We start from the raw sequence: 57,270 nt of genomic DNA, 5'->3' as shown, positions 1-57,270 counted from the left end.
GAAGCCGTAGGTGCTGGTCGCCAGCAGCGTCGCCTGGACGTTCTGGGCGCCGGCCTCCTTCAGCAGGCTCCGGGCGCGGTCGGGATCATAGGGCCAGAGATGCTCGAGCTCGGGGACGGCGTAGGGCGAGCCGGCTGGCAGCGGCACGCCGTCCAGGACCTTGCCGGCGCCGAAGAAGGCCGCCTTGACGATGTCCTCGCGCTTGACGGCGTGAGCCACGGCGCGGCGCACCTTCGGATCGGTGAACGGACCCTCCTTCAGGTTGAAGACCACGTACATGAACGAGCCGAGCGAGTTCTGGAGCGTCAGCCCCTTGGTCTGCGAGAGGCCCTTCATGCTCTGCCACGGGACATATTCGATGATGTCGACGTCGCCGGCGTTCAGGGCCGCGATGCGCAGGCTGTCATCGGGATAGGCGACGAAGCGGACGGTCTCGGTCGCGGGCTGGCCGGGCCGGTAGAAATCGGTCCTCGCCTTGAAGGTCAGCGATACGCCCTTTTCGGAATTTTCCAGCCTGTAGGGGCCGGCGCCGATCATGGCATCGGGATTGTCCATCTTTCCGGCGAAGACGATCGGCGCCATCTGTCCGGCCAGCGCCAGGATGAAGGAGGGCGTCGGCTGCTTGAGCACGATGCGGACCGTCTTCGGATCCTCGACTGCGATCGTCTCGACCGCCTGGAAGGCCTGGCGGACATAGGCCGTGGACTTCTCGCCGCGGATGGCATCGAACGAGGCCTTGACGTCTTCGGCGGTGACCGGCTTGCCGTTCTGGAAGGTCGCGTTCGGGCGGAGCTTGAAGCGATAGGTCCTGGAGTCGGGCTGCTCCCAGGATTCGGCGAGTTCGGGCTGCACCGCCCCCTTCTCGTCGAAGCAGAGGAGCCCGCGGAACAGCAGGGCCTTGACCGTCACCGCCGCCTGGCCGGACCAGTCGAACGGGCGCAGGTTCGGCGGATAGGCCGACAACGCATAGGTGATCGTACCGGGGGCGGCTGCGTTTGCGGCCTTCGACAAGGCTGCGGGAACGAGCAGGCCGGCACCGAGCGCGGCACTACCCTGCAGGAATTGACGACGGTCCGTCGCGAAATGCCGTCCGTCCGACGTGCTTCGATTGTTCGCCATAACCCTCTCCCTTTTTGTTTTCGTTGGAATTGCATGGCTGCCGAACTGCAGGACCAACATTCCATTGCGGATGAGCCCGTCCGGCTCCGGTTGACATCGGCGGAGCATTTTTCCGCCTGTGGGCCCGAAGCGCCCCTCCGAGGCTGCGAGCCGACTGGATCGGCGGCATTGCACAAGGCTTTCCACCGCGCCCGAGCCAGCCTCCCCATCTTCGGCCTATAAGTCCAAGTCGAAATTTCTAGGCTTGTATTCTTCAAGTTATAGATTTCGCAGCGAAGCCAAGCCCGTGGCCGGAGCACCGGGGCGCTCGCGGCATGCGTCGAGACTCGCTGGAGACGCCGGCCTTTCCCGCTGAGCCCTGCGGCAGCAGCGAGATCTGCGATCGCGGCCGGCTACGCGGCCGACTTCCTGCGTCCCTCCCGGAGAAGCGTCAGAGCCTGGTCGACCAGCGCATCGCCATATCCGGCCCGTGCGTGCTCTTCGGTCATGATGTCGTTGAGCAGATCGGTTGCGATCAGCGCGACCGGCCGCTCGGCCGGATTCCCGAAGCCGCCACCGCCCGGCGTGGCGATGCGCACCGTCTCTCCGGTGTCGATCAGGAGCTGGGCGATCTTCGAGGGAAGCGCCTGCTCGCGTCCCGTTCCGGGGTTGCGGGTGACGCGGCCCACGCCGCCATGCCCGCCGCCTTCCGCACCGGGCGCACCGGCCTTGTGCCGGTCCGAGCGCGCTTCGAGATTGGTCCTGTCGTGCAGCGCCCGCACCGTGCGCGCGATACCCATGCCGCCGCGCCAGCGGCCGCAGCCGGCGGAATCCCGGACCAATGTGTATTCCTCCACATGCAGCGGGAATTCGTTCTCCATCGCCTCCGTCGGCAGGTTGAGCGAGTTGGTGACATGGACATGGACCCCGTCCATGCCGTCGCCGTCGCAGCGCCCACCGCCGCCGCCGCCGACCGTTTCGCCGCAGATATAGAAGCTGCCGTTTTCGGGGCGGTGGCCGGAGAAGCCGAAGGAGGGCAGCACGTCATAGGCCGAGGCGATCCGCGTGTCCGGATCGACCAGCGGCTGGAAGGCGCCGAAGATCGCTCCGGCGAGGCGCTGGCAGGCGATGGTGCGCGAGCCCACCGGCGCCGGCGAACGCGGATTGACGATGGTGCCTTCCGGCGCCCTGAGCACGATCGAATCCATCATGCCGGAATTCGCCATGAGCTCGGGATCGAGCAGCGCCTTGACGCAGTAATAGGCCGTGGCTCTGAGCGCGTTCTCGGCAATGTTGATCGCGCCCCGCGCCTCAGGTCCGCTGCCGGTGAGATCGATCACGAGCTTGCCGTCCTCGACGCTGACGGCGGCGCAAAGCGGCACCATCTCGCCGTCGGGCAGGCCGTCATCGTCGAGCCAAGCGGTGAAGCGGCTGGGCGCTCCTGCCGCGAGCCCGGCGATGCGCAGGTCGAGCCGGCGTTTCGTATAGGCGAGAAGGTCATGGATGCGCGCCTTGAAGCCGTCCACGCCCATCCTGCGAACCAGTTCCAGCGCCGCATCGGAGCCCCGCGCATTGGTCGCGATCTGGACCCGCAGGTCGAGCAGGCGCTCCTCCGGCAGGCGCGAATTCAGCGCGATCAGGTTGAGCAGGTCCTCGTCGACCTCGCCCTCGCGGCAGACCCGCATCACCGGGAGGCGCAGGCCCTCCTCGAAGATCGAGCGGGCCGTCGGCGAGGTCGAGCCCGGCACCGCGCCGCCGACATCGGTGTGATGGCCGATATTGACCACGAAGGCGATCAGCTCATCGCCCTGGAACACCGGGGTGCCGACCGCGATATCGGGCAGATGGGTGCCGCCGGCGGCATAGGGATCGTTGGAGATGAAGGCGTCGCCGGGGCGGATCTCCTCACGCGGGTAGCGCTTGAGCAACCCTTCGACCACGCCCATCAGCGAGCCGAGATGGACCGGGATATGCGTCCCCTGCGCCACCAGCCGGCCCTTGCCGTCGAACAGCCCGACCGAGAAGTCGCGGCGCTCCTTGATCTGCGCCGAGAAGGACGAGCGCATCATGTTGATCGCCATGGTCTCGGTGATCGAGAGCAGGCGATTGGCGAAGACCTCCATCGCGATCGCATCGAAACCGGCGATCGACCCGGCAGCTCTGTTGGGCATCGTCATGATCGGGTCCTCAACGCTGCAGCGTGATATGGATGTTGCCGAAGCCGTCGACCTCGGCGTTCTGGCGCGGGAGGACGACGGTCGTGCCGCTCATCTCCTCGACGATCGCCGGCCCCTCGAACGGCACGCCGGCGGGCAGGAGCGCGCGCCGATAGATCGGGGTGTGGACCCAGCCGCGCTCCGGGCCGAGATAGACCTGGCGCGTCTCGATCCGGGCGGCGTCGAGTGACGAACCCTGCGCGGGAGCGGCGCTCTCGCCCTTCCTGACGTGGCAGACCGCCTTGAGCCGGACATTGACGACCTCGATGTCGCGCCCCTCCAGGCTGTAGCCGAACTGGTCGGCATGGGCGCGATGGAAGCTGCTCGCGAATGCGTCGAGCGCGCCGTCGCTCAGCGTGTCGAGAGGCACCGGGATGTAGTGGCTCTGGCCGCGATAGCGCGCATCGAGCGTGAAATGCAGCTCCTTGGCCGCATCGGGAATGGCTTCCGTGGCGAGCCAGGCGCGTCCGGCCGCGGAGAGTTCGGCGCCGAGCGCGACGAGCTCGGCCCAGCTTTCGCCGTTCACGCGGACCAGGGCGGTGCGGACGTAGTCGCGGCTGAGATCCGACAGCAGGACGCCGCGCGCGCAGAGCGTGCCGGGCTCCTGCGGCACGACGATCTTGTTGAGGCCGCACTCTTCCGCGACATCGGCGGCGTGCAGGGGGCCGGCGCCGCCGAAGGCGAAGAGCGTGAAACCGGCGAGATCATGCCCGTGCTCGATCGAGACCGAGCGGATCGCCCGGCTCATATTGGCGGTGGCGATGCTGACGACGCCATGCGCGGCATCCTCGACGGAGATGCCAAGCGGATCGGCGATCTGGCTGCGGATCGCCGCATAGGCCAGGCCGCGATCGACCTTCATCCGCCCCTCGAGCAGCGCCACGGGGTTCAGCCGGCCGAGCACGATATTGGCGTCGGTCAGCGTGACCTCGGTGCCGCCACGCAGATAGGAGATCGGCCCCGGCATCGCGCCGGCGCTGGTCGGGCCGACCTTCAGCGCGCCGGCATCGTCGAGCCGCGCGATGCTGCCGCCGCCGGCGCCGATGACATGGATGTCGACCATCGGCATCCTGACCGGATGCCCCGCGACCAGCCGGCTGGAGGTGAACTGCGCCCGCCCGCCGGTGATCAGCGACACGTCGGTGCTGGTGCCGCCGACATCGAAGGTGATGATCTCGCTCTCGCCGATCTCGGCGCCGATCCGGGCCGAGCCGATCACCCCGGCCGCCGGCCCCGAGAGGCAGGTCAGCACCGGCAGTTCCTCGACGGTCTGCACCGGCAGGAGTCCGCCATTGGAATGGAAGGTCAGCGGCTCGACCTTGATGCCGGAGGACGCGATCTTCTCGCGCAGCCGGTGCAGGTATTTCTGGGTATGCGGGCCGACATAGGCGTTGAGCACGGTGGTCGAGAACCGCTCGTATTCGCGGAATTCGGCGACGACCTCCGAGGAGACGCTGACATAGAGCTCGGGCGCAACACGCTTGATCAGGTCGCGCACCGCCCGCTCGTGCTCCGGGTTGCGGTAGGAGTGCAGGAAGCCGACCGCCACGGCCTTGACGCCGCTGTCTCGGAGCTGGACGACGAGCTTCTCCACCGCCGCGAGGTCCGGAGCCGCCAACGTCGTCCCCGATTTGTCGAGACGCTCGTCGACCTCGACCCGGCGATGCCGCTCGACCAGTTCCGTGGGCTTGCGCACCGACCAGTCGAACAGCGAGGGCCGGGTCTGGCGGCCGATCGCCAGCACGTCGCGAAAGCCCTTGGTCGTCAGGAGGCCGGTCGGAACGCCGCGCCGCTCGATCACCATGTTGGTGGCGACGGTCGTGCCATGGCCGACATAGCCGACATCCTCCGGCGAAACCGCGTTGAGCGTGAGCATCTCGACGATGCCCGACGCGATCGCCCGCGACGGGTCGTCCGGCGTCGACGGCACCTTGTGAAAGGCTGTCGGGCCGCCCTCCGTATTGACCATGACGAAGTCCGTGAATGTCCCGCCCACGTCCACACCGATCCGGTACATCTCGCCTTCACTCCTTATGGTTGTCCGGCATCACGCCGCCGCGCGCTGTTGCATGAGCCGCTTGGCGCCGAAGCCCTTGATCGATCGTTCTGTGCTGCCGCGGATGACGAGATCGGCCATGATCGCGCCGACCACCGGCACGAGCTGGAAGCCGTGTCCCGAGAAGCCGAAGGCGTGAAAGGCCCCCTTCGCGTTCGGCGAAGCGCAGATCACCGGCAGGTGATCCTTCGTCGTGGCCTCCATGCCGGCCCAGGTCCTGACGATGCGCAGCGCGCTGACCGAAGGGAACAGGTCCGTCGCGGCGCGTGCGCCCTTGGCGAGTTCCTGGAAGTCGACGAAGCTCTTCTGGGCCTCGATATCGGCCCGGCCCTGCAGGCCGCCGCCGATGACCAGCGTTCCCTGCTCGGACTGCTTGAACGAGAGCGGCCGCCCGACGATGCTGATCACGGGCTTGAGCAGCGGCGCGATGCGCTCGGTGACGATCATCATCGAGGCCTTGAGCCCGAGCGGGATGTCGTCGCCCAGCATCGCGGCGATCTTGCCCGCCCAGGCACCGGCGGCATTGACCACTGTCGGCGCGATGAAATCCCCGGCAGGCGTGCGCAGGCGCCAATCGTCCCCTGCCTGTTCGATCGCATCGACCCCGACACCCTCGTGGATCGTCACGCCCGCCGCCTCGGCGCTCCTTCGGAACGCCAGCAGGGTCCGGTGCGGGTCCGCCGCACCGTCGCGCCGGGCGATCAGGGCTCCCACGCAGTGCGGCGAGATCGCCGGCACGAGCGTCAGCAGCTCGGCCCGGTCGATCAGCTCCTCATGCTCGTATCCGGCCTCCCGCATGCGGGCGAGACGGCTCTCGAGCTTGGGCAGGTGGTGCGCGTGTTCGGCGATATTGAGCTGGCCATGGGCGTGGAAGCCGCAGCTGTCTCCAACGAGCCCCGCGATGCCGTGCCACATCTCCATGGCTTCGAGGGAGATCGGGATCTCGGCGGGGTCGCGGTTGAGCGTGCGGACACCGGCAGCGCTCGCCCCCGACGCGTGACGCCCGACCCAGGATTTTTCGAGGATCGTGACGCGGCGACCTGCGCGCGCCAGATGCAGGGCGGCCGACAGGCCGTGAAGCCCCCCGCCGATGACGAGCGTGTCGATGGCCTTCCCGCTCATGGCACGGAATCCATCATGTCGAGCGCGGCGAGCTCGCCCAGCGTGACCGGCTTGAGCGGCGGGCGGACCCTGTAGAGCCCGAGATCGGGCACGGCCCGGCCTTCGGCGGCCGCGAGCACATGGGCGACCGTGTAGCCGCATTGGCGACCCTGGCATGGGCCCATGCCGGCGCGGGTGAAGGCCTTGACCTGGTTCGGCCCGGGCCGGCTGGCGCTGACCTGCTCGCGGATCGTTGCGACGCGAACCTCCTCGCAGCGGCAGGCGATCGTATGGTCCGGTGGAACGAAGACAGCCGGCCGCGGGCGATAGTAGCGATCGAGGAATGCGCGTGGCGACAGCGCGTCCGCCAGGCGGGAGCGGATCGGCTTCGCGAAGGCTTCCGCCGCCACTTCGGACAGCCGGCCCGTGCTGGCCGTGATCCTCAGGGCTGCGAGTTCACCCCGCAGGCAGGCGGCCCTGGCGCCGCCGATGCCCGCCCCGTCTCCCGCGACGAAGACATGTCGCTCCGATGTCTCCCCCCAGCCGTCCAGTTCGGGGGCAAAGCTGTCCTGCTCGCTGTTCCAGACGTGCCGGCAGCCGAGCGCGAGGGTCGGATGGATCGTCGGGACGAGGCCTTCATGGACGAGGAGAAGGTCCGCCGGAACGGTCGCGGCGCGGCCGTCGGTCGTGACGTAGCGGATGCTTTCGAGCCCGTGCTCGCCGATAGCCTCGATCTCGGCGACATGCCGGACACAGGGAACCTGCCGCCTGAGCCGGATGATCCAGCCCAGCCCCTTCAGGAGATCGCCCGGCGCGCCGAACAGGGCCGCGGGCAATGCCACCATGGCTGCCACGGCCCGCCCGGGCGGCGTGGTATCGAGGAAGCCGGCGATCTGCCCACCTGCCTGCAGCAGCTGGACCGCATAGAGCAGCGGAAGCGGACCGGAGCCGGCGATCCAGACCGGCTTGTCGGGAACCTGGCCCGAGGACTTCAGGACGATCTGTGCTGCGCCGACCGTCATCACGCCCGGCAGCGTCCAGCCGGGGAAGGGAACCGGGCGTTCCTGCGCGCCCGTCGCCAACAGCACGCGATCGGCTGCGACGGAACTGGCGGAGCCGCCACGGCGCAGGAAGGCGCGGGCTCCCGCCTCGACATACCAGACCTGCGTGCCCGGCTCGTAATCGACACCGCTGGCGCGAAACTGCCGGACCACGGCCGCACCTTCGGCATAGGCCTTGCCGAGAAGGTCGGCCCGCGCGGTTGCGGCCACGGTCTCGATATTCCGCCAGATCTGCCCGCCGGGCGAGGGCTGTTCGTCGACGACGAGCACATCCAGACCATGCCGCTTGGCGACGACGGCCGCCGACATTCCGGCCGGGCCGGCCCCGACGATGAGGAGATCGACACGCCGGCTCATGATGTCACGTCCGGCCGGCCCTGCTGGCGCTCGATGCGCATGCCCTCGCGAACCGGCGCGAGGCAGGTCTGGACCGACGACACGCCGTCGACCACCGCGAGGCAGTCGAAGCACACGCCCATCATGCAGTAGGGGGCACGCCGCGCGCCCGAAACCGGCGTTGTCCGCGCCCAGAACGGCGCCTGCCGCAGGAGCACGGCCGCAACGCTTTCGCCGGCGATGGCGAGGACGGGATGTCCATCGACATGGACCGTCAGCGAACTGCCCGTATCCTGATCCAGCTTCCTGAACATGAAAATGCCTTCCGGATGTCTCGACGCGGGGCCGCGGCTCTTAACGGCCGGTCGCCAGGGGCCATGATCCGGCCCGGGATCCGGCCGAGGCGCGCCTTGCCGCCCCGAAATGCCTCGTCAGCCTTGACCCACGCATGATGTTCCCTCCGTGTTGACGACGGTAGGGAGCGGCATACTATTATGTCCAATAGAAATCCGACCGCACTCTATTCCCAGAGTTATAGCATGCCCCGCGCGCTCAACCTGAGGCAGATCGAGATCTTCAAGGCCCTGATCGAGCACGGCACGGTCAGCCGCGCGGCCGAGGCGCTCTACATCTCGCAGCCGGCCGCGAGTAAGCTCCTGATGCAATTGGAGAAGGACAACGGTCTCAAGCTTTTCGATCGCTACAAGGGCCGGCTGGTTCCCACTGCGCAGGGCTTGCGGCTGCATGAGGAGGTCGCCCGGATCTTCGTCGGGGTGCGTCAGGTCGAAAGCGCGATCGGATTGATCAAGCGCGAAGATCAGGGGCGCCTGGTCGTCGGCGTGATCCCGGCGCTCAGCGGCGCCTATATCCAGCGCACCACGATGAGCTTCCTCAAGCGCAATCCGAATGTCTATTGCTGGATCAAGTCGCCCAGCTCGCAATGGATTCCCGAATATGTCCTGACGCGTGTCCTCGACATCGGGATCGTCACCGCCCGCGTCGAGAACCCGTTCATCGTCACCGAACCGCTGTTCGAGCACCCGTTGCTCTGCATCATGCCGCTGGGGCATCCGCTCGCCGAGCGCAAGGTCGTCCGCCCCGATGATCTGAACGGTGTCCCGTTCGTCGCCTTCAACACGGAAACCTATACGGGGCAGAAGGTTTCGGCGATGTTCGACGCCTATGATGTCCGATCCAATGTCGTCCTGACGGCCGATTCGAATTCGACGCTTTGCCATTTCGTCGCAGCCGGCCTCGGCGTGTCGCTCGTCCATCCGCTCTTCATCGCCGGCGTGGAAAAGCAGGTGGTCGTCAGGCCGTTCGAGCCGACCATACCGCTCGACTTCCTGGTCTGCTTCGGGCGCGATGCGCGGAATCTCCCGCTCATCTCGGAATTCGCGGCCGAAGCCAGGATGATGGCGACGAGCTTCGTCGACGATCTCGCGAAAAGCTGGAGCTGAACCCGTTCACGACATCGCCTTAAGGGAGCGCAAGGGAGTGCGGTTTTCTCACATCGAGGCCTTTCGCGCGGTCATGATCACCGGATCGACCACGGCCGCCGCCCGGATTCTCCACACGTCGCAGCCGAATGTGAGCCGCTCGATCGCGCAACTGGAAAAGGCCGCGGGGTTACAGCTGTTCGAGCGAATGCCGGGAAAGGTCGTGCCGACGACGGACGGCTTGTCGTTCTTCAACGAGGTTCAGCGCAGCTTCCACGGTCTCCGGCGATTGGAGGAGGCGGCAAACCGGATCCGCCGGTTCAGCGGAGGCCTTCTGCGGATCGGATCGATCCAGACCCTGGCACATGGCCTGATCCCGCGCTCGATCAAGCGGTTTGCCGAAATCTATCCGGAAACCGGCATTTCGATTCATGCGGGACATTCGGCGGCGGTGTCGCAATGGGTGGATGAAATGTCCTGCGATGTCGGAATCGTATCGCATCTCTACGAGAATTACGGGTTTTCCAGCGAGGAGCTCTACAGCGTCGACGGGGTCTGCCTGATGCCGGCGGAGCATCGCCTGGCCGGCAAGGCGGCGGTGCGCCCGGCCGATCTCGCCGACGAGCCCTATATCTCCTTCGCGCAGAACGACCACGGCCGTTCGAACGTCGACGAGGTGTTCTCGAAGGCCGGAATCGATCGGCGCATCACCCTGGAAACGCCGTTCAGTACGATCACCTGCTCGCTGGTCGCACAAGGGCTCGGCGTGGCGATCGTCAATCCACTCGCGGCGCAGGACTACCGGCATCTGGGCGTCGTCATGCGCCCCTTCCGCCCCTCGATCAAGCATGAAGCCCTGCTGATCTATCCGAAGGGGCGTCCGGAAAACCGTTTGGTTGCCAGCTTCATCGAAATCCTCAAGGCCGTGACGATGGAGGAGAAGGCAGCCCTCTCGGCTGTGCGGGAGCGCGGCGAAAAATAGCGAAAACCGCGCCGGGACGGGCGTCAATCCGCTCCCGGAACGGGGCCTGGAAATCCGCGGCGGCGGAAGGCGAGGCCTATATCATAACTGCATAGACCCCCGGTGTATTTCTATTTGCTCTAATGACAGGCGGTTCATAGCCTGCCTGCTCATGAGATCGTGGTGCCGGAGGAGCGCGCGCCGCATCTCAGATCAGATAAAAAATTCGGAGGGGTCATGAATCGATTTCGTAATCTGTTGCTGGCGGGAACCCTGGCTTTTGCTTCCCCCGCATTGGCTCAGCAAACCATGTATGTCGCCGGACCCGGCGGCAGCACGCAGAAACTCTTCCAAAGCCAGATCATTCCCGAGTTCGAATCCAAGCATAACGTCAAGATTACTTACGTTCCCGGAATTTCGAGCGAGATCGTCGCGAAGCTGCAGGCTCAGGCCGGCAAGCAGGAGATCAATGTCGCCATCTTCGATGACGGGCCGCTCTATCAGGCGATCCAGTTCGGCTATTGCGACAAGCTGAGCGACGCCCCGATCTACAAGGATATCTATCCGTTCGCCCAGTTCGGCGGAAATGGCATCGGCGTCGGGCTGGTGGCGACCGGCATCGCCTACAATGCGGCGAACTACAAGAAGAAGGGTTGGCCGGCGCCGACCTCCTGGAAGGACCTGACCGACAGGAAGCTGGAGGGGCGCCTGACCGCTTCCTCGCTGTCCGGCACCTACGGGGTCCATACGCTCGTGATGTTCGCCCGCATCAACGGCGGCGACGAGAGCAATATCGAGCCCGGCTTCGACTCCATCCGGAAATCGCTGGCGCCGAACGTCCTGAGCTGGTCTTCCTCGCCCGCGAAGCTCGCCGAGATGTTCCAGAACAACGATGTCGACGTAGCCGTTTGGGGCAGCAGCCGCGCGATCGCACTGAAGAACACCGGCTTCCCGATGGAATTCGTGTATCCGAAGGAAGGGACGCCTGCGCTCGTGCTCGGCGCCTGCCCGGTGGTCCAGAACAGTCTTCCCGAAGCATCGCAGGCTTTCCTGCAATATCTCGTCACGCCCGAGATCCAGGCGAAGCTGGCCACGGAAGGCTTCGGCCCCACCAATCGCCAGACCAGGCTGGATGACAAGCTGGCCGCGCAGGTCCCATACGGCGATGAGCGCGTCGGCAGGATGATCTCGGTCAAGTGGAGCGAGATCAACAAGAACCGCGCCGAGTGGACCAATCGCTGGAACCGCACGATCGAGAGATAAGGGCGCAAGCGCCCGATCTCCGCAGCCGTCGAAGCGAAGGCCCATCGAAATGAGCAGTTTGTCTCTGCGCGCCCTGTCGAAGAGCTATGGCCCGGTCCAGGCCGTTCGCGGCGTGGACCTGGATGTGAACGAAGGCGAATTCCTCTCGCTGCTGGGCCCATCGGGCTGCGGCAAGACGACGACCCTGCAGATGGTGGCGGGCTTCGTTCCGCCGACGACGGGGAGCATCGTCGTCGACGGGCAGGACCTGACCAGCATCGCGCCGGAGAAGCGCGACATGGGCGTCGTCTTCCAGAGCTATGCGCTCTTTCCGCATATGAACGTGGCCCAGAATATCGGCTTCGGCCTCGAGATGCGCCGGGTCGAGCGCGGTGAGCTGAAGCGACGGGTCGAAGAGGCCCTGGCGATGGTCCGCCTGGCCGGTCTCGAGGGGCGTTATCCCAGCGAGCTGTCCGGTGGCCAACGCCAGCGTGTCGCCATCGCCCGCGCCCTGGCCATCCGTCCGCGGGTTCTCCTGCTGGACGAGCCGATGTCGAATCTCGACGCCAAGCTTCGCGGCGAGATGCATGTCGAGCTCCGCTCCCTGCAGCGGCGGCTCGGCATCACCGCGATCCTGGTCACGCACGATCAGGTCGAGGCGATGACGATGAGCGACCGGATCGCCGTCATGACGAATGGCGGGATCGCGCAGCTCGGTACACCGCAGGAGGTCTACGACAGGCCGGCATCGCAATTCGCTTCGAGCTTCCTGGGGCACACGAACGTGCTGAGCGGACGGATCGAAAGCCGGATCGCCGACGAGGCGACCGTTCGGGTCGGACCGACCGCGTTCCGGACCAGGGTCGCGAAAGATCAGGTGACCCCCGACATCGCCGTGTTCGTCCGCCCGGAGCGCCTCCGCCTCGGCTCTCCGGACCAGGCCACCCTCCAGGGGCGTGTCAGCACCCGCCTGTTCCTCGGCGGGTCGTGGATCTACGAAATCGAAACCGAACTCGGCATGCTTCGTATCACCCAGCAGAATACCGGGACAGTGCAGGCCGAGGAGGGGGAAACGATCGGCGTGAGCTGGAACGCCGAGGATCTGCGCGTCATCGCGACGGAGCGTTCCGATGGCTAGCTCGACCCACCAGACCAGCCGCGGTCTGCCCTGGCTGCTCTCGCTGCCGGCTCTCGCGCTCTTTCTCGCCTTGCTGGCCATTCCGCTGGTTCTGACTGCGATTCTGTCGTTCAACGCCTTCGACGGCATGCGCGGCATCCAGCAGAGCTATGGTTTCGGCAACTATCTCGAAATCCTGCTCGACGGCTACTACCGGGAAATCTTCCTGCGGACGGGCGGGATGGCGCTCGCTGTCACGCTGATCTGCATCGTCCTCGGGGTGCCCGAGACCCTGATCCTCGCCAAGATGAAGCCGGTCTGGCGCGGCACCTTCTTCGTCGTGATCCTCGGACCGCTGCTGATCTCCGTCGTCGTGCGCACGCTGGGCTGGTCGGTGCTGCTCGGCAGCCAGGGCGTGGTGAACACGGTGCTTCGCGGGCTCGGTCTGGTGGATGAGCCGATCCGGCTGCTGTTCTCGATGACGGGCGTCATCATCGTCCTGACCCATGTTTTCCTGCCCTTCATGGTCATCGCCGTGTGGAGCGCCATGCAGCGCCTCGACGGGCAGATCGAGCATGCGGCCCGCTCGCTCGGAGCGGGACCTTTCACCACCTTCCGCCGCATCATGCTGCCGCAGCTGATGCCCGGCATCCTGTCCGGAGCCATCATCGTCTTCGCCCTGGCGGCATCGGCCTATGCCACCCCGGCGATCATCGGCGGGCGCAGGGTCAAGGTCGTCGCCACCACGCTCTACGACGAGTTCTTCAACTCGCTGAACTGGCCGCTGGGAGCTGCGATCGCGGTGCTGCTGCTGCTTGCCAACATCCTGATCATCGTCGGCTGCAACCGGCTCGTCGAGCGGCGTTTCAAGCAGGTGTTCGCATGAGCGGCCGGGACATCTCAAGGAACGGACCGCTGGCGCTGATCTTCCATGCGCTGCTCACCGTGTTCATCCTGGCACCGCTGGTCGTGGTGATGCTGGTCTCGCTCTCCGACAAGGAATACCTGTCGATGCCCTTCGACGGCATGTCGCTGCGCTGGTACCGGGAAATCCTGGCGGCGCCGGAACTCATTAGCGCGTTCTGGCTGTCGATCTGGCTCGGTCTGGCCTCGGCGACATTGGCGACGATCGTCGCCGTGCCCGCGGCGCTCGCGATCGCCCGTCATCGGTTTTTCGGACGCGACGGGTTGATGGCGTTCCTGATGTCGCCGCTGATGATCCCTCATGTCGTGCTCGGCGTCGCGTTCCTGCGCTTTTTCTCGATCATGGAGTGGACCGGCTCCTTCGTGGCCCTGGTGCTCGTTCATGCGATCACCGTCGTGCCGTATTCGCTGCGGCTGACGCTCGCCGCCGTGATCGGGCTCGAACGTGACGCGGAGACGGCTGCCCGGTCGCTCGGCGCCTCGCGAGCCGTCGCCTTCCGCCGCATTCTCCTGCCGCTCATCCTGCCGGGCGTCGCCGCGGGATGGGTGCTCGCCTTCATCCAGAGCTTCGACGAGGTCACGATGACGATCTTCGTCGCGACGCCCGGAACCACGACGCTGCCCGTCGCGCTCTACAACCGCATATCCCAGCTCACGGACCCGGTGACGACGTCGGTCTCCACCATCCTGATCCTGGGAACGATGGCCTTCATGTTCATCCTCGACCGCATGGTCGGCCTGGACAGGGTTCTCATCGGAAAGAAATAGCCGAAACGACCGTCCCGACCGGTCGCCCGATCGGCGCCGGCAGGACAGTTGCGCCCGAAATTCGAGACGAAAGCCGGTCTGGACCGGAGTTGCGGACATGAGCAGCCAGACGATGACGGTGGTAGGGGGCGGGCTTGTCGGGGCCGCCATTGCCTACGGAGCGCTGCGGGCGGGAATGCGCGTCCGCGTTCTCGACCAGGGAGATACCGCGTTTCGCGCCTCGCGCGGCAATTTCGGCCTGGTCTGGGTCTCGAGCAAGGGCGGCAAGATGCCCCGCTACGCGAGCTGGAGCCGCGATGCGCTGAAGCTTTGGCCGAACCTGCAGAAGGAACTGGTCGATCTGACCGATGTCGACGCCGGTCTCGAACAGCCGGGGGGCTTCTGGCTGGGCTTCAACGATGCCGATGTCAGGGCGCGCGCCGATCTTCTGGAACGGATCGATCGCGAGGTCGGCGGCATCCCCTTCAAGATGATGGACCCCTCCGAGCTCCGGCAATATCTCCCCGGGATCGGGCCGGCCGTGGTGGGCGGGAGCTTCTGTCCGCTCGATGGCCATGCCAACCCCCTGATGCTGCTGCGCGGCCTGCATGCCGCGCTTCGCCATCGCGGGGCGGATGTGATCACTGGCGTCGACATTGCCGAGATCAGGCACGATCCCGCCAGCGGGTCCTTCGAGGCGGTCTCGCAGGATCGCCAGAGCTGGAAGAGCGACCGGATCGTGCTCGCGGCAGGGCTCGGCAACGCCGGATTGGCCGCGCAGGTCGGCCTGCACGCCCCCATCGCATCCACGCGCGGCCAGGTTCTCATCACCGAGCGGCTGAAGCCGTTCCTCGACTACCCCACGAACAAGTGCCGGCAGACGCGGGAGGGCAGCGTCCAGATCGGTTCGACCTCCGAGGATGTCGGCCTCGACGACGGCACGACGACCGACAAGATCGAGATATTGGCACGCCGCGCGGTCGAAACCTTTCCGGCCCTGGCGCGCGCGCGCCTTGTCCGGGCGTGGGGCGCCCTGCGGCCGCTGACTCCGGACGGCTACCCGATCTACCAGGAATCGGCGTCCTGCCCGGGGGCCTTCCTCGCCACCAGCCATAGCGGCGTCACGCTCGCGGCGGCCCATTGCTACGTCGTCGGCCCCTGGATGGCCGGTCTCTCGCAGGTGCCGGCCGGGTTCGAGGTGTTCACCGGCGATCGCTTCCTCGACGCCGATGCGAGCTTCTCCCATGACCATTGAACCGCTCTTCACCGTGCCGGGCGCGCCGGCCGGCGCCTCGGTCACGATCGTCTTCGAGGGCACGCCCTTGCGGGTTCCGGCCGGCATCACGGTTGCCGCGGCCCTGCTCGTCGGCGGCGTCAGGGAATTCCGGTCGAGCGTCGTCGGCGGTGTTCCGCGCGCGCCTTACTGCATGATGGGCGTCTGCTTTGAATGTCTCGTCGAGATCGACGGGGTGCCGGCGCGGCAAAGCTGCCTGATTCCCGTCCACGAAGGGATGGTCGTCGCGCGCCAGCTCGGTGCGGCCCATCTCGATGTCTTCAGCCCCGGAGAAGAGCCATGAGCGCTGCGGCGGATCTCGTCGTCGTCGGCTGCGGGCCGGCGGGCATGGCTGCGGCCTGCGAGGCGCGCGCGCTCGGTCTCTCGGTCATCGTTCTCGACGAACAGCCGGCGCTCGGCGGGCAGATCTATCGCAATATCGAAGCCGCGCCCGCCGATCGCGTCGCGGTCCTCGGCAAGGACTACGAGGCCGGGCGCAGCCTCGCGGCCGAGTTCCGCAACAGCGGTGCCGGGCATCTGCATGGAGCGACCGTCTGGAACGTCGCGCAGAACGGTGCCGTGGACTACGTCGCGGATGGACGATCGCGACAGGTCGTCGGCAAGGCCGTGCTGCTCGCCAGCGGCGCCATGGAACGGCCGTTTCCGATCAGGGGCTGGACGCTTCCCGGCGTCCTGGGGGCAGGCGCCGCGCAGATCCTGCTGAAAGGCTCCGGCGCGCTGCCCAGCGGGCCGGTCATCCTGGCCGGTTGCGGGCCGCTGCTCTACCTCCTCGCCTGGCAATATCTCCGCGCCGGCGTGACGATCGCGGCCATCGTCGATACGACGGCAGGGTCGGGCTATCTGGGCGCCATACGGCACGGTGTCGGTGCCGTACGCGGCTGGCGCGATCTCGCCAAGGGCCTCAAGCTGATCGCGACGCTGCGCCGGAACGGAGTCAGGTTCTATTCTGCCGCGAGCGATCTCGTGATCCAGGGTGAGCGGCAAGCCGAGGGCCTCTCCTTTCTCCATCGCGGTCGGCGGGTGACGCTGCCTGCTTCGCTGGTCCTGCTGCATCAGGGCGTCGTGCCGAATACGCAACTGTCATGGTCGACGGGTGCGGCCCATCGCTGGGATGGCGAACAGCTGTGCTGGTTGCCCGAGACAGACCGTTGGGGCCGGCTGGGCGAAACGCCGCTCTACGTTGCAGGAGACAGCCGCGCGATCGTCGGTGCGCAGGCGTCGGCGACCCAGGGAAGGTTGTCGGCGCTCGCCGTCGCGGAGCGTACCGGCCGCGCCGTCGACTCCGGCCGGCGCACGGCGCTGCTGGCTCTATTCGAACGGCAAAGCCATATCCGGCGCTTCCTGAACAGCCTCTACCGGCCGGCCGATGCGAACCGCATCCCGCGCGACCCTGCGGTCATCGTCTGCCGGTGCGAAGAGGTCACGGCTGGGCAGATCCGCGGCTATGTCGAGCTCGGCTGCCGCGGCCCGAACCAGACCAAGGCGTTCGGCCGCTGCGGAATGGGCCCCTGTCAGGGGCGTCTGTGCGGACTGACGGTGACGGAGATCATCGCCGAGGTGCGCGGCGCGACCCCTGACGACGTGGGCTACTACCGCATCAGGGCGCCGATCAAGCCGGTCATGCTCGGCGACTTCGTCGATTGAATTCCCGTCCCCCATTTCACCACGAGGAGAAGACCATGAACGACATCGTCCGCATCGAAACCGACCCGCGCCGCAGCCGCGTCGTCGTCTACAACGGCGTCGTCTATGTCGGCGGCATGACCGCCGACGATCGCAGCCAGGACATCAAGGGGCAGACCCGGCAGACGCTCGAAAAGATCGAGCAGTTCCTCGCCAGGGCGGGAACCGACAAGAGCCGCGTATTGACCGCGCAGATCTGGATCAAGGATCTCGCCCGCGATTTCGAGGGCATGAACGAGATCTGGAATGCCTGGACCGCACCGAACGCCGCGCCGACCCGCGCGACGGCTCAGTGCGAGATGGGGGCGCCGGACGTCCTTGTCGAGATCATCGTGACGGCCGCGGCCGGCCGGTAATCGCACGGAGCAGGGCGCAGGGGGACGGGCCATGAAAATCGCCGAACTGCGAACCTATGTGCTCGCGGATGCCAACAAGCACTACCTCTACGCGGCCATCCAGACCGACCGGGGCATCGTCGGTTTCGGCGAAGCGACGCTCGACCATCGCTGGCCGTCTGTCGCCGCCGGTATCGAGGAGGGCTTTCGGGCCATAGCGGGGCAAGATCCGACCACGGTCGCGAAGCATTGGGCACTGCTCAAGGACAGGGTTTATTGGGGCGAGGGCGCCAGCAGCATGGCGGCGCTCGCCGCGATCGACCAGGCGCTGTGGGACATCACCGGCAAGGCCTACGGCCTGCCGGTGCACAAGCTCCTCGGCGGCGCCGTGCGGGATCGCGTCGGCGTCTACCTGAATCAGTGGTGGGCCGGATACCGGTCGACGCAGGACCTGATCCGGAAGGCGCAGGATGCGGTTTCGCGCGGCGCCACCGCCCTGAAATGGTATCCGTTCGGGACCGCCGATCAGCTTCAGTATCGCGTTCGGCAGCACGACGTCCCGAAAGCGGTGGCGGAGGTACGGGCGGTTCGCGACGCCGTCGGCCCCTCGATCGGGTTGATGGTCGATCTCTGGCGCCGGCTCGACTGGGCCTCGGCGGCGCAGTTCTGCTCCGGCGTGGCCGATTGCGACCTCGTCTTCGTCGAGGAGCCGACCGAGTTCCAGAGCGCGGAGGCGCTGGCACGGCTGTCATCGGCCACGCGGACCCGCATCGCCTTCGGAGAAAGGCTACATTCCCGCCGGCAATTCGCGGAGATCATCGAGCGGCAGGCGGTCGGGCTGGTGCAACCCTCGATCATCCGCGTCGGAGGGCTGACTGAGGCGATCAAGATCGCCAACGCGGCCGAGACCTACAATATCGGCGTCGTGCCGCATAATCCGCACGGACCCGTTGCGATCGCCGCATCGGTGACGCTGGCGGCGCTGGTGCCCAATTTCGTGATCCTCGAATCCTACGAGAACGACAATCCGCCCTCGCGCAGCCAGTTCGTCCGGCAGGGGCCGATGATCGTCGGAGACGGCTATCAGGTGCCGGAAGCGCCCGGGCTTGGCGTCGACATCGACGAGATGGCGCTGGCAGGGCTGGCGATTGCGACGCGGGTGGTGCGCGCCTGAGGACGCGACGAGGGAAAGCTGCTTTCAGCGGCTTGCCGCAAGACGGTCCCAGGCGGTCGAGATGAAAGCAGGCCCCCCTTTGGCAAAAGGCGGCTCGCGGCTGCTTGCACATGTGACGGCCAAAATCCCGGCCGGCCCCGGCCCGTTTGCCTCTCCGAAACGACTGTCTGGCATCTATGCCGTTCTGTTGTCCGGAGGTGGATGTGGAAACGTCGCTCTATCTGCCCGTCAAGCGCTTCCTCGAAGGGCTCGGCTACGCCGTGAAGGGCGAGATCGGGCATTGCGATCTCGTCGGCCTGCGCGACGATGATCCGTCCGTCGTGGTGATCGGCGAGCTGAAGCTGAGCTTCAATCTCGAGCTCATCCTGCAGGGCGTCGACCGCATGAGCCTCGGCGACGAGATCTGGCTCGCAGCCCAGCTCTCTGCCAGGGGCAAGGGGCGCGAAAGCGATCCGCGCTATCGCAACCTCTGCCGGCGACTCGGCTTCGGATTGCTCGGCGTCTCCAAATCCGGACATGTCGATATCCTGGTGTCTCCGGTGGCGCCCACGCCGCGCAAGGACCCGCGCCGGCGCTCGCGGCTGGTGGATGAGCACAAGCGCCGCCAGGGCGATCCGGCGATGGGCGGCGGCACGCGCAGGCCGATCATGACGGCCTATCGCCAGCAGGCGCTGGCCTGTGCCGCGGCGATGGCGGGGGAGCCGAAGCGGCCGCGGGACCTCAAGCCCTCCTGTCCGGACGCCCAGAAAATCCTGCATCGCAATGTCTATGGCTGGTTCGAGCGGTCCGGGCGCGGCGTCTACGCGCTCACCGAAGCCGGCCGCAGCGCCCTGGCGATGTGGCGGCCCCAGCTTCCCGCCAGCCCGGATGGGTCGGCCATCGCCGTCTGAACAGGCTCGGCCGCCCGCCATGGATGCGCCGCATGGCGCTTGTAGAGCCTTCCGGGCGTCATTCCATTGCGATGAAAGGAATTGCCTCGATGTCTGGTCGGAGATGTCTTGCCGCTGGAACCCTGTCGCTTGCCGCATTGATGCTCGCGGCCTGCCAGAGCGATGCGCAGCAGGCTCCTGTGGGAGCTGCGCCCGGCTTGCCCGGCCTATGCCGGGAAGATGCGGCCGAGACGCTGGCGGGCAAGGGGCGCATCAGTGATGCCGAGGCCCAGCAGGTCACGGGCGCATCGATCGTCCGGCAGATTCGGCCGGGGCAGGGCGTGACGATGGACTATCGCAAGGAACGGGTGACGATCGAGACCGACCCGAAGACCGGCAGGATCGTCCGCGCCTATTGCGGGTAGGCGCGAGGCGGCGCCGTTCTTAGGCATGCGGCGGCGATTGATCCGGCCGCCGCGGCCTTGAAGTTCCAAACGAAAAAACCGCCCGAAAGGGCGGTTTTTCAAAGCGAAATCAGATCGGGAGGCTATGGCCTCACTTGATCTTGGTTTCCTTGAACTCGACGTGCTTGCGCGCGACGGGGTCGTACTTCTTCTTCGACATCTTCTCGGTCATCGTACGCGAGTTTTTCTTCGTCACGTAGAAGAAGCCGGTGTCGGCGGTCGAAAGCAGTTTGATCTTGATCGTCACGGCCTTGGCCATGGGTCTATCCTCGAGCCATGCGGGCCAGAGGCCCTCGGAAAAGAAAATGGCCGGGCGAACCCGGCAAACCGTCAGCGCGGGGAATGCCGCAACGGGCCGGCGAAGTCAAGGAAGAATAGCTTGGCGACGCGAATGGCCCTCAAAGCTCCTCGCGCACGAAGCTGCCGCGCTTCTCCCAGTAGAACGGGACCGGCAGATAAGGCGCGAAACCGCCTTCGATGCGGGCCTCGACCTCCTGGATGATCACCTTGGTGATCGTCGGCAGGTCGAGCTCCTTCGCCTCGTCGAAATCGACCCAGACCAGGTCGACCAGCTCCGAATCGGGGCCGATGATGCCGTCGATCCGCTTGGCGACGGCGGAGGCGTCGATCGCGAAGAAGCGGGTGTCGAAGCGCTTCGGCCGGCGCGGCGGGGTGATTGCGCGCGCGACGAAGGTGACGGCCGACAGGTCGGGGAAGACGCCCTGCGCCGCGAAGTCGCTCCAGCTTCCGGCCGGCGCGGTTTCCGGCGCGCCGAACTCGTCGGAGCCGAAGAGCAGCCCGGTTTCCTCGAAGGTCTCGCGGATGGCGGCCAGCGCCAGCGCCCGCGCCTTGGCGGCGCTGGGGCGCAGGCAGCGCTTGCCGAGCCGGTCCTCGCAGATCTGCGGCACCGCGCCGGTCGCGGCCATCTGCCGGTCGCCGGCATCGACCCGCCCGCCGGGAAAGACGTATTTGCCCGGCATGAACTTGTGGCCCGCATGCCGCTTGCCCATCAGCACCTTGGGTCGTGCACCGCTGCGATCCAGGATCATCATGGTCGCGGCGTCCTTGGGGCGCTGGTTGGCGGTGGTGCGCGCCCGCTCGGCCTGGGTCAGGGTGACGGTGTGATCGGTCATGAACGTGATTCCGAAGAAGGCAGGGGCTGGCGTTCGGGCCGGTCGGGCTCGCCGCCGAAGCCGTGCATGCGCACGGCCCATTGCAGGCCGACGACGCCGCCCTTCACCGGCTGCATCATTGCGATGGACAGGATCAGAGTCAGCGCCGGCCAGACGACCATGTGCAGCCACATCGGCCAGTCGCCGAATTTCTCCGCCAGCAGCAGGCCGCCGACGATGATATGGCCGACGATGGTGATGACGATATAGGGCGGCAGGTCGTCAGCCCGCTGGTGATGCAGGTCCTCGCCGCAGGCTTCGCAGGTGTCGACCGGCTTCAGGAAGGCGCGGAACAGCTGGCCCCTCCCGCAATGCGGGCAGTGGCCCCTCAAGCCGCGCGCGACGGCCTGGCGCCAGTCGCGCGCGTCGAGATGCGCCTCCGCGCTGTGAATCTGAACGCCCATCACCGCCTCTTGCCGGGCTTGCTCTTGCCCGGCTTGCTTTTGCCGAAGCCGCCCCCGCCCGGCTTGCCCTTCTTGCCGAAGCTTGCCGCCGGCCGGCTGGTCCCGAAAGGGACTGCGCCGCCGCGCCGCTTGCCGGTGCGTCCTGTCGCCACGACGCGTCCCTCCGAAAGCAGTTCGAAGCGCAGGGCGCCCGCGACCGGCGCTGCCTCGACCAGCTTGACATGGACGCGGTCGCCGAGGCGCCAGCTCTCTCCGGTACGCTCGCCGATCAGCGCATGTGCGACTTCGTCATAGCGGTAGTAGTCGCCGCCCAGCGTCGAGGCCGGAATGAAGCCGTCGGCACCGGTGCCGTCGAGCTTCACGAACAGGCCGGCCTTGTGCACGCCGCCGATGCGCCCGTCGAAGCTCGCGCCGATCTGGTCGGCAAGGAAATGCGCGATCAGCCGGTCGGTCGTCTCGCGCTCGGCGGCCATGGCGCGCCGCTCGGCGGCCGAGATGCGGGTTGCAACCTCACGCAGCTCCGCGAGCGTCGTGCTCTTCGGCAGGCCATCATCGCCGAGCCTCAGCGCCGTGATCAGCGCGCGGTGCACGATCAGGTCGGCATAGCGCCGGATCGGCGAGGTGAAATGGGCGTATCGGCGCAGGTTGAGGCCAAAATGCCCGTAATTCTCGGCGACATATTCGGCTTGGGCCTGCGTGCGCAGCACGACCTCGTTGATCAGCGTCTCGTTCTCCGAGCCCTTGATCATGCCGAGGATGCGGTTGAACAGCACGGGCCTGAGCGCCCCGTCCTGCGGCAGCTTGATGCCGATCGAGGCCAGCACCTCGCCAAGCGCCCGCATCTTCTCCAGCGAGGGCTCGTCATGGCAGCGATAGATCAACTGGCTGCCGGCTTTCTCCAGAGTCTCGGCCGCCGCGACATTGGCGAGGATCATGAATTCCTCGATCAGGCGATGGGCGGCGAGCCGGTCCGGCACGATGACGCGATCGACCGAGCCGTCGGGCTTCAGGATCAGCTTGCGCTCGGGCAGGTCGAGTTCCAGCGGCTGGCGCTGGTCGCGGGCGCGGGCCGCAATGCCATAGGCCGCCCAGAGCGGCATCAGCACGCTCTCGCGGATCGGCGCGGTCTTCTCGTCGGGACTGCCGTCGATGGCGGCCTGCGCCTGCTGATAGGAGAGCTTCGCCGCCGAGCGCATCAGCACGCGGTGGAAGGAATGGCTCTTCTTCGAGCCGTCGGCCTTGAGCACGAGCCGGACGGCAAGCGCCGGCCGGTCCTCGTGCTCGCGCAAGGAACAGAGATCGTTCGAGATCCGCTCCGGCAGCATCGGCACGACACGGTCGGGGAAATAGACCGAGTTGCCGCGCTCCAACGCCTCGCGGTCGAGCGCCGAATGCGGCGTCACGTAGGCCGCGACATCGGCGATCGCGACGGTGACGACGAAGCCGCCGGGATTGTCCGGGTTGCCGTCCGGCACGGCATGGACCGCGTCGTCATGGTCCTTGGCGTCGGCGGGGTCGATGGTGACGAGCGGCAGCTCGCGCCAGTCCTCGCGGCCTTTCAGGCTGGCAAGCGGTGCGTTCGCGGCTTCCTGAAGGGCGGCTGGCGGGAACTCATGCGGAATGCCATGGGCGTGGATCGCGATCAGGCTGACGGCGCGCTCGGACTTGATCGAGCCCAGCCGCTCGCGCACCTGCGCCTCGGGCGGGCCGAAGCGGCTCTCGCGGCGCAAACTGACCGAGACGAGGTCGCCATCCTGCGCATCGGCGGTGCGGCCCTTCGGGATGATCGCCTCGCGCCCCTGCGCCTTCTTGTCGATCGGCACCAGCCGGCCGGAGCCGTCGGGCAGGGCGCGGAAGATGCCGAGCACGGCGGCCTTCGCCTTGCCCATCACCTTGAGCACCCGGCCGGAATAGCCGAAGCCCTCGACGCCGCGCAGCCGCGTCAGCTTGAGGATGACCTGATCGCCGACGCCCGGCGCAGGCCCCGCCGATTTGTCCTTGCGGCGTCCCTCGCGGGTGCGCTCGATCAGGATCTGCGGCGGCGCTCCGCTCTCCGCCTCGTCCCATTCCAGCGGCTGGGCGACGAGGTCGCCCTCGCGGTCGCGGCGCTTGATCTCGGAGAGCAGGACGGGCGGCAGCGCGCCGCGCGGATGGACCGGGCGCTCCTTGCCGTCGCCGCCGATCTCGCCTTCCTCCGCCATCTCCTTGAGCAGGCGCTTCAGCCAGATCTTGCCGCCGCCATCGAGCCCGAAAGCCTTGGCGATCTCGCGCCGGCCGACCTCGCGGCCGGCGGCGCGCTCTTCCTCGATGAAGTCGAGAATGGCCTCGCGGCTCGGATCAGGAACGGACACGGCCGGTACTCGGGGCATTGGGCAGGGAAAAGCGTGACACGCCGCCTGTCTGCCACGGCTTGCGGCCGGACGCCAGCATTGGCGGCCTGAAAGCAAGAAGGGCAGCCCTTGCGAGCTGCCCTTCCATTGCCGAACCGCGACCCGGCGAACCGGATCTGAAGGTGCGAAAACTCACGCGGAATAGAAACCCCAGCAAGAAGAGGTCCAGATCCGCCCGCCTTGCACCAGCGGTTGATGACAATGAGACACTGGATCACCTCCTTTCAGTTGTTACCGACAAGAAGGAGGCTAAGGCGATTCTCGGGGACTCGTAAATGCCAAAAAATGCACTGGATGAGCACGACGAAAGTCGCGATCCAGACCGTGAATGCGGAGAGCGATCCGCGTGTTGCACAGGGATGAGGCAGGCAAGTCTGCGCGAACAGCATGCGTTGCAAGCGGTTATCCGTGCAGCTTCAGCCCCTTGGTGATCTTGTCGATCTCCTTGCGCTCGGCATGCAGGCCGAGACCGACGAGGTCGAGTGCATCCGTCGCAACCGCAGCGACAGCGGCGCGGTTGTCCATGTCATTACCGGTTGCGAACAGGTCCTTCGTATAGAGATGCGGCCGGACGCCGCGCTGCTGCGCCCGTTGGAGCATAGCCGTGAGCTCCGCTGCGCTTGCCGCGAAGATCAGGATCGGCTGGCGGACCAGCGGACCGTAGAAGCGGCCTGAGCCATCCCTGTAGGGTTCGCCCGCAAGTTCCGGAGCGGTTCCGACAAGTCCGCCGGCGAGGAAGCTGGCGACATTGAGTTTTTGCCAGGTTGCGAGATCATCGCGAACCACGATGGCTATCTTGGTATCGTAACGCATGGACGCATCGCTAACCGAGGCCGGCAAGGCCCGTCTTGAACGATCGTGCGGGCCTGAGCGGGACTGGGTCCGGCTCGGCACCGGCGCTGATGGAATAGAGCGCATGGAAGCGTTCTTCCGGGGCTATGCCTATGATCCGCACCGCCACGACACCTATGCCTTCGGGCTGACGCTGTCGGGCGTGCAATCCTTCGATTACCGCGGCGCAAGGCGCGACAGCCTCGGTGGCCACGCCATCGTTCTGCATCCCGACGAGGTCCATAACGGGCGCTCCGGCATCGAGAGCGGCTTCCGTTACCGCATGCTCTATGTCGAGCCGCGCCTGATCCGGCAGGCGATGGGCGAGGGCGGCCGGGCACTGCCCTTCATGTCTACAGCGGTTTCACAGGAGCCGCGTTTGGTCGCGGCGATCGCCCGCGCGCTGCGCGATCTCGATCAGCCGCTCGATCCTCTGGCGGTCGATGATCTCCTCGAACGGCTGGCGCAGGCCTTGTTGGCGCTCGATCCCTCGGCGGCGCGTGCTCGTCCGTCGCGGCTCGAAAACAGGGCCCTTGAGCGCGCTCGGGACTATCTCGACGCGCACACCGCCGAGACTGTCGATTCGAGCCGCCTGGAAGCCATGACAGGGCTCGATCGCTTCACCTTGGCGCGCCAGTTCCGCGCGGCTTTCGGGACCAGCCCTTATAACTACCTCGTGATGCGTCGCCTCGACCGTGCCCGTCGCATGCTGGCGGAGGACACGCCTCTGGCTGACCTGGCCTTCGCCTGTGGCTTCGCCGATCAGAGCCATTTCACCCGCCAGTTCCGCCGCGCCTATGGCGTCACGCCGGGGCGTTGGCGGGCCTTGCAGCAGCAAATCCGGGGTTGAGACCTGCGTCGCATCGGCTTGCCCCGCCCGCCGCCTCCATGCTTGAAGCAGCGAAAGCCGGCTTTGCGGAGTATCTGACATGCAGCTTGGAGTGATCGGCCTCGGCCGGATGGGTGGCAACATCGTACGCCGCCTGATGCGCGCCGGCCATGAATGCGTGGTCTATGATCGTGATCCGAAGCCGGGCCAGGCGCTCGCCGCCGATGGCGCGACGCTGGCCAGCGATCTCAAGGACATGGTCGCCAAGCTCAAGGCGCCCCGCGCGATCTGGGTAATGCTGCCGGCCGGCAAGATCACCGAGGCGACCCTGGCCGAGCTCGCGGGCCTCGTCGACGAGGGCGATACGCTGATCGACGGCGGCAATGCCTTCTGGAAGGACGATGTCCGCCGCGGCAAGGAATTGGCGGCCAAGGGCATCCATTACATGGATATCGGCACCTCCGGCGGCGTCCACGGCCTCGATCGCGGCTACTGCCTGATGATCGGCGGCGACAAGGAAGCCTTCGACCGGCTGGAGCCGATCTTCGCGGCGCTCGCCCCCGGCAAGGGCGAGATCGAGCCGACCAAGCATCGCGAGGGCCGCAACCCGACGAGCGAGCAGGGCTATCTCCATTGCGGCCCGACCGGCGCCGGCCATTTCGTCAAGATGGTGCATAACGGCATCGAATACGGCATGATGCAGGCCTTCGCGGAGGGCTTCGACCTGCTGCGCAACGCCTCGGCCAAGGAGGGCCTGCCGGCCGAATACGGCTTCGATTTCGACACGGCAGAGATCGCCGAGGTCTGGCGCCGCGGTTCGGTCGTCACCTCTTGGCTGCTCGACCTGACCGCCGAGGCGCTCGCCGCCGACGAGGAACTCGCTTCCTATACCGGCAATGTCTCGGATTCCGGCGAGGGCCGCTGGACGGTCGACGCCGCCGTCGAGACCGCGACCCCGGCCGAGGTGCTGACCTCGGCGCTGTTCGCGCGCTTCCGCTCGCGTGTCGACCACACTTTCGGCGAGAAGATCCTCTCGGCGATGCGCGCCGGCTTCGGCGGCCATGTCGAACCCAAGAAGCAGGGCTGATACGGTGGCAGAGGCAGCAGGCGGTGGCCGCCCGGCCGTCATCGTCGTCATGGGCGTCGCGAGCTCCGGCAAGACCTCGCTCGGCGAGCGTCTGGCGGAGCGCCTCGGCTGGCCCTTCCGCGACGCCGATTCCTTCCATCCCCCCGAGAACGTCGCCAAGATGGCCGGCGGCACGCCGCTGAACGACGAGGATCGCAAGCCCTGGCTCGCGGCCATCGCCGCCTGGATCGACAATCTCCGGGCCAAGGGCGAGCACGGCATCGTCACCTGCTCGGCGCTGAAGCGCGCCTATCGGCAGGTGATCGTCGGCGACCGGCCGGATGTCGCGCTGGTCTATCTCAAGGGCTCGCGCGAGCTGATCGGCCGGCGCATGGCCGCCCGCCAGCACCATTTCATGCCGCCGGCCCTGCTCGACAGCCAGTTCGCCGCGCTGGAGGAGCCGGGTGCGGACGAGAAGCCGCTGGTCGTCTCGGTCGAGGACAGCAAGGACGCGATCGTGCAGGACGTGGTCGATCGGCTGAGCCTTTGAGGAGCGGCCTCACGTCACCTCGAACCAGCTCCATAGCCCGAGGTCGAAGCGCTCCAGCACCGTCGACGAGATCAGCCAGCGGCCGGGATTGTCGGCGATGAAGGCGATGTGCAGCTTCTTGCGTTCCGGGATCTGCACGGTGTCGAGGAAATAGTTCTCCCAGCCGTCGTCGAGCGGATGCAGCAGCCGGAAGCTGTGGCCATGGACGTGGAACGGCTGGACGAAGGCGGTGCGGTTGTCGATCGCCACCACGATCGGCGTGCCGCGCTTGACGCTGAACAGCGGCTTGCCTTCGAAGGAGCCGGTGCCGCCATTCACCCGCCAGGGGCTGGCGAGATCGAGCCCTGTGAAATCGAGCTTCTGGTCCTCGGTGAGCCTGGCGCCGCCCTCGATGACGAGTTCGGGCCGCAGCGCGTCCTGCATCCGCACGCCCAGCGGCAGGGCAGGGTTGAGCTTCAGGGCGGGCATGGCTGCGGGCGGAACCTGCGGCTGCCCCGCCGTCACGATCCGGACCAGCGGCAGGCCGCCACCGATCAGGGCGCTGACATTGACGGCGGCACCGACCTCGATCGGCATATCGAGGATGACGTCGTAGCGGGTACCCGGCGCGAAGGGCAGCTGCGAGCGCACAGGCTCGAAACTCTCGGTCGGCTGGCTGTCGACCGCGATCACGGTCGCCTTTCCGCCGTCGAAGCGCAATCGCATGATCCGGGCATTGCAGGCATTGGCGAGCCTGAGGCGAATCCGCGCACCGGGCCGGGCCGAGATCGGCTGCGGCGGCGAGCGGCCGTTGACCGTGAGCCAACTGCCGAGGCGCCCGGCCGAAGCCGAGGCATTCCCTTGCAGCACGAAGGGCTGGAGCGCCTGGTCGTCGCCGAGGAGCCAGTCGGTGATCAGGACGGGCAGGTCGAGATCGACCGGAGGCGGCTCCTTCTCCTCGACGATGACGAGGCCGCTCAGGCCCCGGCCAGCGGGTTCGGATGAACTGCCGGCCCGGAGCGGGCGATAGAGCAGGGTGCCCGAATCCGCCGGCGTGATCCGGAACTCGCCGGTTTCTCCCGGCGCGATGGGCGGGCGCGTGAAGCTGGCGGCGCCATCCCGTTCGGCCTCGCCGCGCAGGCCGTACCAGTGCAGGTCGAGCGGGGCCGTCGTCTTGTTCTCGAGCTTCACGGCCAGCGTTTCGCCCTGCTTGATTCGCAGGGGCGGGGCCGGCGTGCTGCCGTCGAATGTCCAGATTTCCGTATCGACCGGCGGTGACGGACGCAGCCTTGCCTTCGCTGGCGCGGCCACGAGTGTCCGCCGCTGCGGCTCGCTTGCCGGCTTGATGGTCGGGGCGGGAGCTTGCGCGAAACCCGCTGAGGGCGCGATCAGGCAAGCTCCGCCGAGCCCCGCCAGCCATTGGCGACGCGTGAGCGGGAGCGGGGAGGCGGCGGGCGGTTTCGTCATGCCATACCGCATAATCCGGGCGGCCCGCTCTGGCGAGAGCCGGTTCGGGTCCCCCGGCGAAATGCCCGGCGCAGCGCCTGTTTTGCAGAACCGTCATTTTTTTGCTGCATGGCCCGGTCGAAATGCGTATAGGCCTGCGGCTTGACGATGGCCGCGCTGCGTTTGCTCGCGCGCAGCGCTATCGGACCGGCGGGCGTGGCGGAATTGGTAGACGCACTGGTTTTAGGTACCAGCGGCGAAAGTCGTGGGGGTTCGAGTCCCTCCGCCCGCACCATCGGTCTAGTTTTTTCGCGAGCGCGGCGGCGGTCGAACCGGCGTCGCGCTTTGGACATTGAGACGTAAACGAGCTGTTGGCGGTACAAAAATGAACGTGACCGAAACCCTGTCCCAGGGCCTCAAGCGCGAATTCCAGGTGGTGCTGAACGCCGCCGACCTGAAGACCAGGCTCGATGGCAGCCTCCAGGACCTCCAGGGCAAGGCCAAGATCAACGGCTTCCGCCCGGGCAAGGTGCCGGTCGCGCATCTGCGCCGCCTCTATGGCCGCTCGGTCATGTCCGACGTGCTGCAGAACGCCGTCAACGAGGCGAACCAGAAGATCGTCGCCGACAACAACCTGAAGCTCGCCTTCGAGCCGCAGATCCGCTTCCCCGAGAACAAGGAAGAGATCGAGGCCGCGATGGAGGCCAAGGGCGATCTCGCCTTCACCGTCGCGCTGGAAGTGCTCCCGAAGATCGAGCTCGCCGACCTCTCGGACGTTTCGCTGGTGAAGCCGGTCGCCGAGGTTCCGGACGCCGATGTCGATGCCGCGCTTCTGCGCATGGCTGCCGGCAACCGCAGCTACACCTCGAAGGGCGAGAAGGCCAAGGCCGAGAAGGGCGACCGCCTGATCATCTCCTTCGTCGGCACGCTCGACGGTGAGAAGTTCGACGGCGGCACGGGCGAGGGCATCCCGCTCGATCTCGGCGCCGGCCAGTTCATCCCGGGCTTCGAGGAGCAGCTCGAAGGCGCCAAGACCGGCGAGACCCGCACCGTCAAGGTGACTTTCCCCGAGAACTATGCGGCCGAGAACCTCGCCGGCAAGCCGGCCGAGTTCGAGGTCACCGTGACCGACGTCCAGGGCCCGGACGCCGTCAAGATCGACGACGAGCTCGCCAAGGGCTTCGGCATGGAGTCGCTCGACAAGCTCAAGGAAGCCGTGAGCGAGCAGATCGGCCGTGACTTCACCGCCCAGTCGCGCCGCAAGCTCAAGAAGGGCCTGCTCGACGCGCTCGACGGCAAGTACAGCTTCGAGCTGCCGCCGACCCTGGTCGAGCAGGAGTTCACCAGCGTCTGGGGCCAGGTCGAGGCCGACATGAAGCAGGCCAACAAGACCTTCGCCGACGAGGACACCACCGAGGACGCCGCCCGCGCCGACTACCGCAAGATCGCCGAGCGCCGCGTGCGCCTGGGCCTCGTGCTGGCCGAGATCGGCGAGCAGGCCAAGGTCCAGATCTCGGATGACGAGGTCACCCAGGCCCTGATCGAGCGCGCCCGCTCCTTCCCCGGCCAGGAGAAGGAAGTCTGGGAGTTCTATCGCAAGAACCCGCAGGCTCTCGCCGAGATCCGCGCCCCGATCTTCGAGGAGAAGGTCGTCGACCATCTGCTCGGCCAGGTGAAGGTCGAGGACCAGACCGTTTCGCGCGAGGCGCTCTACGCCGACGAGGACGCCGAGGACACCGCCGAGGCCAAGCCGAAGAAGGCCGCCGCCAAGAAGGCGAAGAAGGCCGAGGCCAAGGCCGACGACGCTTCCGCCTGAGCCTCACGGCAACCTTAACGACAGCTATCGCGCCGCCGGCCTTCGCGACCGGCGGCGCTTCCCTTTTCAGCCGCGACTGCCGTGCTTAAGTGAGTGTCTGCCTAGACACCGCTGATTCGACATCTCGCTGGCTTCCCCAGCGCTCCACCTCAAGGACAGATCCATGCTTCGCGATCCGCTCGAGACCTACAACAATCTCGTCCCGATGGTGGTCGAGCAGTCGAGCCGCGGTGAACGCGCCTTCGACATCTATTCGCGCCTGCTGCGCGAGCGCATCATCTTCCTGACCGGCCCGGTCGAGGATTACTCGGCGTCGCTGATCGTGGCGCAGCTCCTGTTCCTCGAGGCCGAGAACCCCAAGAAGGAAATCTCCTTCTACATCAACTCGCCCGGCGGCGTGGTGACGTCCGGCCTCTCGATCTACGACACCATGCAGCTGATCCGCTGCCCGGTGACCACCGTCTGCATCGGCCAGGCCGCCTCGATGGGCTCGCTGCTGCTGACGGCCGGCGCCAAGGACATGCGCTTCGCCCTGCCGAACGCGCGCATCATGGTTCACCAGCCCTCCGGCGGCTATCAGGGCCAGGTCACCGACATCCTGATCCACGCCCGGGAAGTCGAGAGCCTGAAGAAGCGGCTGAACGAAATCTACGTGAAGCATACCGGGCGTCCCTACGAGGACATCGTCGCCGCGCTGGAGCGCGACAATTTCATGACCGCCGAGCAGGCCCGCGATTTCGGCCTGATCGACAAGGTCATGGAGCGCCGCGCCGAGCCCGAGGCCTGATCGCGGCGCTCGCGATCCTGTGGGTTGGCCCGGCCTTCCGGAGCCCCCATATTGCATTGAGGATCGGCCCCGTGTTTGCATGGGGCCGGGGGTGAGCGGACGAGCGCTCCAATCTGATCCGGCTTGGGCCGGCCCTGCGTATCCGAATGTACCGGAACGGGCCGTTAACCTAATCATCGTGATCTGAGCGCTTAGATATGACGGAGAGACGACGGCTGCATCCGCCACTGGCGATGCGGCTCCCGGCTCCCGAACTGGAGATGGACGATGGCTAACAAGCCCGGCGGCGACTCGAAGAGCACGCTTTACTGCTCTTTCTGCGGCAAGAGCCAACACGAGGTCCGCAAGCTCATCGCGGGCCCGACCGTGTTCATCTGCGATGAATGCGTCGAACTCTGCATGGACATCATCCGCGAGGAATCCAAATCCGCGCTGGTGAAGTCGAAGGACGGCGTGCCGACTCCCAAGGAGATCCGCAAGGTCCTCGACGACTATGTCATCGGCCAGGAGCACGCCAAGAAGGTGCTCTCGGTGGCGGTGCACAACCATTACAAGCGCCTCTCGCATGCGACGAAGCAGAACGACGTCGAGCTGGCGAAGTCGAACATCCTGCTGATCGGGCCGACCGGCTCGGGCAAGACGCTGCTCGCGCAGACGCTCGCCCGCATCCTCGACGTGCCCTTCACCATGGCCGACGCGACGACGCTGACCGAGGCCGGCTATGTCGGCGAGGATGTCGAGAACATCATCCTCAAGCTGCTCCAGGCCTCCGACTACAATGTCGAGCGGGCGCAGCGCGGCATCGTCTATATCGACGAGATCGACAAGATCAGCCGCAAGTCGGACAACCCCTCGATCACCCGCGACGTCTCGGGCGAGGGCGTCCAGCAGGCGCTGCTGAAGATCATGGAAGGCACCGTCGCCTCCGTGCCGCCGCAGGGCGGGCGCAAGCATCCGCAGCAGGAATTCCTGCAGGTCGACACCACCAATATCCTCTTCATCTGCGGTGGCGCCTTCGCTGGTCTCGACAAGATCATCTCGAGCCGCGGGCAGGGCACCTCGATCGGCTTCGGCGCCAAGGTCGAGGCCCCGGACGATCGCCGCATCGGCCAGATCTTCCGTCAGGTCGAGCCCGAGGATCTGCTGAAGTTCGGCCTGATCCCGGAATTCGTCGGCCGCCTGCCCGTCCTGGCGACGCTGGAGGATCTCGACGAGCCGGCGCTGAAGACCATCCTGACCGAGCCGAAGAACGCGCTCGTCAAGCAGTATCAGCGCCTGTTCGAGATGGAGGACACCCAGCTCACCTTCACCGACGAGGCCGTCAGCCTGATCGCCCGCAAGGCGATCGAGCGGAAGACCGGCGCGCGCGGCCTGCGCTCGATCATGGAGAGCATCCTGCTCGAGACCATGTACGAACTGCCCGGCCTCGAAGGCGTCGAGCAGGTGGTGATCGGCCCCGAGGCGGTGGAGAGCAAGGCCCGCCCGCTCTTCATCTATGCCGAGCGCGAGGACGAGACGAAGACCGCCTCGGCCTCCTGACCTTTCCTGCAATGCGACAACAGGACGCGCGCCCTTGGCGCGCGTTTTGCGTTGTGATGGGCATGGGCCGCTCGCGGTTTCGCATCGCAACAGCCCTGCGCGAGATTGAACCACCTCTTCTCGCGGCATCCGTCCCTCGTCCGTTGCAGGACAGCGGTGCATGGGCCGGATACCTCGCTTGAAAGCCGGCGAGGAAGTCTCCACTTTAGGTGCACTTGCGAGAGTCGCATGCCTTGGAGGGTGCGATGCGCGAGGGCGGGGAGGCGAATGGTCGCCTCGGCCGCACACGTCCGATCGTTCCGCCCATCTCGGGGGTCCGCCGGGCGCAACTGCAAAGGAATTGCCATGACTGGCTCGACGCCACGCGCTCCCTTCGTCCCAGGCGAGGCCGGCACCTTCCCGGTACTGCCTTTGCGCGACATCGTCGTTTTCCCCCACATGATCGTCCCGCTCTTCGTCGGCCGCGAGAAGTCCATCCGCGCGCTTGAGGAAGTGGTGAAGACGGACGGGCTGATCCTGCTGGCGACCCAGAAGAACGCCGGCGACGATGACCCGCAGCCCGACGAGATCTACGAGATCGGCACGCTCGCCCGCGTGCTGCAGCTTCTGAAACTGCCCGATTCCACCGTGAAGGTGCTGGTCGAGGGCGTCGGCCGTGCCAAGGCCTCGTCCTATTCGGCGAGCGAATCCTTCTACGAGGCTGAGGCCACCGGCCTTGCCGAGGAAGAAGGCAAGAAGGTCGAGGTCGAGGCGCTCGCCCGTTCGGTCGTCAGCGAGTTCGAGAGCTATGTGAAGCTCAACAAGAAGATCTCGGGCGAGATCGTCGCTGCGGTCACGCAGATCGACGAGCCGACCAAGCTCGCCGATACCGTCGCCTCGCATCTCGCGGTCAAGATCGCTGATCGCCAGGGCGTGCTGGAGATCACCAACGTCGCCCATCGCCTGGAGAAGGTCCTGTCGCTCATGGAGAGCGAGATGTCCGTGCTGCAGGTCGAGAAGCGCATCCGCTCGCGCGTCAAGCGCCAGATGGAGAAGACCCAGCGCGAGTACTATCTCAACGAGCAGATGAAGGCGATCCAGAAGGAGCTCGGCGACGGCGATGAAGGCCGCGACGAGCTGGCCGAGCTGGAGGAGCGCATCGCCCAGACCAAGCTGACCAAGGAAGCCCGCGACAAGGCGACGGCCGAGCTGAAGAAGCTGCGCCAGATGTCGCCGATGTCCGCGGAAGCGACCGTGGTGCGCAACTATCTCGACTGGATGCTCGGCATCCCGTGGGGGAAGCGCTCGAAGATCAAGAAGGATCTCAACGCCGCCCAGCTGGTGCTCGACGACGATCATTTCGGCCTCGACAAGGTCAAGGACCGCATCGTCGAATATCTCGCCGTGCAGCAGCGCGCCAACAAGCTCGCCGGTCCGATCCTGTGCCTCGTCGGCCCTCCGGGCGTCGGCAAGACCTCGCTCGGCAAGTCGATCGCCAAGGCGACCGGCCGTGAGTTCGTGCGCATGTCGCTCGGCGGCGTGCGTGACGAGGCCGAGATCCGCGGTCACCGCCGCACCTATATCGGCTCGATGCCCGGCAAGATCATCCAGTCGATGAAGAAGGCCAAGACCTCCAACCCGCTCATCCTGCTCGACGAGATCGACAAGATGGGCCAGGACTTCCGTGGCGATCCCTCGGCGGCCCTTCTGGAGGTGCTCGATCCCGAGCAGAACTCGACCTTCAACGACCATTACCTCGAGGTCGACTACGACCTGTCGAACGTGATGTTCGTGACGACGGCGAACACGCTGAACATCCCGCCGGCCCTGCTGGACCGGATGGAGGTGATCCGCATCGCCGGCTACACCGAGGAAGAGAAGACGGAGATCGCCCGCAAGCACCTGATCCCGAATGCGATCAAGAAGCATGGGCTGAGCGGCAAGGAGTGGTCGATCACGGACGAGGCCGTGCAGACGCTGGTGCGGCGCTATACCCGCGAGGCCGGCGTCCGCAACCTCGAGCGCGAGCTCTCCAACACGGTCCGCAAGGGCGTGAAGGATATCGTGCTCGGCAAGAAGGCCAAGGTCGTGGTCAACGAGCCGTTGCTCGAGGAGTATCTGGGCCCGCCGCGCTATCGCTACGGCATGGCGGAGACGGAGGATCAGGTCGGTGTCGTCACTGGTCTGGCCTGGACCGAGGTCGGCGGCGAGTTGCTGACGATCGAGGGCGTCATGGTGCCCGGCAAGGGCCGCATGACCGTCACCGGCAACCTGCGCGACGTGATGAAGGAATCGATCTCGGCGGCGGCGTCCTATGTCCGCTCGCGGGCCGTCGATTTCGGCATCGAGCCGCCGCTCTTCGACCGGCGCGACATCCACGTCCACGTTCCCGAGGGGGCGACCCCGAAGGACGGCCCGTCGGCCGGTATCGCGATGGCGACCACCATCGTCTCGATCCTGACGGGCATCCCGACCAACCGGGACGTCGCCATGACCGGCGAGGTCACGCTGCGGGGCAGGGTGCTGCCGATCGGCGGTCTGAAGGAGAAGCTCCTGGCGGCACTTCGCGGCGGCATCAAGAAGGTGCTGATCCCCGAGGAGAACGCCAAGGACCTGATCGACCTGCCGAAGTCGGTGAAGGACGGCATGGAGATCATCCCGGTCGCGCGTATGGAGCAGGTTCTCCAGCATGCGCTGACCCGCCAGCCGGTTCCGATCGTCTGGGAAGAGGATCTCAAGGCCGTGCCGCCCAAGGGCGCGGACGACGACGCGGCGGGCCTCGTCGCCCACTGATTTCCGGCCTCGGAAACAGGAGCCGCCGGCGCGCAAGCGCCGGCGGTTTTCTTTTGGGCGTTAAGGGCGGTCATTGCCGCAATGCCCGCTCAGGTTCATTTTAAGCCTGCTTCTCCGCAGGCAGTTCGATCAGAGGGCCATGAAGCTGCGACGGCTTCCGAAACGCAGGCCGAAACCGGATGGATGGGCTGCATTCGATAGCCTGCCCGCGCCGGTACGTCGGGCGCTGGCGGAGGCGGATCATCCGCTGAATCCGCTGAAGCTGGCCGGTTCGGTTGATGTCGAAGAAGCGATCCGCCGTGTCGCCCGGCTCGACGCCGCGGCCAGGCGACGTGCGGAGCGAGCTGATTAGCGACCAACAGGCTGCGACGGCAGCTGCCTGATGGATCTGGTGGGCGGTGACGGGCTCGAACCGCCGACCCTCTCGGTGTAAACGAGATGCTCTACCAACTGAGCTAACCGCCCCTCGCGGTCGCCTTTAAGGCCTCGGCCGCCGCATCGCAAGCATTGTCGGGCGAGCGTCTTGCCAAGGCTTGCGGACGGCCGAATTCCGCCATCTTCATCGTCACCCTGCCGGGCTCATGGAGATCAGCCGCTTGACCCGTTCTCGTCCCGTCCTGCGTTGCGTACTGGCAGGCACCTGCCTCGGCCTCGTCCTCGCTGCAGGGCAGGCTGCGGCGCAGTCGCTCCTGCCCGATTCCTTCTTCGTCGATCGTCCGGCCTTTTCCCATCCGGAGCAGCCCGGCAAGCCGGCGAGCTGCGAGAGCATCGCGGCGCAGCTCCCGGATTCGGTGCCACGCGATTCGCGTGTCGACATGGCGATCGCGGGAACGGTGAGTCTCATCCGGACGGACGGTGCGCTTTGGTATGTCGCGGTCTGTGCCGCACCGGGTGTCCGGGTTCTGTGCGTGACCTATGGCGCCGGCGACCTGAAGCTGGGCGACAAGGCAGTCCTGCGCGGCGGATATAACCGCCAGGACAGCCGCCACGTCCTGCTCGATCCCTGCCTGGCATCGCCATGGAACGAGGGTGACGCAGCCGAGTGATAGGAGAGGGCGAGGATAATTTTCCCCAGATGCGATTTTGCCGGCGTCACTCGCTTGACACTTCCGGTCGGGGGCAATACTCACCACGTCGCTGACGGCGAATGCCCCAGCCGCCCTGCGCGGGCGTAGCTCAGTTGGTTAGAGTGCCGGCCTGTCACGCCGGAGGTCGCGGGTTCGAGCCCCGTCGCCCGCGCCATATAAATCAAAGCCTTAGCTTGCTTGGCCGCCCGGTCATTGCACTTTCCGGCGCAGGCTCATTACACTTTACGCATCGGTTTGTTCTTTCTGAGTTTGGCGCGCCCTTGGCGACGGCTGGAATCGACGTCACGGACGGTGGCGATGTTGACCGGGCTGTAGGTCTTCTGAATCCGGGTCACCTCCAGCGCAGTGCGCCAGCGGACAGTTCCAGAAACTCATCGCCGACAACGGCGTCACCCCATGGATGCTGGCCACCGCGTAGCGGAAACGCGCGCCGTCGCACTGACGATGCCATGAACGCCGACCTCACAACCAAACTACGGATGATACCGATAGAGAGCCTTTCGGAACTCGATCCCGTGGGCGTTCGCAAGCCGAGCTTGACGACGTGGTTTGCAGGCACTCGACGATCGGCTGCATCAGCCTAACCGCCAGGTCCATGAAGCCGTCAGCAGGCCGGGGGACAGGTTGGGATGTTGAGTACAGGCCCTGAGATTCTCTGCGGATGCATTTTCGGTTGCGCAGCCTAGGCTTGCGGCAGTCTCGGAAGATCGCTTGCGATGGCGTTCCACCATTGTGGGACCCGCTTCTTGCGAAGCCGAAGGCCCATTTATTTTGAGAAGGACGGACAGGGATGCGCGCGAAAATTGCAGTCTTCGTCATCGGCTTGGCTCTTGCGGGGTGCAATGCCAATTCTGCCGATCAGCGGACCCTCGGCGGTGCGGCCATTGGCGCTGGGACCGGTGCCATCGTTGGCGGCATTGCGGGAGGTGGGCGTGGAGCGGCGATCGGTGCCGCTGTGGGCGGTGTCACGGGCGCCGTGATTGGCCGGGCGACCACTCCGAACAACTGCCTTTATCGTGACCGCCATGGGCGCGTGTTCGAGGCGCGCTGCCCTTGACGTTCTGAAACAAGCCCGCTGGCCCGACGATCGTCGGGAATGACGGCCCCTTGCTTCGCCTGACGGGAGTTTGGGAGCCCGAGGGCAGAGACCTGACCGGATTGGCTTGGGGCATATGTCGGGCTGGCGCCCGGTGCGCTGGTGGCAGGAGAAGCATGATATGGTGAGCAGACGGCTGGTTCTGTCTGGACTTCTCGGGCTGGCCGGTTCGGCTTTGTTCGACATTGCCATCGGCGCTGCCGCGACAGGCGAGGCAGCGCTGCCAGAAGGGACGGCGCGCGCGCTGGACCAGGTCGATGTGGCATTCAGCCAACGCCCGCAACTGTACTATAATCGGAAGCGGCAGTTTCGCCCCCGGCAGCACAACCAGCCATGGCGTGCCCCGCGCCTTCGCCGCTCCCGGGGCCGTGTGCGGCCACGACGCCCAGCCTCGCCGTCCTGACAGGTCTCCGCGATGGGAGCCGGATTTGACATCGGCTCGCCTGCTTGTGTGGCGCGCGGCGCGCCCGAGTGCAGGCCCACGAGTCTGACGGGCTGGCTCCCGCACACGGGATAGCGGCTGTTCCGATTTGCCGTCAGCGGCGCCCGCGGTGCCGGGGCGGCGGGGGCAGCGGCCGGCGGTTGCGCTGGCGATAGCGATGCCAGTTCTTCCGGCGCGGCCGCGGATTTTCTGGCCGAGCGGGAAGGGTAGCCGCGCCCGGTGACCGCGGCTGCGGCGGGCCTTGCGTGAATTCGGCATCCAGCGTGTCGAGCGCGCTTGTTGCCACTGCGGATTGTGCCTCGACCGGTGCCGTCTTCGCTGTCGCCGCAATCAGCACGCCGCCGACAAGTGAAATCAAAAATGATCTGCGTTCCATCTGCATCTCGTCAATTACCTTGATCGTTATGTGCGCTCGGTGGAGCTATGGCTCCTAGTACCATTGCCACGCCAATGCTCGCGATCGTTCCCGATCGGAGCAGAGTTCGGTAATCGAACTCCAGTCGGTGTCTTCGTTTTTTGTGGAAGCGGCAAGATGATCTGCCTGTGCCTTTGATTGACGAGGGCTAATTAAAAGAGCGAGAGGAGCGTGCCGCCATCGCTTCGGTTGCTTGCGAAAATTCAGAAGCGCCAGATCAGGGGCACGATGAAGACCGCCACGACGAAGAACCAGATCAGCAGCGGCAACCCGAGTTTCCAGTAATCGCTGAAGACGTAGCCGCCTGGTCCCATCACCATCAGATTGGTCGGCGTCGCAATCGGCGTCAGGAAGGCGCCGGCTGCGGCGACCGCCGTGCTCATCAGCACCGGCCGCGGCGAGATGCCCATGGCGGTGGCGGCGGCGACGCCGATCGGGATGACGATCAGCGCCGTCGCGGTGTTGCTGATGAGCTGGCCCAGCACCGCGGTCAGGACGAACAGGCCTGCGAGCAGCGCGGTCGGCCCGGCGTCGCCCACCATCGAGACGAGGTGGTCGGCCAGCATCTTCGCCGCGCCGGTCTGGATCATCGCGGTCGAGAGCGGCATCATCGCGCCGACGAGGATCACGGTCGTCCAGCTGATCGCGCGGTAGGATTGCTCGACGGTCATGATGCCGCAGAGGATGATCGCACCGGCCGCCAGCAGGCCCGCCACGGCAGACGGAACGATGCCGGTGGCCAGCATCACGACCATCGCGAACAGGATGATGATCGCCTGCTTGGCGCCCGGACCCATCGGCACGGCCTGGCGCCGCACCAGTTCCGGGGAGCTGACGACGAGGACGTCGGGATCGTCGAGATGGGTGTCGAGCGCCTTCCAGGTGCCCTGCAGCAGCATGGTGTCGCCAGCCTGCAGCACGACGCCGGCCGTCTTGGTTTTGCCGGCGTTCGGAGCCTCGCTCGCGCCGCGTTGCACGGCCAGGATGATCAGGTCGCCGCTTTCGGTGACCATGCCGGGGAACACGGTCTGGCCGATCAGGCCTGAGCGCGGCGGGATCACCACCTCGGCCAGGCCGGAGCGGCGGTTGAACAGGGTTTCTTCGCCATCGCCCGCGCCTTCCTCGCGGAACGCGAGGTGCATCTGCGCCGCGAAATTGGCCGCGGCCTCGGCATCGCCGCGCAGCAGCAGATGGTCGCCCTCGGCGATCGTCGTGCGACGCAGCGGCCCGGCCGTGTCGCCGTCCTGAACCGCAACGAGCTGGAGCCCGGACCATGTGCCGAGGTCGACTTCGTCGGAGCGCTTCCCGACATAGGGGCAGGTCGCGCGGACGCGTAGTTGATGGACGCCGCTCGCCAGCCCGTATTGCTCGACCAGCGTCCTGGCGTGGCGGCTGAAATCGGCCGGCATGGTCGCGCCGTTGCGCTGGGGCAGAAGCTTCTCCCCGAACAGGATGATGATCGCCATGGTGCCGGCGAGCAGCGGGATGCCGGCCAGCGCGAACTCGAAGAAGCCGAAACCGCCGACGCCGGCATCGAGCCCGGCTTCGGAAACCAGCACGTTCACCGGTGTGCCGGTCAAAGCGAGCATTGAGCCGGCATGTCCGGCGAAGACCAGCGGCATCAGCAATTGCGAGGAGTTGCGTCGCAGGCGGACGGCGGTGACGACGACGACCGGCAGCAGCGCAGCGACCGCACCGTTCAGGCTGATCAGCGCGACCAGAAGGGACACCAGCCCCATCATGAGCAGCAGGAGTCGCGTCCGGCTTTCCTCTCCGGCCCCCTTGATCAGGAGCTGGCCGGCCCAGGCGGTGACGCCCGTGACCTCGAGCCCGGAGCTGACGACGAACAGGGAGGCGATGAAGATGACGGCGGGATCACCAAGCCCGGCGAGCGCCTGAGGCAGGGTGAGCACGCCGGTCGCCCAGAGGCCGAGCGCCGTGCCCATCGCGACGAGCACGACAGGCACCTTGTTCGTGACGAACAGGACCACGGTAATGGCGACGATGATGCCGGTATAGGCGATCGGACTCACGCATCAGCTCCTTGGGGGTGTTCTCGGCCGCAGACCCGTTTGAAGGGTCTCAGTCTTCGAGCGTCGCCATCAGGATGCCGAGACGGCAGCCTTTTTCGTACTCGGTGAGATTCACATATTCCTTGATCGTGTGGATCTCGGCCTGGCCGGCGCCGATCGTGATGGTCGGGACGCCGTGCTTGTCGAGCCAGTTGGCATCGAGGCCGCCATTGGAGAACAGGTAGTTCGGTTCGATACCCAGGATACCGAGCGCCTTAGCAGCGCGCTTGACCACAGCCGAATCCTTGGCGAGCTCGAAGGGTGGATAGGCCGGCTTGTGGGTGAACGTCACCTTCGCCGTCTCGCCGCCATCGTCCTTCACCTCGCCTTGAGCCTTGGCGAAGGCGGCCTTGAAGGCCTCGGCGATCTTGGTGGCGAAAGCGGCCTCGGGGCTGCGCGCCTCGCCGCGGATGTAAGCATAGTCGGTGACGACATTGGTCGCGTCGCCGGCGGCGACCGTGCCGCCCTTGCCGCCGAAGATGCCGACATTGCTGGTGCCGCGGCCATCGGACTTCACGATCTTGCCGAACCAGCCCTCGCGGCGAGCTTCCGCAAGTGCGATCGCGCCGACGAGCGTCGCCGAGATGCCCTTTTCCGGAGCGACGCCGGCATGGGAGGCCTTGCCGGTGATCTCGACTTCCCAGTTCTCCTGGCCGACCGCGCCGATCAGCAATTCGGAGGCGAGCTGGCCGTCGACATTGATGCACATGACGGCGCCGCCGAGATCCTTCGGGTTGAGCTCGCGCGCGCCGTGCAGCCCGCTTTCCTCGCGCACCGTGAACAGCAGCGTGATCGGCGGGTGGGGCAATTTGTTCTTGATCAGCGTCTCGGCCAGCACGACGAGCAGCGCCACGCCGGTGCGGGCATCGCCGCCGAGCGCGGTGGTGCCGTCAGAGACGATGCGGTCACCCTCGCGTTTCGGCTTGGCCCCGGCGCAGAGCGGCACGGTGTCGAGATGGGTCGAGAACAGCAGGCGCGGACCGGCCTTGGTGCCGGGGAGGTCGACGATGAGGTTGCCGGTCTCGGTCGGCAGCGGGATGCGCTTGTTGGCATCGTCGAAGCGGATGGCCGAGGCCGGCACGCCGACGGCCTTTAGCGCCTCGCTGACGGCAGCGCCGATATTGGCTTCCTTGCCGGTCACGCCCTCGACCGAGAGGAAGCGCATGAGATGCGCGATGGCGGCTTCGACGTCGAGCGGAATGGCGGGTGTCGTCATGATCTGCATCCGAACGGGTTGGATTGGCGACGGGGAGGGCTGCGATGGGGCTCAGAGCCCCCAAGGCAGGCCGAGCATCTTCCAGACGGCGAACAGAGCCGTCCAAAGCACGAACATCCACACGACATAGGGCAGCATCAGCGAGACCACGGTGCCGACGCCGGCATTCCTGTCGTATCTTTGGATGAAGCCGACCACGAGGGCGAAATAGGCGTTGAGCGGGGTAATCGCGTTCATCGGCGAATCGCCGATGCGATAGGCCGCGAGCACGGCTTCCGGCTCGACGCCGAGCTTCATCAGCAGGGGCACGAAGACGGGGGCGAAGATCGCCCATTTCGCGATCGCGCCAGTGAGAAGCAGGTCGATGATCGCGACCACCACGATGAAACCGAGCAGCAGCGGCAGGGCGCCGATATTGGCGGCCTGGAGCATGCCCGAAAGGCTCAGCGCCATGACCGTGCCGATATTGGTGTAGGTGAAGTAGGCGACGAACTGGCTGAGCACGAAGAACAGGAAGATCGTGCCGCCCATGCTTTTGATCGATTTCTCGATCGCGGCGATGACCTCCGCCAGCGTCTTCAGCGTGCCGGCGCCGATGCCATAGGCCCAACCGGTGACGAGGAACATCAGCATGATGAGCGCGATCAGGCCGTTCATGAAGGGCGAGTTGCCGATCAACTCTCCGGTGGTCGGATTACGCAGGGGCGCGCCCGTGGGGAGCGTGAGGAGGCAGAACACCGCGATCAGTCCGAGGAGGCCGAGACCGGCGAAGCGAAGACCGCGCGACTCCGCCTCGGACAGCACGGCGCCTTGCTCGGTGACTGTTCCCTCGGCCGCCAGCTTCGGATCGTAGCTGCCCAGGCGCGGCGAAATCATCTTGTCGGTGATGAACGCGATGATGACGGTCAGAAACAGCACCGAGGCGATCGAGAACCAGAGATTGGATGCGAGGCCGATCGTGCGATTGGGGTCGACAAGGCGGGCCGCGTCGTTGGTGAACTCGACCAGAACCGCATCGAGCGGCTTGATCAGCATGTTGACGGTGAAGGCACCGGCGACCGCTGCGAAGCCGAGCGCCAGGCCCGCGACCGGATGGCGGCCGACAGCGAGATAGGCAATGCCGGCGAGCGGGATCAAGACGAGATAGCCGGCATCGGCCGCGATGCTGGCGATGATGCCGACGAAGGCGAGGATATAGGTCAGCGCCCAGTGCGGCGAGACGATCACAAGCTTGCGGATCAGCGCGGTGACGAGCCCTGATTCCTCGGCGACGCCGGCGCCGATCATCGCGACGATCATCAGCCCGACGGCCGTGAAGCTCATGAAATTCGGGATCAGCGACGAATACATGAAGCGGATGCCGTCGATGGTCAGCAGGCTCTGGATCGCCGTGCTCGCCGCCTCGATTTTATGGGTGTCGGGGTTGATCCGCTCGTAGGTGACGGCGGTGCCGAACAGCCCCAGCACAGCCGAGAGGGCAATGACGATGCCGATCAGGATCAGGAAGATGACAACGGGGTGGGGAACCATGTTTCCCACCTTCTCGACGGTGTCGAGAAACCTCTGCATGGTCGTTTTCGGCGCGACGGTGGCAGTGGTCATCGCATTCCCCCCTTGAGCCCAGGCTTTCCGCAGCAAACCCGCGGCCGATGTGCCGAAGACTCCGGCACCCGCAAAGCTCCGAGCGTGATGGGGGAACCTTAAGTCCGGGAGCCGGGAGAGCATCGGCAGAGAATCCCAAACTTTGGGCCTTCTGTCCCAAAGTCTCCTTCGTGGCGCCCGTAGGCGGGGTGTGGGCTTGCCGCCGGCGGGGTGGCTTTCTACGGTCCGCCGCGGTGAAGGCCTTTGTCGGCCGATGATCGACCGGGGCGGAACGATGCCGGACCAGGGCCAGGATGCGGGGGAAGGGATGTTCGAGGCGTCGAGATGAACGGCGTGACATGGCTGGAGCGGTGCCAGCGCTCCGCTCGCGCGCGTTTGTCTTGGCTCCTGCTCGTCGCGCTCGCCGCCGGTCTGTCGGCTTGCGCATCGACGCCGCGCGGGCTCCTGGAGCCGGTGGCGCCCGTTCCCGGCACCGACAGCGTCAACATGCTGGCGGCGACGACGCGCGCGCCCTCCGCCGATGCCGGCGTCCTGTTCAGCGGCGAGCGGGGCGAGGGCGTCTCGTTCCGGAATATCGTCGTCTCGATCCCGCGCAACCGCGAGGTCGGCAGCATCCAGTTCCCACGATCGGTTCCCGGGAATCCCGCCACGGATTTCACCGTCACCGCCTCCACGGCGCTGCCGAAAGCCAGGCTCGCCGACTGGTTCAGGTCAACGAGCGGACGCTCGAAGCGCGTCTTCGTGTTCGTGCACGGCTTCAATACGCCGTTCGACCGAGCCGTCTTCCGCTTCGCGCAACTGGCGCATGATGCCGACGCCGATGCCTCGCCGGTTCTCTTCTCCTGGCCCTCCCGCGGCTACCTGCTCGACTACAGCCGCGACTTCGACAATGCGTCCTATTCGCGCTCCGACCTCGCGGACCTGCTGGGCGTCGCGGCCGCCGCCCCCTCTGTCCGGGAGATCGTGATCCTGGCCCATTCGATGGGAAGCTGGCCCGCCGTCGAGGCGGTCCGGCAGATCGCGCTCAAAAGCGGCGGCGTCCCGCGCAAGATCACCAATCTCATCCTGGCGTCGCCGGATCTCGATGTCGGCGTCTTCCGCCGCCAGATCGAGGATATGGGGCCGAAGCGACCGCAGATCACGCTGTTCACGGCCCAGCACGACCGGGCACTGCAGGTCTCCCGCTTCATCGCGCGCGGTGCGACGCGGCTCGGCGGCATCGACCCGACGCAGGAGGAATACCGCAACCAGTTCGCCGGGTTCTCCGGGATCACCGTGATCGACCTCTCCGCGATCAATGCGGGCGACCGCCTCAACCACGACCTGTTCGCGGCGAGCCCGGATGCAGTGCGCCTCATCGGCGACCGGCTGCTGCAGGGACAGGTGATCACCGATTTCGATGTCCCGGCGCCCCTGGCGGCGGCGGGGGCGATCAGCTCCGCCGCGACTCTTCTGGTCACCGCGCCAATCCGAGTCTTCGATGCAGCAACGACGCCATAGGGTTGACGGGTCGGGCGGCGAAAGCCAATATTGACGGATATTCGGCGGTAATTCGAATTTTAGACTGTTGTTAGATAACTCTACTTCCGGATTGCCCTGTTGATTTAGATCAATTTCGTCCAAATGCGACCAGTGTTAGGATCAGATCCTGCTTCTGTGGCCTGCGCAAAACCGCAGAGTAATCGGAGTATCTGATGCCGGCTTTCTCTCATGGTGGGGTGAGGAAGGACGTCAGCATGTTTTCTGTGGCGCAGTTTTGCACCATGGAGCTTCAGGCGAAGGACCAGTTCGACGCCTGGCGTTCCTTGCACAAGGACACGATCGAGCTTTTTCCGACAGGGGAGCGGTCGGCAGGATTTGCCGCTGCATTCTCGTCCTGGACCCTGGGGGAGCTTGTTCTGACACGTGTTGTCTATTCGGGCGCGCCGGGCCGGCAATGGCGGCACCACCCCAAATCCTATCTGGACCATTGGTGTGTGGTGCTGGCGCGGGCGGTGGCAGCCGATGGCTCGGCGCGGGGAGAGCTGAGCTTTCGTTCGCTGGCGCTGCCCTATGAGGGCCAGGCGCAGGACAGCGAGGTCATCACCCTCTATCTGCCGCGTGATCAGCGCCCGGTCGATGAGCAGCGCCTCGATGGAGCCCACGGTGTCGAGGTGAGCCCGGATTTCGCACCGCTGCTCAGCGACTACATGGACGGCCTTGTCCGGCATCTGCCTCACGTCACCCCGGAGCACGCCGCAAACCTGGAGATGCCGACAAGGGCCCTCATCGCGGCCTGCATCACGCCCCTGTCGACCTATCAGGAGCCTGCGCGTTCCGCCTTGGGGGCGGCTCTCATCGACAGGGCGCGCGCCGTCGTGCGTCAGAACATGGCCGCCCCGGATTTCGGTCCCGAGCGGCTGGTCCGCCTGCTGGCGATGTCCCGCTCGAAACTGTATCGGCTTTTCGAGAACAGCGGCGGAGTGGCTCATTTCATCAATAGAGAGCGCCTGCGCGAGGCGCATCTCCGCCTGAGTTCCCAGCGTGAAATGCTCTCCATCCACGCCATTGGAAACGAGGTTGGATTCGTCGATCACTCGACCTTCAGCCGGGCCTTCCGGCGGGAGTTCGGCTACAGCCCGACCGAGGCGCGCGAGCGCGGGATCGTCCGCTCCTTCGCCGATGAACGGGAAGGGCTGGGCCAGGGTTGACCGGTGCGGCTTCCATCACGCCCGAAAACGCGGCCATCTGACCGGCCGAGCCCAAACCCGCCGCTCGGGGAGTGGGCCTGATGACAGGCGTGCCCACCGGGCGGCTTTCGCTTCTTTACGCAATTCTGTTCTTCGAGCTCGGGGTCAATCTTCCGTTCTTCCCGCTCTGGCTCCAGGCGCAGTCGCTCGAGAGTGACGCGATCGGCATCATCCTGGCGACCCCGCTGCTGGTTCGGGTCGTGGCCAATCCCGTGGTCGGAGCGCTCGCCGACCGCAGCGGGCGCATTGCGGTGGCGCTCACGCTGTGCGCCATGCTGGTTGCGGCTGGCACCGGTCTCCTGACCGTCGCGCGCGGCTTCTGGCCGATCCTCCTCGTCGTCATCGCCATCGCCCTCGCGCAGGGACCGTTGATCGCGCTGGCCGATGTCATGACTCTCGGCCGCCTCGCCGGGGGGGCGCGGTCGGAACTCGCCTATGGCCGTATCCGTTTGTGGGGATCGCTCGGCTTCGCCGCCGCCAATCTCGCGGCCGGCTGGTCGCTCGAATGGTTCTCGACCGACGCGATCGTTGTGCTGTTGCTGGTCTCGGCGATTCTCACCGCCGTTGCCGCCGCCCGTTGCATAACGGGTACCGTGAACCGCCCGCGAGACGATGCGCAAAGCGCCGCATGGCCGGCGCATCCGCTGCTTCTCGTCTGCACGATTGCCGGTGCCGCGTTCGTGCAGGCGAGCCACGCGGCGTTCTACGGTTTCGGCACGCTGCACTGGCAGGCGATCGGGACTTCCGGCGCCGCGATGGGCGGGCTCTGGGCTCTCGGCGTCCTGTCTGAGGTCGTCGTGTTTTCATGCCTGGGCTACCGCATGAACGGAGCCGCGAGCGCAGCCGGCTTGTTGGTGGCGTCGGCCGCGACGGCGATCCTGCGCTGGGGAGCGATGTCGCGGGATCCCGACCTCTCCACCCTGATGTGCCTTCAGGTGACGCAGGGCCTGACGTTCGGGGCCACTCATCTTGCCAGCATCTTCCTGCTGACGAGACTGGCGCCGGGCAGCATGCAGGCGCGCGCCCAGGCCTGGCTCGCCGGCGGGTGGGCCGGCGTGATGGCCGTTCTGACGACGCTGTCCGGCCGGCTCTACGAAAGCTGGGGGGAGCAGATCTACCTGGTGATGGCCGCGGTTGCTGCCGTTGGATTACTGCTGCTGCTGCCTGTCGCTTTCGCCCTGCGCGCACCGCGGCTCGAGAACCGCCTGCCCTGACCCCAGGGAACTCGGCCTTTTCCAACAATGGGATGACCAGCCCAGAGTTGGGATTCTGAGCTGATCCGCCTTTTCTTCGGGGTTGCTAGCCTCTCTGTGCCGTCCTGAAAGGGCTTTGCGGGCCGTAAACGCGCCCGTTGGCATGCGGGGGGCGGCCGTCAGGGGAAGGGTTCGATGCAGAGGCAAGGCTTGGGGTGCCCGGGTGCGCCGCTGCAGCGGCAGGAGGCTGCGGGGGAGCGGGCATGAGGCACAGCGAAGCTTCATCGCGGCTGGGCCGTCTTGCGGTCGTGACCGCCATCGCGCTCGCCGTCGCCTCCTGCAACCGTGAGGAGAAGGAGGCTCCGGCGCCGGTTCGCTTCGTCCGGACCGTGACCGTCGAGCCGCCACACCAGGCGCCCGATCTCGCCTTCACCGGTCATATCGAGGCGCAGGACCAGGCGTCGCTGGCCTTCCGCATCGGCGGTCGCCTGGCGGAACGCCTGGTCGGTCTTGGCGCGACCGTCCGCGAGGGGGAGACCGTCGCGCGGCTCGACCCCGAGAACGAGCTGAACGATCTCCGCTCCGTTCAGGCCGCGTTGACTGCGGCGCAGGGCAATCTGCGCAAGGCGGAAAACCAGTTCCAGCGGCAGAGCCATCTGCTCGAACGCCACATCACGACGCAGGCGGATTTCGAGAGCGCGCAACAGGCACTCACCGCCGCGCGCGCCCAAGTCGACGCGGCCCAGGCACGGGTCCGGTCTGCGGAGGACGTCGTCGGCTTCACAACGCTGAAGGCCGATGCGCCGGGCGTCGTCACGCGCGTCGGCGCGGAACCTTCGGAAGTCGTTTCAGCCGGCCGCATGATCGTCCAGCTGGCGCGGCGGGAGGGCCGCGACGCCGTCTTCGAGATTCCGGCTGATCTGGTGCGACAGCTCACGCCCGATATGCAGGTGCGCGTCGCCCTGGCCGGGGAGGCCGGTGCGGAGGCGACCGGTCGGGTGCGCGAGATCGCGCCGCAGGCCGATCCCGTGACTCGGACCTTCCGGATCAGGGTCGGCCTGACCGACCCGTCCCCGGCCTTCCGTCTCGGAGCGGCCGTCTCGGGCTCGATCCGTGGCGCCGAAGGCGGAGCCATCACCATCCCCGCGACGGCGCTGGCGCGGCGCGACCAGGCCACCGGCGTATGGGTGGTCGACCCTAAGAACCTGACCGTTTCGCTGCGCAAGCTCGAGGTCGCGAGCGCGGACCCGGCGGCCGCCAAGATCTCTAAGGGATTGGACATAGGCGACATCGTCGTCACCGCTGGTGCCGGGCTTCTACGTGAAGGCCAGCGCGTACGCTTGATCGGAGCGGAGCCGCGATGAGCTTCAACCTCTCGGAATGGGCGCTGAAGAGCCGCTCGGTCGTGATCTACCTCATGATCATCGCGGTCGCTGCCGGGGTCTTCGCCTTCGTCAAGCTCGGCCGCAACGAGGATCCGGCCTTCGTCATCAAGACAATGGTGGTCTCCGCGATCTGGCCCGGCGCCACGATGGAAGACACGCTGAGCCAGGTGACCGAACGCCTCGAACGGCAGCTCGAGGAAACCCCCGGGCTCGATAGCGTGCGCAGCTTCACCAGGCCGGGCGTGACGACGATCTTCGTCAACCTCAAGGGCGACGTTCCCGGCCGCCAGGTCCAGGACACCTGGTACCGGGTGCGCAATCTGATTGCCGACATGCGGCACACGTTGCCGGCTGGCACGCTCGGGCCGTTCTTCAACGACCGCTTCGGCGACACTTTCGGCATCATTTACGGCTTCACCTCGGACGGCTTCACCAGCCGCGACCTGCGCGACCATGTCGAGGCGATCCGTTCGCGGCTGCTGCTCGTGCCAGACGTCTCGAAGATCGAGATCGTCGGCGCGCAGGACGAGCGCATCTTCATCGAGTTCTCGGTCAGGGAACTGGCGAATCTCGGCCTCGATCGCTCGGCGCTGCTCGGGGCTCTGCAGGCCCAAAATGTCGTGCGACCGGCCGGTGAGGTGCAGACGCAGGACGAGAAGTTCTCGGTGCGCGTCTCCGGCGCCTTCCAATCGGAGGCGGACCTGCTCGGCATCAATTTCCCGGTGGGCGACCGTATGGTGCGGCTGGCCGATATCGCGACTATCAGGCGCGGCCATGCCGATCCGCCGACGCCGATGTTCCGGGTGAACGGGCGTGACGCAATCGGGCTGGGCATCGCCATGCGCGACGGCGGCGACATCCTGGCGCTCGGCAACAACATCAAGAAGGCGATGGCCGAGGTCACTGCCGGCCTGCCTCTCGGCATCGAGCCCTATCTCGTCGCCGACCAGGCGGTGACGGTCTCGCACGCGATCGACGATTTCATGATGTCGCTCTGGCAGGCCGTCGGCATCATCCTGGTCGTCAGCTTCATCAGCCTCGGCGTGCGGCCGGGCCTCGTCGTGGCTCTCGCGATACCGCTGACGCTCGCCATCGTCTTCGCTTGCATGCTGGTCGCCGGCATCGACATGCAGCGCATCTCGCTCGGTGCGCTGATCATCGCGCTCGCGCTGCTCGTCGACGATGCGATGACCACGACAGACGCCATGGTCACGCGACTCGCCGCCGGCGAGGAGAAGATGAAGGCGGCGACCTTTGCCTTCGAGAAATACGCCACCGCGATGCTGGCCGGCACGCTGGTGACGATCGCCGGCTTCGTGCCGATCGGCTTCGCCGCAAGCTCGGCCGGCGAATATACCTTCTCGCTCTTCGCGGTGGTGACGATCGCGCTGGTCGTCTCCTGGTTCGTGGCCGTGCTGTTCGCACCCGTGCTCGGCGTCGCCATGCTGAAAGCACCCGACGCCTCCGCACAGCAGAAGGAGCCGGGGCGTGTCGAGCGCGGCTTCCGAAGCTTTCTCTCAAGCGCGATCAAGCTGCGCTGGGTCACGATCGCGGTCACGCTCGGCCTGTTCGCTGCCTCGCTCCTGGCGCTGCCGCTGGTGCCGCGGCAGTTCTTCCCGGCGTCGGACCGGCCGGAGCTGCTCGTCGATCTCACATTGCCGCAGAACGCCTCGATCTATGCGAGCGAGGACATGGTCAACCGCTTCGAGGCTTCGTTGAAGGGCGATCCCGATGTCGAGCGCTGGAGCACCTATGTCGGCCGCGGCGCTATCCGCTTCTACCTGCCGCTGAATGCGCAATTGCCGAACGACTTCTTCAGCCAGGCCGTGATCGTCGCCAAGGATGTGGCGGCGCGCGAGCGGTTGCAGAAGAAGCTCGAGGCCCTTCTCGCCAAGGACTTCCCCAATGTGGTCGGGCGTGTCTCGCCGCTCGAACTCGGCCCGCCGGTCGGCTGGCCGGTGCAGTACCGCGTCAGCGGCCCCGATATCGCCGAGGTCCGCACCATCGCGATGAAGCTGGCGCAGGTGGTCGCGGCAAATCCCAAGGCGCAGCAGATCAATTTCGACTGGATCGAGCCCGCCCGCGAACTGCGCCTGCGCGTCGACCAGGACGAGGCGCGCCGGCTCGGCCTCAGCTCTGCGGCGGTCGCCGCCATCGTCAACACGGTGGTCTCCGGGACGGTTGTGACGCAGGTGCGGGATTCCATCTATCTCGTCGATGTCGTCGTGCGGGCGCAGGATGCGGAGCGGGCCTCGCTCGACACGTTGCGCAGCATGCAGGTCGCGCTGCCGAGCGGCCGTTCGGTACCGGTCTCGCAGTTCGTGAGCTTCAGCTACGGCCTCGACACGCCGTTGATCTGGCGCCGTGATCGCGTGCCCAATCTGACCGTCTCGGCCGATGTGCCGCCCGGGATATTGCCGGACGCGGTGGTCGGCGCGCTGCAATCCTCGGTGGACGGGCTCAGGAAAACACTGCCCGCAGGGTACGACATTGCCGTCGGCGGCACGGTCGAGGAAAGCGCCAAGTCGCAAGCCTCGGTCATCGCGGTGATCCCGGTGATGCTGCTGATCATGTTCACGGTGCTGATGGCGCAGCTCAGGAGCTTCCGGCTCTTCGCGATCGTGCTGAGCATCGCGCCGCTCGGCCTGATCGGCGTGGTCGCCGCGCTGCTGCTCTCCGGCAAACCGCTGGGCTTCGTCGCGCTGCTTGGCATCCTCGCCTTGATCGGCATCATCACCAAGAACGCGGTGATCCTGGTCGGGCAGATCGAGGATGAGCGCGCGACCGGCAAGGGCGTGGTCGAGGCCGCGGTCGACGCCGCCGGCACGCGCTTCCGGCCGATCGTGCTGACCGCGATCTCGACGGTGCTCGGCATGATCCCGATCGCGCCGACCGTGTTCTGGGGGCCGATGGCCTTCGCGATCATGGGCGGCCTGCTGGTCGCGACGGTGCTGACCCTCGTCCTCCTCCCCGTCCTTTACGTCACCGTCTTCGGCGCGGCGACCGCGCGCAACGGCAAGACGAAGCGGATGGCCAATGCGGGAGCCTCCCGATCATGAGCGCGATCATCACGAGGCGGATGCTTGCAAGAGGTATCGGACGCATTGCCGCCGTCACGTTGCTGGGGGCGGTCCTCGTCTCCTGCGGCGATGAGAAGGCACCGCAGGCGGAGGGGCGGCCGGTCGGCGTCGTCACGGTGGAGGCGGGGCAGTTCTCCGACGACGTCCAGCTCAGTGGCGAGATTCAGGCCAAGAAGGACGTTTCGCTCGCCTTCCGGATCGGAGGGCGTGTCCTTGAACGCCCGGTCAATGTCGGCGACCAGGTGAAGGCGGGGCAGGTCATCGCCCGACTTGACCCCGCTCTCGAACAGAATGCGCTGGCGGCTGCCAAGGCGGCACTGGAAGCCGCGCGCGGCGAGGTCAGCACGGCGCGCAGCACCTTCGAGCGCCAGGAACGCCTGATGGCGCAAGGCTTCACGACCCGGCCGCGCTACGATCAAGCCCGGCGGGCGCAGGAAACGGCACAGGCCACGCTCGAAAATGCCGAGGCGCAGGTCGAGTTGGCGCAAGATCGCCTTGGGTTCACTGCGTTGCGCACGGATGTTGCGGGCGTCGTGACCGCGCGCCGGATCGAGCCCGGCGAGGTGATCCAGCCGGGTCAGGTCGTCGTCCAAATTGCCCGCGACGACAGCCGCGACGCGGTGTTCAACGTGCCGGCAGCGGTGCTCGACACCCATCTCAGCGATGCCCGAATCCGTGTCGCGCTGGCTGATGCTCCTGCTGTGACGGCATATGGCTCGGTGCGCGAAGTCGCGCCGCAGGCCGATCCGGTGACGCGTACCTTTGCCGTTCGGGTCGGGCTGCAAGACCCGCCGGAGGCGATGCGCCTCGGCTCGACGGTCGTCGGCACGATCGAACTCACCACCGCGGCGATCGTTTCCATTCCGGCGAGCGCACTGACCCAGCAAGGCCGTTCGCCCGCCGTATGGGTCGTCGACCCCGCCAAATCGACCGTTTCCCTGCGCGATATCGATGTGTTGCGGTTCGATGCCGGCACGATCATCCTCTCCCAGGGGCTGGCGCCCGGCGAAATCATCGTATCGGCTGGCGCTCAAGCCCTGCATCCCGGCCAGCGCGTCAGGCTGTTGCCTGGGCAATTGCCTTCGTCGCGGCAGCAGGCGGCCGTGTCGCCGTGACCGTCGCGGGCGGAGGCCGATACGGATGGCGAACAGCGGCATTCCAGAATTTGGCCCACCGACATTGCAGTTTCCTTGGCAGAGGGCATCCATGGAGATCGTTCCGGCAGCCGGAGAAGCGGAGAAACTCGGGACGGAATTTCTCGTCCTGGGGGTTTTCTGCGACGGTCCGCTGATGGGTTCGGCGCGGGCGGTGAACAATCGGTCGGCCGGCCGGCTCGCCGCCATCCTCGACCAGGCTGGCCTTGGGGAAACCGTCGGCGCGACCTGCCTGATCGGAAAGTTGCCCGGTGTCGCGGCGCATCGCCTTCTGCTGGTCGGCCTTGGCAAAGCCGGACGGTTTTCCGACAGGGCCTATCGGCAGGCGCTCGCGGCGGTGGCCGTGGTCCTGAACGACGATCCGGTTGCGGAGGTGGTCGTCACGCTCGCGGAGAACGAGGTGCCCCGCCGGGCGCTCAGCTGGCGGATGCAGCAGGCCGCGCGGATTCTCGCCGACGGCCGCTTCGACTTCGGGCTGCCCGATCGAAACATCCGGGGCGAAAAATGCACCATTACGCTGCTCGTGCCACAGGCCCTGACTTCGGAGTTGGTCGGAGCGCTGCGGCAGGGCGTGGCGATCGGCGAGGGCGTTTCCTTCGCCAAGGAGCTGGGGGATCTCTCACCGGACCTGTGCACGCCGGCTTTCATCGCGCGGACGCTGCAGGCGATGTCGAACCAATTCGGCTTCAGCCTCGATGTGCTGGGGAGGCACGAATTCGAGAGGCATGGCATGACGCACTTTCTGGCAAGAGAGAACGCTGTGGCCGGCGCCTGCAAGCTCTTCGTCGTGAGGAGCGATCATCGGAAGGCGGCTGGCCGCCCGATCGTCCTGATCGGTGACGATGTCGCGGCGCTCCAGGCGCCTGCCAAGCACAAGCCGTTCGCGCCTCCTTCAGCCTGCGACATGCACGGCATCGGGAGCGTGCTGGGCGCGATGCGGACGGTCGAGCGGCTGGGGCTCGCCTTGAATGTCGTGGGTCTCATCGTCGCCAGCCAGCGTGGAGCATCATGTATCGACAGGGATGACGGCCACCGAGCGCGGGAACCCTCGCTCCTGGGGGACGTGCTCGGCTACGCCGCTCATTTTTCGCCGAGCTGTGTCATCACCGTCGCTGCGCTGAGCCGCGCAAGCTTCATCGCGCTGGGCAGCCATGCCAGCGGCTTGTTCGCCAATGACGAAGGCTTGGCATCGGAACTGTCGAAATGCGGTGGGATATCGGGCGACGGTGTATGGCAGCTTCCGTTGTGGGAAAATGACCCGCCATTACCCGCGGGCCAGGACGCTGAGGCCGATCAAGAGATCGAATGTCCCGCCGATGCGATCGCGGCCGCCTCCAATCTGGCCCGCTTCGCCACCGCCTATCCCTGGGCGCATCTGGACATCGCCGGAACCGCATCGACGGCACAGCGGAGGAGATCGACAGGGCGTCCGGTGCCGTTATTGGCGGAATTCCTGGTCGGCCGGGCACGAGCGGTGCCGGGGCACGCGATCTTTTCTCCCCGCTCAAGCAGGAACTCCATTCATGAGTGATCTCGTTTTCATCGCCTTCCCGACGGAACAGAAGGCTGAGGAAGTTCGCCAGAAGGTCCTTTCGCTCCAGCGCGAGTATCTGATCGAGCTCGGCGACGCGGTCGTCGTGGTCAAGGACGAGAAGGGCCAGGTGAAGCTCAACCAGATGATCAACCTGACCGCGACGGGCGCTGCCTCGGGCGCGCTCTGGGGCACGCTGATCGGCTTCATCTTCCTGGCGCCGCTGGTCGGCACGGCGTTGGGTGCCGCCTCGGGCGCGCTGAGCGGCAAGTTCACCGATATCGGCATCAACGACAAGTTCATGAAAGATGCCGCCTCGGCGCTGCAGCCGAACACGGCTGGCCTCTTCCTGCTGATCCGCAAGATGACGACGGACAAGGTTCTGGCCGATCTCAAGGGCGTCGGCGGCACCTTGATCAGCACCTCCTTCGACGAAACGAAGGAAGCCCAGCTGCGCGAAGCCCTCTCGGCCGCGGCGAGCGCCGAGGCATCGCCGGCGTGACCCTCGACTGGAGCCTGGGTGCAGAGGCCACCGTCTGGGCAGCCTCGACCGTGCGCCTCGACGATTTCCGGCCGCTGCTTCCGGCGGAGGAGGAGATCGTCGCCAAGCTCCAGTCCGGCAGCTTCGACAGGCTCGGCAACGGGGTCCTGCCCGCCGAGCCTGATCCGGCGCGTATCGTGCGCGCCTCGTTCCTGCGCTTCCTGATGCTCGGCGGCGAGGCAGGCTGCCGGCCGCACGAGAAGGGCGTACTCGTTCATGGCGCCTGGATTTCCGAGGTTCTTGACCTTGAGGCCTGTCGCATCTTTCGCGACATCGGCCTGAACGATTGCCATTTCGAGGCAGCGCCGATCCTGCGCGCCGCCATCATCAACCGGCTCTTTCTGGACGGCTCTCGGCTACCCGGCCTGCAGGCCGAGCGACTCGAGGCGCGCGGCGGCATCTACCTTCGGGGGGCGGATGTCGAGGGCGGAATCAACCTTGACCAGGCGCGCCTCGGCGGCAACCTCGAATGCGACGGAGCGACGATCCGCAATCGCAGCGGTTATGCCCTGCTGGGCCGCAGCCTGGAGGTGCGCAACGTGCTCCTGCGCGGCGCGACCCTGCGCGGCGGCGTGAATCTGGCCGGCGCGGTCCTGGCGGCCGATCTCGACGCCGCGGGCGCGACCGTTCCGGCCTTCGAGCGAACCGCAATCGACGCGACCGAGATCACCTGCCATGGCAGCATCGTGCTGAGAAACGCACACGTCACCGGCGAGGTGCGACTGACCGGGTCCGCTATCGCTGGTGATCTCGATTGTTCCGGTACGCTTGTCGATCATGCCGGGGATACCGCCCTCGACGCCAGCCGGGCGGCTATCAAGGGCGCCTTCTTCTTGCGCCGCGACGCTCGGTTGGACGGCACGCTGGCGCTGACCGGTGCCTCGATCGGCACGATCCATGACGAGGCGGCCTCCTGGCCGAAGCCAGGCGAGCTGCTGCTCAACCGCTGCCGCTACGGCGCCTTCATCGATGGACCGGTCGATGCGGACAGCCGCCTTGATTGGCTCGCCCGCCAGACACCCGCACGCTGGGGCGAGGATTTCTGGCCGCAACCCTACGAGCAGCTCGCGGCGGTCTTCCGCGAGATGGGGCATGGCGAGGATGCCAGCTCGGTGCTCGTCATCAAGGAAAGGCTGCAGCGCCGGGCCCGCCGGGCGCGGACGGAAAGTCCGGTCTGGCGGGCGCTTCTCTTCGTCGCCGACGGTATCCTCGGGATCACGCTCGGCTATGGCCGCAGGCCGCTCTTCGCGCTCGTCTGGCTTGTGTTCTTCTGGCTCGCAGGCGTCGGGATCTTCGCCTATGCGGAGGGCCAGGGCGCGGTGATGCCCAACAGTGCCGTCGTGCTGCGCGCGCCGGAATGGACCTTGTGCGGCATCGCGCATGGGGAGCAGAGACCGCTGGTCGCCAGCGGTCCGTCACAGGGGCTGGCCATGCCGGGCCAGACCCAGCTCGACTGCTTCCGGCAGCGCTGGGAAGCCTCGAGCTACCCCGCCTTCAGCCCGTGGATGTATTCGCTCGACACGTTGCTGCCGGTGCTGGACATGGGCCAGCGCAGTTTCTGGCGACCGAATCCGGCGAAGCCCGGAGGGCGCGTCGCCATCAGCTATTTCTACTTCCAATCGATCGTCGGCTGGGCCTTGAGCCTGCTCGCGGTCGCGGGTTTCTCGGGGCTGGTGAAGTCGTCATGACGCGGCCGGTTCCGCCAACAACGGTGATGTTGTGAGCAAGACGCCTGCTTCCTCCAGCCAAGCCGGCGGCGCGAGCGCCCCGCCGCGCAAGCCGCTCGATATCGATCTCGCTTTGCAGGGTGGGGGCGCGCATGGTGCCTTCACCTGGGGCGTGCTGAACCGGATCCTCGAGGAGGACTGGCTGACGATCGAGGCGATCTCGGGCACCTCGGCCGGGGCGATGAATGCGGCGGTCCTGGCCTCCGGCTATGTCACCGGCGGACGGGGTGGCGCGCGAGAGGCACTGAACCAGTTCTGGCGGAAGGTCTCCGAGGCGGCGAAGTTCAGCCCGTTCCAGCGT

At 66.5% G+C, this 57,270-nt stretch carries 49 protein-coding genes, 3 tRNA genes and 1 pseudogene (2 of these 53 running past the window's edge); 36 read left to right on the top strand and 17 right to left on the bottom strand.

Annotation, left to right across the window (positions count from 1 at the left end):
• The 6 genes from BLQ70_RS00740 to BLQ70_RS00715 all read right to left on the bottom strand — a co-directional run.
• Positions 1-1,119, bottom strand: the 5' portion of a protein-coding gene (locus BLQ70_RS00740; protein WP_170843262.1) for an ABC transporter substrate-binding protein. 453 nt of this gene lie to the left of the window's left edge; the window shows 1,119 of its 1,572 coding nt (coding positions 1-1,119); the start codon lies at positions 1,117-1,119; the stop codon falls past the left edge of the window.
• A gap of 392 nt (positions 1,120-1,511) precedes the next feature.
• Positions 1,512-3,275, bottom strand: coding sequence for a hydantoinase B/oxoprolinase family protein (locus tag BLQ70_RS00735; protein ID WP_091855425.1), 1,764 nt, complete (start codon positions 3,273-3,275; stop codon positions 1,512-1,514).
• 10 nt (positions 3,276-3,285) lie between these two features.
• Positions 3,286-5,331, bottom strand: coding sequence for a hydantoinase/oxoprolinase family protein (locus tag BLQ70_RS00730; protein WP_091855424.1), 2,046 nt, complete (start codon positions 5,329-5,331; stop codon positions 3,286-3,288).
• A gap of 30 nt (positions 5,332-5,361) precedes the next feature.
• Positions 5,362-6,492, bottom strand: a complete 1,131-nt coding sequence (locus BLQ70_RS00725) for an NAD(P)/FAD-dependent oxidoreductase (protein ID WP_091855423.1) — start codon at positions 6,490-6,492, stop codon at positions 5,362-5,364.
• Positions 6,489-7,889, bottom strand: coding sequence for an NAD(P)/FAD-dependent oxidoreductase (locus tag BLQ70_RS00720; protein WP_091855422.1), 1,401 nt, complete (start codon positions 7,887-7,889; stop codon positions 6,489-6,491). Before BLQ70_RS00720 ends, BLQ70_RS00725 begins: the two co-directional genes overlap by 4 nt.
• Positions 7,886-8,182, bottom strand: a complete 297-nt coding sequence (locus BLQ70_RS00715; protein ID WP_061963765.1) for a (2Fe-2S)-binding protein — start codon at positions 8,180-8,182, stop codon at positions 7,886-7,888. Before BLQ70_RS00715 ends, BLQ70_RS00720 begins: the two co-directional genes overlap by 4 nt.
• A 225-nt stretch (positions 8,183-8,407) precedes the next feature.
• Between BLQ70_RS00715 and BLQ70_RS00710 the strand changes: the two genes are divergently transcribed.
• The 14 genes and pseudogenes from BLQ70_RS00710 to BLQ70_RS00650 all read left to right on the top strand — a co-directional run bounded on the left by BLQ70_RS00710 (position 8,408) and on the right by BLQ70_RS00650 (position 20,078).
• Positions 8,408-9,328 (top strand): LysR substrate-binding domain-containing protein, encoded by a 921-nt coding sequence (locus BLQ70_RS00710; RefSeq protein WP_091855421.1) that lies wholly within the window; start codon positions 8,408-8,410, stop codon positions 9,326-9,328.
• 73 nt (positions 9,329-9,401) lie between these two features.
• Positions 9,402-9,488 (top strand): annotated as a pseudogene (locus tag BLQ70_RS26215) (LysR family transcriptional regulator); the annotation flags it as partial.
• 60 nt (positions 9,489-9,548) lie between these two features.
• Positions 9,549-10,289: a LysR substrate-binding domain-containing protein gene (locus BLQ70_RS00705; protein WP_244511860.1), complete on the top strand. Its 741-nt coding sequence runs from the start codon at positions 9,549-9,551 to the stop codon at positions 10,287-10,289.
• 288 nt (positions 10,290-10,577) lie between these two features.
• Positions 10,578-11,531: an ABC transporter substrate-binding protein gene (locus BLQ70_RS00700; protein WP_210184229.1), complete on the top strand. Its 954-nt coding sequence runs from the start codon at positions 10,578-10,580 to the stop codon at positions 11,529-11,531.
• 49 nt (positions 11,532-11,580) lie between these two features.
• A complete protein-coding gene (locus tag BLQ70_RS00695) occupies positions 11,581-12,648 on the top strand; it encodes an ABC transporter ATP-binding protein (RefSeq protein WP_091855418.1) in 1,068 nt (355 codons plus the stop codon).
• Entirely contained in the window at positions 12,641-13,513 is an 873-nt protein-coding gene (locus tag BLQ70_RS00690) for an ABC transporter permease (RefSeq protein ID WP_091855417.1), read from the top strand. Before BLQ70_RS00695 ends, BLQ70_RS00690 begins: the two co-directional genes overlap by 8 nt.
• 11 nt (positions 13,514-13,524) lie before the next feature.
• Complete coding sequence (locus tag BLQ70_RS00685) at positions 13,525-14,319, top strand: ABC transporter permease (protein ID WP_061965447.1); 795 nt, start codon at positions 13,525-13,527, stop codon at positions 14,317-14,319.
• Positions 14,320-14,416: 97 nt separating this feature from the next.
• A complete protein-coding gene (locus BLQ70_RS00680; protein ID WP_091855416.1) occupies positions 14,417-15,553 on the top strand; it encodes an NAD(P)/FAD-dependent oxidoreductase in 1,137 nt (378 codons plus the stop codon).
• Positions 15,543-15,875, top strand: a complete 333-nt coding sequence (locus BLQ70_RS00675; RefSeq protein WP_091855415.1) for a (2Fe-2S)-binding protein — start codon at positions 15,543-15,545, stop codon at positions 15,873-15,875. Before BLQ70_RS00680 ends, BLQ70_RS00675 begins: the two co-directional genes overlap by 11 nt.
• The gene (locus tag BLQ70_RS00670; RefSeq protein WP_091855414.1) at positions 15,872-17,236 is read left to right on the top strand and encodes an FAD/NAD(P)-dependent oxidoreductase; all 1,365 of its coding nucleotides are present in this window, start codon (positions 15,872-15,874) and stop codon (positions 17,234-17,236) included. Before BLQ70_RS00675 ends, BLQ70_RS00670 begins: the two co-directional genes overlap by 4 nt.
• A gap of 35 nt (positions 17,237-17,271) precedes the next feature.
• On the top strand, positions 17,272-17,631 hold the full coding sequence (locus BLQ70_RS00665; RefSeq protein WP_061963748.1) for a RidA family protein: 360 nt from the start codon (positions 17,272-17,274) through the stop codon (positions 17,629-17,631).
• Positions 17,632-17,662: 31 nt separating this feature from the next.
• Entirely contained in the window at positions 17,663-18,784 is a 1,122-nt protein-coding gene (locus BLQ70_RS00660; protein ID WP_091855413.1) for a mandelate racemase/muconate lactonizing enzyme family protein, read from the top strand.
• A 203-nt stretch (positions 18,785-18,987) separates the two neighbouring features.
• The gene (locus tag BLQ70_RS00655) at positions 18,988-19,674 is read left to right on the top strand and encodes a DUF2161 domain-containing phosphodiesterase (protein WP_091855412.1); all 687 of its coding nucleotides are present in this window, start codon (positions 18,988-18,990) and stop codon (positions 19,672-19,674) included.
• 89 nt (positions 19,675-19,763) lie between these two features.
• Complete coding sequence (locus BLQ70_RS00650) at positions 19,764-20,078, top strand: I78 family peptidase inhibitor (protein WP_061963742.1); 315 nt, start codon at positions 19,764-19,766, stop codon at positions 20,076-20,078.
• Positions 20,079-20,208: 130 nt separating this feature from the next.
• Here BLQ70_RS00650 and rpmG read toward each other — a convergent pair whose 3' ends face one another.
• The 5 genes from rpmG to BLQ70_RS00625 form a co-directional block, all read right to left on the bottom strand.
• Positions 20,209-20,376: a 50S ribosomal protein L33 gene (rpmG, locus tag BLQ70_RS00645; protein ID WP_038367996.1), complete on the bottom strand. Its 168-nt coding sequence runs from the start codon at positions 20,374-20,376 to the stop codon at positions 20,209-20,211.
• A 139-nt stretch (positions 20,377-20,515) separates the two neighbouring features.
• Complete coding sequence (locus tag BLQ70_RS00640; protein ID WP_091855411.1) at positions 20,516-21,250, bottom strand: NUDIX hydrolase; 735 nt, start codon at positions 21,248-21,250, stop codon at positions 20,516-20,518.
• Positions 21,247-21,693, bottom strand: a complete 447-nt coding sequence (locus tag BLQ70_RS00635) for a DUF983 domain-containing protein (protein WP_091855410.1) — start codon at positions 21,691-21,693, stop codon at positions 21,247-21,249. The genes BLQ70_RS00640 and BLQ70_RS00635 overlap by 4 nt, the downstream gene beginning before the upstream one ends.
• Positions 21,693-24,062: a ribonuclease R gene (gene rnr / locus BLQ70_RS00630; RefSeq protein ID WP_091855409.1), complete on the bottom strand. Its 2,370-nt coding sequence runs from the start codon at positions 24,060-24,062 to the stop codon at positions 21,693-21,695. The genes BLQ70_RS00635 and rnr overlap by 1 nt, the downstream gene beginning before the upstream one ends.
• 423 nt (positions 24,063-24,485) lie before the next feature.
• Positions 24,486-24,896: a DUF2000 family protein gene (locus BLQ70_RS00625; protein WP_091855408.1), complete on the bottom strand. Its 411-nt coding sequence runs from the start codon at positions 24,894-24,896 to the stop codon at positions 24,486-24,488.
• Between the two features lie 103 nt (positions 24,897-24,999).
• On the opposite strand from BLQ70_RS00625, the gene BLQ70_RS00620 reads away from it, so the two are divergent.
• The 3 genes from BLQ70_RS00620 to BLQ70_RS00610 all read left to right on the top strand — a co-directional run bounded on the left by BLQ70_RS00620 (position 25,000) and on the right by BLQ70_RS00610 (position 27,359).
• Positions 25,000-25,764 carry an AraC family transcriptional regulator gene (locus tag BLQ70_RS00620; protein ID WP_244511859.1) on the top strand — a complete coding sequence of 255 codons (765 nt, stop codon included), beginning with the start codon at positions 25,000-25,002 and terminating at the stop codon, positions 25,762-25,764.
• 79 nt (positions 25,765-25,843) lie between these two features.
• Entirely contained in the window at positions 25,844-26,830 is a 987-nt protein-coding gene (gnd, locus tag BLQ70_RS00615; RefSeq protein WP_091855406.1) for a phosphogluconate dehydrogenase (NAD(+)-dependent, decarboxylating), read from the top strand.
• A 4-nt stretch (positions 26,831-26,834) separates the two neighbouring features.
• Positions 26,835-27,359 (top strand): gluconokinase, encoded by a 525-nt coding sequence (locus BLQ70_RS00610; protein WP_244511858.1) that lies wholly within the window; start codon positions 26,835-26,837, stop codon positions 27,357-27,359.
• Between the two features lie 9 nt (positions 27,360-27,368).
• Here the strand turns inward: BLQ70_RS00610 and BLQ70_RS00605 are convergent, their stop codons facing one another.
• The gene (locus tag BLQ70_RS00605) at positions 27,369-28,805 is read right to left on the bottom strand and encodes a multicopper oxidase family protein (protein ID WP_091855405.1); all 1,437 of its coding nucleotides are present in this window, start codon (positions 28,803-28,805) and stop codon (positions 27,369-27,371) included.
• 189 nt (positions 28,806-28,994) lie between these two features.
• Between BLQ70_RS00605 and BLQ70_RS00600 the strand changes: the two genes are divergently transcribed.
• From BLQ70_RS00600 to BLQ70_RS00575, 6 genes are all read left to right on the top strand, one after another.
• Positions 28,995-29,079 (top strand) — tRNA-Leu (locus BLQ70_RS00600).
• A 90-nt stretch (positions 29,080-29,169) separates the two neighbouring features.
• Positions 29,170-30,600 (top strand): trigger factor, encoded by a 1,431-nt coding sequence (gene tig / locus BLQ70_RS00595; RefSeq protein WP_091855404.1) that lies wholly within the window; start codon positions 29,170-29,172, stop codon positions 30,598-30,600.
• A gap of 163 nt (positions 30,601-30,763) precedes the next feature.
• Positions 30,764-31,387 (top strand): ATP-dependent Clp protease proteolytic subunit, encoded by a 624-nt coding sequence (locus BLQ70_RS00590; protein ID WP_061963723.1) that lies wholly within the window; start codon positions 30,764-30,766, stop codon positions 31,385-31,387.
• A 267-nt stretch (positions 31,388-31,654) separates the two neighbouring features.
• Positions 31,655-32,926, top strand: coding sequence for an ATP-dependent Clp protease ATP-binding subunit ClpX (gene clpX / locus BLQ70_RS00585; protein WP_061963721.1), 1,272 nt, complete (start codon positions 31,655-31,657; stop codon positions 32,924-32,926).
• Between the two features lie 345 nt (positions 32,927-33,271).
• On the top strand, positions 33,272-35,698 hold the full coding sequence (gene lon, locus BLQ70_RS00580) for an endopeptidase La (protein WP_091855403.1): 2,427 nt from the start codon (positions 33,272-33,274) through the stop codon (positions 35,696-35,698).
• Positions 35,699-35,837: 139 nt separating this feature from the next.
• On the top strand, positions 35,838-36,050 hold the full coding sequence (locus BLQ70_RS00575) for a hypothetical protein (protein WP_091855402.1): 213 nt from the start codon (positions 35,838-35,840) through the stop codon (positions 36,048-36,050).
• A 37-nt stretch (positions 36,051-36,087) separates the two neighbouring features.
• On the opposite strand, the gene BLQ70_RS00570 is transcribed toward BLQ70_RS00575, so the two are convergent.
• A tRNA-Val gene (locus BLQ70_RS00570) sits at positions 36,088-36,163 on the bottom strand.
• Between the two features lie 131 nt (positions 36,164-36,294).
• On the opposite strand from BLQ70_RS00570, the gene BLQ70_RS00565 reads away from it, so the two are divergent.
• From BLQ70_RS00565 to BLQ70_RS00555, 3 genes are all read left to right on the top strand, one after another.
• Positions 36,295-36,744, top strand: coding sequence for a hypothetical protein (locus tag BLQ70_RS00565; protein ID WP_139163461.1), 450 nt, complete (start codon positions 36,295-36,297; stop codon positions 36,742-36,744).
• A gap of 119 nt (positions 36,745-36,863) precedes the next feature.
• A tRNA-Asp gene (locus BLQ70_RS00560) sits at positions 36,864-36,940 on the top strand.
• A gap of 636 nt (positions 36,941-37,576) precedes the next feature.
• Positions 37,577-37,843 carry a YMGG-like glycine zipper-containing protein gene (locus BLQ70_RS00555; RefSeq protein ID WP_082616993.1) on the top strand — a complete coding sequence of 89 codons (267 nt, stop codon included), beginning with the start codon at positions 37,577-37,579 and terminating at the stop codon, positions 37,841-37,843.
• 575 nt (positions 37,844-38,418) lie between these two features.
• Here the strand turns inward: BLQ70_RS00555 and BLQ70_RS25200 are convergent.
• The 4 genes from BLQ70_RS25200 to BLQ70_RS00540 form a co-directional block, all read right to left on the bottom strand.
• Positions 38,419-38,706: a hypothetical protein gene (locus BLQ70_RS25200; protein ID WP_139163460.1), complete on the bottom strand. Its 288-nt coding sequence runs from the start codon at positions 38,704-38,706 to the stop codon at positions 38,419-38,421.
• Positions 38,707-38,942: 236 nt separating this feature from the next.
• Positions 38,943-40,772: an SLC13 family permease gene (locus tag BLQ70_RS00550; protein ID WP_061963633.1), complete on the bottom strand. Its 1,830-nt coding sequence runs from the start codon at positions 40,770-40,772 to the stop codon at positions 38,943-38,945.
• Between the two features lie 49 nt (positions 40,773-40,821).
• Complete coding sequence (locus tag BLQ70_RS00545) at positions 40,822-42,027, bottom strand: M20/M25/M40 family metallo-hydrolase (protein WP_425284536.1); 1,206 nt, start codon at positions 42,025-42,027, stop codon at positions 40,822-40,824.
• Between the two features lie 51 nt (positions 42,028-42,078).
• A complete protein-coding gene (locus BLQ70_RS00540) occupies positions 42,079-43,629 on the bottom strand; it encodes an AbgT family transporter (protein ID WP_091855399.1) in 1,551 nt (516 codons plus the stop codon).
• A 324-nt stretch (positions 43,630-43,953) separates the two neighbouring features.
• On the opposite strand from BLQ70_RS00540, the gene BLQ70_RS00535 reads away from it, so the two are divergent.
• From BLQ70_RS00535 to BLQ70_RS00490, 10 genes are all read left to right on the top strand, one after another.
• Positions 43,954-45,129: an alpha/beta hydrolase gene (locus BLQ70_RS00535; protein ID WP_244511857.1), complete on the top strand. Its 1,176-nt coding sequence runs from the start codon at positions 43,954-43,956 to the stop codon at positions 45,127-45,129.
• Positions 45,130-45,323: 194 nt separating this feature from the next.
• Entirely contained in the window at positions 45,324-46,319 is a 996-nt protein-coding gene (locus tag BLQ70_RS00530) for a helix-turn-helix transcriptional regulator (protein ID WP_061963627.1), read from the top strand.
• 80 nt (positions 46,320-46,399) lie between these two features.
• On the top strand, positions 46,400-47,572 hold the full coding sequence (locus BLQ70_RS00525) for an MFS transporter (RefSeq protein WP_139163459.1): 1,173 nt from the start codon (positions 46,400-46,402) through the stop codon (positions 47,570-47,572).
• 368 nt (positions 47,573-47,940) lie between these two features.
• The gene (locus BLQ70_RS00520) at positions 47,941-48,915 is read left to right on the top strand and encodes an efflux RND transporter periplasmic adaptor subunit (protein WP_244511856.1); all 975 of its coding nucleotides are present in this window, start codon (positions 47,941-47,943) and stop codon (positions 48,913-48,915) included.
• Positions 48,912-51,995 (top strand): efflux RND transporter permease subunit, encoded by a 3,084-nt coding sequence (locus BLQ70_RS00515; protein ID WP_091855396.1) that lies wholly within the window; start codon positions 48,912-48,914, stop codon positions 51,993-51,995. The genes BLQ70_RS00520 and BLQ70_RS00515 overlap by 4 nt, the downstream gene beginning before the upstream one ends.
• Complete coding sequence (locus BLQ70_RS00510; RefSeq protein WP_244492680.1) at positions 51,992-53,131, top strand: efflux RND transporter periplasmic adaptor subunit; 1,140 nt, start codon at positions 51,992-51,994, stop codon at positions 53,129-53,131. Before BLQ70_RS00515 ends, BLQ70_RS00510 begins: the two co-directional genes overlap by 4 nt.
• A gap of 91 nt (positions 53,132-53,222) precedes the next feature.
• Positions 53,223-54,701, top strand: a complete 1,479-nt coding sequence (locus BLQ70_RS00505) for a leucyl aminopeptidase family protein (protein ID WP_170843260.1) — start codon at positions 53,223-53,225, stop codon at positions 54,699-54,701.
• Positions 54,694-55,203: a DUF1269 domain-containing protein gene (locus BLQ70_RS00500; protein ID WP_061963617.1), complete on the top strand. Its 510-nt coding sequence runs from the start codon at positions 54,694-54,696 to the stop codon at positions 55,201-55,203. Before BLQ70_RS00505 ends, BLQ70_RS00500 begins: the two co-directional genes overlap by 8 nt.
• The gene (locus BLQ70_RS00495; protein WP_091855394.1) at positions 55,200-56,930 is read left to right on the top strand and encodes a hypothetical protein; all 1,731 of its coding nucleotides are present in this window, start codon (positions 55,200-55,202) and stop codon (positions 56,928-56,930) included. The genes BLQ70_RS00500 and BLQ70_RS00495 overlap by 4 nt, the downstream gene beginning before the upstream one ends.
• A 31-nt stretch (positions 56,931-56,961) precedes the next feature.
• Positions 56,962-57,270, top strand: partial view of a patatin-like phospholipase family protein gene (locus BLQ70_RS00490; protein ID WP_244511855.1) — the 5' portion only. Its footprint extends 759 nt past the window's final position; only the first 309 of its 1,068 coding nucleotides appear in the window; it begins with the start codon at positions 56,962-56,964; its stop codon lies beyond the right edge, outside the window.

The organism is Allobosea robiniae (assembly GCF_900102525.1).
GTDB lineage: Bacteria > Pseudomonadota > Alphaproteobacteria > Rhizobiales > Beijerinckiaceae > Allobosea > Allobosea robiniae.
Note: the sequence above shows the minus strand (reverse complement) of the source record. Positions and strands in the feature narration are given on the sequence as shown.

Coding starts and splice junctions, on each gene's coding strand:
- BLQ70_RS00735 (WP_091855425.1), bottom strand. CDS start 3,275: ATGACGATGCCCAACAGAGCTGCCGGGTCGATCGCCGGTTTCGATGCG.
- BLQ70_RS00730 (WP_091855424.1), bottom strand. CDS start 5,331: ATGTACCGGATCGGTGTGGACGTGGGCGGGACATTCACGGACTTCGTC.
- BLQ70_RS00725 (WP_091855423.1), bottom strand. CDS start 6,492: ATGAGCGGGAAGGCCATCGACACGCTCGTCATCGGCGGGGGGCTTCAC.
- BLQ70_RS00720 (WP_091855422.1), bottom strand. CDS start 7,889: ATGAGCCGGCGTGTCGATCTCCTCATCGTCGGGGCCGGCCCGGCCGGA.
- BLQ70_RS00715 (WP_061963765.1), bottom strand. CDS start 8,182: ATGTTCAGGAAGCTGGATCAGGATACGGGCAGTTCGCTGACGGTCCAT.
- BLQ70_RS00710 (WP_091855421.1), top strand. CDS start 8,408: ATGCCCCGCGCGCTCAACCTGAGGCAGATCGAGATCTTCAAGGCCCTG.
- BLQ70_RS00700 (WP_210184229.1), top strand. CDS start 10,578: ATGTATGTCGCCGGACCCGGCGGCAGCACGCAGAAACTCTTCCAAAGC.
- BLQ70_RS00695 (WP_091855418.1), top strand. CDS start 11,581: ATGAGCAGTTTGTCTCTGCGCGCCCTGTCGAAGAGCTATGGCCCGGTC.
- BLQ70_RS00690 (WP_091855417.1), top strand. CDS start 12,641: ATGGCTAGCTCGACCCACCAGACCAGCCGCGGTCTGCCCTGGCTGCTC.
- BLQ70_RS00680 (WP_091855416.1), top strand. CDS start 14,417: ATGAGCAGCCAGACGATGACGGTGGTAGGGGGCGGGCTTGTCGGGGCC.
- BLQ70_RS00675 (WP_091855415.1), top strand. CDS start 15,543: ATGACCATTGAACCGCTCTTCACCGTGCCGGGCGCGCCGGCCGGCGCC.
- BLQ70_RS00670 (WP_091855414.1), top strand. CDS start 15,872: ATGAGCGCTGCGGCGGATCTCGTCGTCGTCGGCTGCGGGCCGGCGGGC.
- BLQ70_RS00665 (WP_061963748.1), top strand. CDS start 17,272: ATGAACGACATCGTCCGCATCGAAACCGACCCGCGCCGCAGCCGCGTC.
- BLQ70_RS00660 (WP_091855413.1), top strand. CDS start 17,663: ATGAAAATCGCCGAACTGCGAACCTATGTGCTCGCGGATGCCAACAAG.
- BLQ70_RS00650 (WP_061963742.1), top strand. CDS start 19,764: ATGTCTGGTCGGAGATGTCTTGCCGCTGGAACCCTGTCGCTTGCCGCA.
- rpmG (WP_038367996.1), bottom strand. CDS start 20,376: ATGGCCAAGGCCGTGACGATCAAGATCAAACTGCTTTCGACCGCCGAC.
- BLQ70_RS00640 (WP_091855411.1), bottom strand. CDS start 21,250: ATGACCGATCACACCGTCACCCTGACCCAGGCCGAGCGGGCGCGCACC.
- BLQ70_RS00635 (WP_091855410.1), bottom strand. CDS start 21,693: ATGGGCGTTCAGATTCACAGCGCGGAGGCGCATCTCGACGCGCGCGAC.
- rnr (WP_091855409.1), bottom strand. CDS start 24,062: ATGCCCCGAGTACCGGCCGTGTCCGTTCCTGATCCGAGCCGCGAGGCC.
- BLQ70_RS00625 (WP_091855408.1), bottom strand. CDS start 24,896: ATGCGTTACGATACCAAGATAGCCATCGTGGTTCGCGATGATCTCGCA.
- BLQ70_RS00620 (WP_244511859.1), top strand. CDS start 25,000: ATGGAAGCGTTCTTCCGGGGCTATGCCTATGATCCGCACCGCCACGAC.
- gnd (WP_091855406.1), top strand. CDS start 25,844: ATGCAGCTTGGAGTGATCGGCCTCGGCCGGATGGGTGGCAACATCGTA.
- BLQ70_RS00605 (WP_091855405.1), bottom strand. CDS start 28,805: ATGACGAAACCGCCCGCCGCCTCCCCGCTCCCGCTCACGCGTCGCCAA.
- tig (WP_091855404.1), top strand. CDS start 29,170: ATGAACGTGACCGAAACCCTGTCCCAGGGCCTCAAGCGCGAATTCCAG.
- BLQ70_RS00590 (WP_061963723.1), top strand. CDS start 30,764: ATGCTTCGCGATCCGCTCGAGACCTACAACAATCTCGTCCCGATGGTG.
- clpX (WP_061963721.1), top strand. CDS start 31,655: ATGGCTAACAAGCCCGGCGGCGACTCGAAGAGCACGCTTTACTGCTCT.
- lon (WP_091855403.1), top strand. CDS start 33,272: ATGACTGGCTCGACGCCACGCGCTCCCTTCGTCCCAGGCGAGGCCGGC.
- BLQ70_RS00575 (WP_091855402.1), top strand. CDS start 35,838: ATGAAGCTGCGACGGCTTCCGAAACGCAGGCCGAAACCGGATGGATGG.
- BLQ70_RS00555 (WP_082616993.1), top strand. CDS start 37,577: ATGCGCGCGAAAATTGCAGTCTTCGTCATCGGCTTGGCTCTTGCGGGG.
- BLQ70_RS25200 (WP_139163460.1), bottom strand. CDS start 38,706: ATGCAGATGGAACGCAGATCATTTTTGATTTCACTTGTCGGCGGCGTG.
- BLQ70_RS00545 (WP_425284536.1), bottom strand. CDS start 42,027: ATGACGACACCCGCCATTCCGCTCGACGTCGAAGCCGCCATCGCGCAT.
- BLQ70_RS00540 (WP_091855399.1), bottom strand. CDS start 43,629: ATGACCACTGCCACCGTCGCGCCGAAAACGACCATGCAGAGGTTTCTC.
- BLQ70_RS00535 (WP_244511857.1), top strand. CDS start 43,954: ATGAACGGCGTGACATGGCTGGAGCGGTGCCAGCGCTCCGCTCGCGCG.
- BLQ70_RS00530 (WP_061963627.1), top strand. CDS start 45,324: ATGCCGGCTTTCTCTCATGGTGGGGTGAGGAAGGACGTCAGCATGTTT.
- BLQ70_RS00525 (WP_139163459.1), top strand. CDS start 46,400: ATGACAGGCGTGCCCACCGGGCGGCTTTCGCTTCTTTACGCAATTCTG.
- BLQ70_RS00515 (WP_091855396.1), top strand. CDS start 48,912: ATGAGCTTCAACCTCTCGGAATGGGCGCTGAAGAGCCGCTCGGTCGTG.
- BLQ70_RS00510 (WP_244492680.1), top strand. CDS start 51,992: ATGAGCGCGATCATCACGAGGCGGATGCTTGCAAGAGGTATCGGACGC.
- BLQ70_RS00505 (WP_170843260.1), top strand. CDS start 53,223: ATGGAGATCGTTCCGGCAGCCGGAGAAGCGGAGAAACTCGGGACGGAA.
- BLQ70_RS00500 (WP_061963617.1), top strand. CDS start 54,694: ATGAGTGATCTCGTTTTCATCGCCTTCCCGACGGAACAGAAGGCTGAG.